Here is a 56,577-nt window from a genome sequence, read left to right on the forward strand (position 1 = left end):
GCGGCCCCGCTGGTCGCCGACCTCACCGTGGTCGACGACCCGGTCCGGCTGGCCGCCGCGCTCGCCCGCCGCTCCGTCCCGTACGTCCTGGAAGTCCGGCCCCACCAGGCCGTCCGGCCGGTCCTCCAGGCCACCACCGGGCGCCACGGGCGGGTGCAGCAGAGCACCACCCTGCCGGCCGAGTCGCTGTTCCCGCGCCGACGGCCGCGAACGCCGGGGGCCCCGCAGCCGGTGCTGCGCGGCGCACCCGTCCTGCTGCCCGGCCCCCGGCCCGGCACGGCGGGCGGCCCCGCCGGACCGGTGCACCGGCTCTGGGCGCACGGCGGCGCGACCGGCGGACCGCGGCGGTACTGGCTCACCGACCTGGCCGAGGACGCCCCGGCCGTGCTCGCGCTGATCGACACCGCGACGACCACCCGGACCACGGTGGACCGGCTCGGCGCCGACTTCGGCCTGCTCGACTTCTCCGGCCGCTCGTACACCGGCTGGCACCACCACATGACGCTGGTCTCGGCCGCGTACTCGCTCGGCCGCGGCCTGGCGGAGCCGGCCGCGGAGACCGGCTCCCGCACCCTGGCCGGCGCCGTGACGGGTGCGCCGGCCGACCCCCGGACCGACCGCCGCATCGGCGGGCGGATCGACGGGCGGATCGGCCGGGAGAACCTGCGGAATTCCGCGTAGCGGACCGCCCGCGACGACTTGCCGAACACGCTCGAACCGGATTGACCGGAATCGGCGACACCGCCGAGAATTCCGGTACCGGCCAGCGGGAAACAATCCCGGAAACACCGGTGGACCCATCGGACGGAAATACCGAGAAAGGAGGTGAAAAACCGTGGATGCAGCCGCGATCGAATCCCCGGCCGACGGTCTCCGGAATATCCTGGGGGACCACATCTTCTCGTCGTTCGACCGCGCCGACTACCGCGTCAAGGCCGACGAATACCTCCGGGGCCTGCTCGGAACAGCCGGGCGGAAGTCCATCAGCAACATCGCCCGAACGCTCGGCGACCCGGGGGCGGTCCAGCGACTGCACCACTTCATCCGCAACTCCCCCTGGGCCTGGGCACCGGTCCGGGAGGCCCTCGCGGCCCGGCTGGTCGAGGCGTGCACCCCCCGCGCCTGGCTGGTCCGGTCGATGTTCATCCCGAAGTCCGGCACCCGGTCGGTCGGTGTCGGCCGGCGCTACGTCCCCGAGCTGGGCCAGCTGGCCGGTGCCCAGCAGGCCGTCGGCCTCTGGTACCTGGCCCCGCGGCTCAACGCGCCGGTCGACTGGCAGCTCCAGCTGACGGACCCGCCCCACCGGGCCGTCACGCCTGGCGCCGGCGGCCCGGCCGGGGACTCGCTGGACCGCCAGGCCGCACTGCTCGGACCGCTCGCGGACCGGCTGCCGGCCACCGCCTCGGCCACCCTGATCTGGGACGGCTGCCCGGCCGAACCGGGCGGGCTGTTCGCCGCCGGACGGGCGCTCGGCCTGCGGGTGGCCGTCCGGGTCGACCCGACGACCCGGCTCACCCCGGTCACGGCCCCCACCCGTGACCGCGGCCGGCCGCTCCCGGCGTACCAGCTGTTCGCCTCCGCCGGGGCCCGCCGGCTGGCCGGCACCTCGGGCCCGCCCGGGGTGGAGGCGCACGTGGTCCGGGTCGCCCTGCCGCCCACCGGGCCCGAACTGCTGCTCTACGCGGAGTCCGGGGCGCGTCCCACCGCGTTCTCCGGGTTCTGGCTGACCGATTCCGAACCGGACCGGGCCGCCGAGTTCCCCCGGCTCTTCCGGCTGGCCGGCGGCGTCGAGGAGGACCGCACCACCCTCGGCGAACGGGTCGGCCTCCGGGACTTCGAGGGCCGCTCCTTCGAGGGCTGGCACCGGCACATGACGCTCGCCTCGGCGGCCTACGCCGCCGTCGCGCTCGGCCGCCACCCCGGCTGACCGGGTCGGACCACCACGCCGAACGACCGGCCGGAATGACCGGACGGAAACACCGGACGGAATTACCGGACGAACAGCCGGGCCGCCTTTCTGGCCCGAATAACCGGATCGCCCCCGACCGGCCTCCGGACCGGCGGCCGGATCACCTCGCCACCCCTCCCCCTCTCTCTCCTGCACCGCACCGCAGTGAATCAACCGATGCCTTCACAAGGGAAAAGGACATGCTTGTCTTCGACAATTATCCGAGCGGTCTCACCTACAGCCAGTCCTCGAAGTCCTGGCGGGTGCGCGCGGTCAAGCCGGTCGAGTACGAGGTGCGAGTCTGCGACGGCGTCTTCGACCCGGAGAGCACCGCCCTGGTCGAGAAGTCCGCCGGGTCCGCGGGCGGCAACCGCCGGTTCGTGGTGATCGACGCCGAGGTCGACCGGCTGCACGGCGACCGGGTCCGCCGCTACTTCGAGCACCACGGCATCGACTACTTCATGCAGGTGGTCCGTGCCGACGAGACCCTCAAGGAGTTCGAGACCGCCTCGGACATCGTGGTCGCGCTGGACTCCTTCGGCCTGGACCGCCGGCGCGAGCCGATCATCGTGATCGGCGGCGGCGTCCTGATGGACATCGTCTGCCTGGTCGCCAACCTCTACCGCCGGGGCACCCCGGTGGTGCGCGTCCCCACCACGCTGATCGGCCTGGTCGACGCGGGCGTCGGGGTCAAGACCGGGGTCAACTTCAACGGCCACAAGAACCGCCTGGGCACCTACTTCGCCCCCGTGCTCACCCTGCTCGACCGCTCCTTCCTCGCCACCGTCGAACGCCGCCACATCGCCAACGGCATGGGCGAGATCCTCAAGATGGCGCTGATCAAGGACGCCCGGCTGTTCGACCTGCTGGAGCAGCACGGCCCCCGGCTGGTCGAGCAGAAGTTCCAGGACGACTCCCGCCCGGGCGACCCGGCCGGGGAGGTGATCCGCCGCGCCATCCACGGCATGCTGGAGGAGCTCCAGCCCAACCTCTGGGAGGCCGAGCTGGAGCGGATCGTCGACTACGGCCACACCTTCTCCCCCACCCTGGAGATGCGCGCCCTGCCGGCCCTGCTGCACGGCGAGGCGGTCTCCGTCGACATGGCGCTCACCACGGTGCTCGCCTGGCGCCGCGGCCTGGTCGACCTGGAGCAGCGCGACCGGATCCTCGGCGTGATGCGCTCGCTGGAGCTGCCCAGCTGGAACGAGCTGCTCGACGCCGAACTGCTCGACGCCGCGCTCCAGGACACCGTCCGCCACCGCGACGGCCAGCAGCGGCTCCCGCTGCCGGTCGGCATCGGCGACGCGGTCTTCGTCAACGACGTGACCCGCGAGGAACTCGCCGTCGCCGTCGAGGACCTGAGGGTGCTCGACGCCCGGGAGCTCAGCCGTGTCTGACCCGACGACCCGACCGTCGGCCCCCGCCACGGAGCCGGCGCCCCGCGGCCCGGTCCTCGCGGACACCCGGGACGCCTCCGAGATCTACGGCGTGCACGGCGCCCCCGGCCTCACCTACTGGAAGGCGCTCGCCGGCCGGCAGCAGCTGGAGGCCGAGGTCGAGGCGATCGAGGTCGCCCGGATCCCGCCGGGCGGGCTGAGCGGCGAGCACCGCCACACCCGCACCGAGGAGATCTACTTCATCCTCCGCGGCCACGGCGAGTTCCTGGTCGACGGCGAACCGCGCCCCGCCCGCCCCGGCTCCCTGCTGCTCACCGGGATCGGCACGGTGCACGGCCTGCGCAACACCGGCGCCCCCGCGGGCGTCACCGACCCCGGCTACGGGAGCGCCCCCGAGGGGCACCTGGAGTGGCTGGTCATCGAGATGCCCGCCCCGGACACGTCCGAGGTCCTGCACGGGCTGGAGCCCGGCCCCACGACCACCCGCCTGCGCGAGAGGAAGACCGAGACGATGAGGCTGCACGACCTGCGGGCGGAGAGGGCGGTCGACCCGGCCGGCGTCTTCACCGGTCCGCTGCGCCTGGTGGAGATCCGGGAGCTGGCGGCCGGCGCCTCCGCCGCGTACAGCTCGCACGACGGCGAGCACACCGTCTTCGTGCTGACCGGCTCCGGCACCGCCACGGCAGGCTCCACCGAGGTGGAGATCGCGCCCGGCACGGCGGTCACCCTGCCGTTCGGGGTGGACGCGGTGATCACGGCCCACGAGGGCGGGCTGGAGTTCTTCCACGCCGAACTCGCGGTGCCGGGGCGGGCCGAGCGGTGATCGTCAGCCGCGCGCTCCGGCCGGTGGACTGCGCTCCGGCCACCGCCGGGCCGCAGCAGCGGACCTGGTCCTGCCTGGCCCGCCGGGGCATGCTGCACAGCGAGACCGAGACGGTCGACCTGTGGCGGCTGCCGCCCGGCGACACCCTGGTCCACGAGGTCCACGACGGGGTCGAGGAGGCCCTGTTCGTCCTCGCCGGGTCCGGCACCGCCACCCACGGGCTCGACGAACTCCCCGTCACCGAGGGCACCTTGCTGCTCGCCCGGCACGACTCCGGGATCACCGTGACGGCCGGCCCGGACGGGCTGCGGCTGCTGAGCACCCGCGTCCTGCCGCAGCCGCTCAGCGCCGCCCTGCCGCCCAGGATCCCGCAACTCGGCTGAACCGCACCGCAATCGACAGGAAGTGGGAAGAGTTCCATGCGTAATCTCAGTCGCCGCACGTTCGTGGCCGGTGCCGGTGCGACCGTCGGCGCCGCCACGGCCGGCGGACTGCTCGCCCCGGCCGCGGGCGCGGTCGCGGGCTCCGCCGCGGAGGACGCCGGCCCGGCGTCCAGAGCGGTGCGGAACGGGGACCTGATCACCGTCACCGCCGAGAACCCGCGCTACATCGACCTGATATCCGGCTTCAACCCGCGCTGGGAGGCCAGGCCGAAGGGCGTCCGGCTGCCGCGCACCACCGCCCAGGTGGTGCAGGCGGTGCAGGACGCGGCCGACCGGCGGCAGCGGCTCACCGTCCGGGGCGGCGGGCACTGCTACGAGGACTTCGTCTACAACCCCGAGGTCGAGGTCGTCGTCGACATGAACCTCATGGACGCGGTCGGCTACGACCCCGGCCGCCGGGCGTTCGAGGTCGAGGCCGGGGCCACCCTGCTGAAGGTCTACCAGACCCTCTACGAGGGCTGGGGGGTCACCGTCCCGGGCGGCGTCTGCTACGCGGTCGGCGTCGGCGGGCACGTCCAGGGCGGCGGCTACGGCAACCTGTCCCGCAAGCACGGCCTGGTGGTCGACCACCTGTACGCGATCGAGGTCGTCACCCTCGACGCCGACGGCCGGGCCCGGGCGGTCGTCGCCACCCGCGAACCGGGCGACCCGCACCGCGACCTGTGGTGGGCCCATACCGGAGGCGGCGGCGGCAACTTCGGCGTCGTCACCCGGTACTGGTTCCGCTCGCCGGACGCCACCGGCAGCAACCCGTCGGACCTGCTGCCGAAGCCGCCGGCCGAGGTGCTGATCGCCATCCCGAGCTGGTCCTGGGAGAACATCACCCAGCGCGGGTTCACCTCGATGGTGCGCCACTACGGCGCCTGGTTCGAGCAGAACAGCGCCCCCGACTCGGTGTACAACGGCCTGACCAGCTGGCTCTTCCTCAACCACAAGGTCTCCGGCAGCCTGGTGCTGCTGCTCCAGGTCAACGGCGACGTGCCGCAGGCCGAGCAGCGCGCGAACGACTTCGTCCAGGGCCTGAGCGACGCCCTCGGCGTGCCCCACCAGGGCGAGGTCGTCCGGCTGCCGTGGCTCAAGGCGGTCAAGTACATCGGCACCATGGACGCCACCCAGACCAACCCGCAGCTGCGGGCCGGCCACAAGTCCGCGTACATGCGCCGGGGATTCCCGGAGAACCAGATCGCGGCGATCTGGAAGCACCTGACCCGCACCGACTACGCCAACCCGCGCGGCGGCGTCGCCGTGATCTCCTTCGGCGGCCGGATCAACAGCGTCGCCCCCGGCGCCACCGCCCTGCCGCAGCGCGACGCGATCTTCAAGCTGCTGTACCAGACCTACTGGACGGCGCCGGCCGACGACGCCCCCAACACGGCCTGGCTGCAGGACTTCTACCGCGAGGTGTACGGCGACACCGGCGGCGTCCCGGTCTCCAACCGGGTCACCGACGGCTGCTACATCAACTACGCGGACCGCGACCTGAGCGACCCGCAGCAGAACACCTCGAACGTCCCGTGGAGCACGCTCTACTACAAGGACAACTACCCGAGGCTGCAGCGGATCAAGCAGCAGTACGACCCGAAGGACTTCTTCCGGCACCGCCAGTCGATCCGGCTGCCCCGGGGCACCCGGTGAGCGCGCCCACCCGGGAGTCGCTCTCCCGGCTGCCGTCGCTGACCGGCATGCGGTGGATCGCCGCGCTGCTGGTCTTCCTGACCCACGTGTCGGTCGCCAAGCCGTTCGACCGGCCCGGCCCGAACGACTTCATGTCGACCTACCTCAGCCGGGCGGGCTTCCTCGGCGTCGGGTTCTTCTTCGTGCTGAGCGGCTTCGTGCTCACCTGGTCGGCCCGGGACGGCGACCGGCCCGCCGCCTTCTACCGCCGCCGGCTCTTCAAGCTGTACCCCAACCACGCCGTCACCTGGCTGGTCGGGCTGCTGCTGATGGCCCGGGCCGGGGCGGAGCCGACCACCGCCGGGACGGTCCCCTCGCTGCTGCTGCTGCAGAGCTGGGTCCCCTCCCTGGAGGTGATCGGCGGGACCAACGGCCCGAGCTGGTCGCTCGCCTGCGAGGTGCTGTTCTACCTGAGCTTCCCGGTGATCCTGCCGCTGGTGAAGCGCATCCGGCCGGAGCGGCTCTGGCTCTGGGTGGGCCTGGTGACGGCGGCGCTGTTCGCCCTCCCGCTGCTCGCCCAGCTGCTCCCGGGCAGCCCGGACTCGCCCTGGCAGCCGCTCTCCTTCTGGCGGTACTGGTTCGTCTACTTCCTCCCGGCCTCCCGGCTGCCGGAGTTCGTGCTCGGCATCCTGCTGGCGCGGATCGTCCGGACCGGGCGGTGGGCGGCGATCGGCTGGCCGGTGGCGGTCCTGCTCGTCGCCGGCGGCTACGCCCTGATGATCACGCTGCCGGACGCCTGGGGCATGGCCGCGCCGACCGCCCTGCCGGTCGCGCTGCTGATCGCCGCGGTGGCCGCCAGGGACTCCGCGGGGCTGGGGACACCGTTCGCCGGCCGGACCATGGTCTGGCTCGGCGAGGTCTCCTTCGCCTTCTACATGGTCCACTTCCTGGTCATCCAGTACGGACCGCTGGGCCTCGCGGCGACCGGATCGGCCGGCGCGAACACCTGGGACACCCCCGGCGCCCTGGGTGTCATGGGGATCACCCTGGCGCTGAGCATCGTCCTCGGCTGGGCGCTGTACCGCCTGGTCGAGATGCCGGTGATGCGTCGATGGGGTCGATCCCGGCCCGACCCCCGGCCGGCCTCGCGACCGACGGCGGCCCCCGCCGCGGCGGCCGGGGCCGCGGGGAGCACGGGTACGGCCGGAACCGCCGCACCCGCCCCGGCCGCCGTCGCGGCGGCCGAGTAACGGGCACCGGGGCGGGCGCTACACCGGCACCGGTTCCGCCGCCTCCCGCCGGGCCGCCGCGACGATCCCCGCCAACGCGGCCCGGCTCGCCCCGAGCGAGAGCATCTGCCGGTCCAGCAGGTCCAGCCGCTGCTCCAGCACCTCCAGCATGCAGGGCGCCACCGAGCCGTCACCGCCCACACAGGGCAGCACGTCCCGGATGGCGCTGGTGGAGAGCCCCGCCCCCAGCAGGGCCCGGATGTTCCGGACCACCGCCGGCGCGTCGTCCCCGTACCGGCGGTGGCCGCCCTCGCGGCGGTGGGTCTCCAGCAGTCCCTGCTCCTCGTAGTACCGCAACAGGCGGACGCTGACCCCGGTCCGCGCCGCCAGCTCACCGATCCGCATGTGACACCCCTCACATCCACTTGAATCTCACACGAATGGGAGATTGTACCGTGACCAGCATGACGAACACCGAGATCACCGCCCAGATCGACCGTCAGTCCTACGCCCTCGGCGGCGACCTGACGGTCCGCCGGATCGGCTACGGCACCATGCGCCTCGCCGACACCCCGGACATCAAGCCGACCGAGGCGATCGTCTGGCACGCCCCGACGCCGCGCGCCGACGCCGTCGACGTGCTGCGCTCCGCCGTCGAGCACGGCGTCCAGCTGATCGACACCGCCGACTCCTACGCCCTCGGCGGCAGCGAGGAGCTGATCGCCGAGGCGCTGCACCCGTACGCCCAGGACGTCGTCGTCGCCACCAAGATCGGCATGACCCGCCCGAGCCCCTCCGAGTGGGTCCCGGTCGGCCACCCGGCCTACCTCCGCCAGCAGGCCGAGCTGAGCCTGCGCCGGCTCCGCGTCGAGCGGATCGACCTGCTCCAGCTGCACCGGATCGACCCCAAGGTGCCGCTGGCCGACCAGATCGGCGCGCTCAAGCAGCTCCAGGACGAGGGCAAGGTCCGCCACATCGGCCTCTCCGAGGTCACCGTCGAGGAGCTGGAGGCGGCACTGGAGATCGCCCCGATCGCCTCCGTGCAGAACTGGTACAACCTGGCGACCCGCCAGCACGACGCGGTGGTCGACTTCACCGCCGAGCGCGGCATCGCGTTCCTGCCGTTCTTCCCGATCGCCATCGGCGGCCACGCGGGCGAGGACAGCCCGGTCTCCGAGGTCGCCCGTGAGATCGGCGCCACCCCCGCCCAGACCGCGCTCGCCTGGCTGCTGCACCGCTCGCCCAACATCCTGCCCATCCCCGGCACCACCTCCGGCAAGCACCTCGCGGAGAACCTGGGCGCGCTGGCCATCGAGCTGAGCTCCGAGCAGTACGCCCGCCTGGACGGCATCGCCGCCGCCGAGGCCGCCAAGGCCGCTGAGGCCGCCGAGGCGGAGGCCGCTGCGGCGGAGTGACCCCGCGCGCGGCCGCCCCGCAGGGTGGTGACCGCGGGGTGGTGACCGCGGTGGAGTGACAGGTGAAGTGACCGGTGCAGTGGCCGGTGACCCGCCCGGCGGCGTGCTCCGCCGGGCGGGTCACCCACCGACCGGAGAGGGCCCCCGCCCCCGTGGGGCCCTCTCCGGTTTCCGTTCTTGTCCGGGCCCCTCCCGGTCCGAGCCTCGCCCGGTCCGGGTCCCGCTCTTGCCCGGCTCCCGCCGGCCCGCCACCGAGCGGTCCGGCGCCGGTTCCCGGCCGGTCCGCCGGGCGGGCCTCAAGACCGGATCCCGCCCGCCGGCCCCAGCCCCAGGTCGGTGACGTCCGCCGCCAGCGCCTTGAGCAGCGAACCGGCCCGCTTGTCGTCCGGCCCCAGCGCGATCAGCCGGTTCATCACGTACGAGACGCCCAGGCCGACCCGGGGCCACGCCTGGTTCGCCGAGCCGCCGCCCCCGTCGTGGCCGAAGGTCTCGCCGTCCGGACCGGGCCGCTCGGCCGTGCGCAACCGGTACCCGCCGCCGCCGTACGCCATCACCACGTCGATCAGCTGGTCGGTCTTCCGGGCGTACACGCCGCGCGCCTCGTCCATGGTCCGCCGGGAGAGCAGCAGCGGGGCGTCGTCCGACGGGCGGACGGCGTCCTCGGCCAGGATCCCGTACAGCGTCGAGAACGCCCTCGCGGTACCGCTGACGTTGATCGCCGGGATGAGCGCGGACCGGCGCTCCGGGCGGCCCCAGACGCCCTCGTCGTCCGGGAACGGCTGCGGGTTCTGCCAGATCCGCCGCGTCAGCGGGTCGTCGCTGTGGAAGAAGCCGGTGAACTGGGGCAGGAAGTTGGTCCCGTACGTGGTGCGGGCCAGCCGGGGCCAGTCGGCCGGGCCGGTGCCGTAGTGGATGTCGAGGTCAAGCGGCCCGGCGATCTCCTCGCGGAAGAACCGGTCCAGCGGGCGGCCGTCCACCCGGCGGACCAGCTCGCCGACGATCCAGCCGGCCGACAGCGGCCCGTACAGGATGCCGTCCGCGCGCGGGTCGCTCTCAAGCTCCTGGGCGGCGATCAGCCTCGCCATCAGGACCGGGTCGTTGGCGTCGTCCTGGCTGACCGGGGCCCACATGCCGGGCAGCCGCCCGGTGAAGGTGACCACCTCCCGGACGGTCACCCCGCCCTTGCCGGCCGCCGCGAACTCCGGCCAGTAGTGGGACACCGGGCGGTCCAGCTCGACGGCGCCGCGGTCCACCAGCTTCAGCAGTGCGGTGACGGTGATGCCCTTGCTCCCGGAGAAGATCGTCTGGAGCGTGTCCCGCTCCCAGCGCGCACCGGTCCGCGCGTCCGCCGTCCCGCCCCAGAGGTCCACCAGCGTCTCCCGGCCCAGGTGGACCGAGAACGCGGCGCCCAGATCGTCCCGTTCGAGCAGATTGCGCTCGAACTCGGCACGGACCCGCTCGAACCCCGGGGCCACCCGGCCGGCGACGTGCACCTCGGACGTGATCGTCATGTGAACCAACTCCGCTCGAATGCGTGAGGGAAATCCTCGATCGGCCCAACAGCAGAACACAGCGGCCCCGATTCGTGAACGCCCGGAGCGCCGGTTTGGCACCTTGACAAAGTCCGTCCGGGCTCATTGCCCCCCACCACCGGCCGGACCCATTCTCGAATCAGCCGGCTGCGGACAGCCGGCCGGGGAATTCCCGCCGGACCCACCCGTGGGAGAACCCGAACCGGGATCGAACGAAAGAGGATTCCCATGGCCAAGATTCCGGGCGCCCGGGCGGTCCACCACATCGCCTACACCGTGCCCGACCTCCGGCAGGCGGTCGACTTCTTCGTCGACGTCATCGGCGCCGAACTCGCCTACCGGCTCGGCCCGGTCGAGGACCCGGAGACCGACTGGATGGCCCGCAAGCTCAACGTCGACCCGCGCGCCTCGGCGAACATCGCCATGCTGCGCCTCGGCCCCAACGCCAACCTGGAGCTCTTCGAGTACACCGCGCCCGAGCAGGACCGCGAGCAGCCGCGCAACAGCGACATCGGCGGCCACCACTTCGCGATCTACGTGGACGACGTCGACAAGGCCGCCGACTACCTGCGCAAGCACCCCGGCGTCACCATCCTCGGCGAGCCCGAGACCATCGAGGACGGCCCGATCAAGGGCGACCGCTGGGTCTACTTCACCACCCCGTGGGGCATGAGCATGGAGCTCATCAACATGCCCTCCGGAATGCCGTACGAGGAGGCCACCGACACCCGTCTCTACCTGCCCTCCGAATACTGGCCGGAGAGCTGACCGCCATGCCGGAGAACAGCCTGGGAGCGAATCCGGAGAACGCTTCGGAAACACCTTCCGGAAAAGGCACGGCGAGGGCTACCGGGAAATCCCTGGCGGACCGCCGGGCCTTCCTCGCCCTGGCCCTCACCGCCTTCGTCGTCGGCACCTCGGAATTCCTCGTGGTCGGAATCCTCGGCCCGATCGCCGACGGGCTGGGGACGGGGCTGGGCACGGTCGGACTGCTCGTCACCGGCTACGCCCTGGGCGTCTCCCTCGGCGGCCCCGGCCTCACCGCGCTGACCCTCCGGCTGCCGCGCCGCACCCTGCTGCTCGGCGCGCTCGCCGCCTACACGGCGGCGAGCGCCGGGGCGGCGGCGGCCGGGAACGTCACCGTGCTGCTGGCCGCCCGGTGCGCGGCCGGACTCGCCCACGGGGTGATCGTCGGCGCCGCCACCAGTGTCGCCGTCGCCCTGGCCGGCCCCGGCCGGCAGGGGCGGGCCATCTCGCTGGTCTTCGGCGGCATCTCGGTCGCCACCGTGCTCGGCGTGCCGCTCGGCACGCTGGCCGGCCAGTGGCTCGGCTGGCGCACCGCGCTCGCCTCCGTCGCCGCGCTCGGGGCGCTCGCCCTGCTCGCCGTCCGGCGGACCGTCCCGCCGACGGCGGCGATGGGCGCGGCGAACCTGTCCGGGCAGCTGCGCGGCGCGCTCTCCGGGCCCGTACTGGCCGTGCTCGGCATCGCCGTGGTGCTGTTCACCGGCCAGTTCACCGCGTACACCTACCTGCCCGGCTACCTGGAGGGCGTCACCGGCGTCCCCGGCGGGCTGGTCAGCGCCTACCTGCTCGCCTTCGGTGCGGCCAGTGCCGTCGGCACCTTCGCCGGCGGCCGGCTGGCCGACCGCCGGGCAGCCGGCACGCTCACCCTGGGCTGCGCCGGGCTGACCGCCGCACTGCTCGCGCTCCACCTGTGCGGCCGCTCCGGGGCGGCGACCGCGGTGATCGTCGCCTGCTGGGGCCTGGTCGGCTTCGGACTGGTCCCCGCCCTGCAGTCCCGGATCGTCGAACTCGCCGGTCCCGGCGGCGACTTCGCCGCCACCCTGGGCGTCTCGGCGGCCAACGCCGGGATCGCCGCCGGGGCCGCTCTCGGCGGCCGGACGGTCACCGCGCACGGGGTCGGGCCGGTGGTCCCGCTCGCCGCGGCGATCTGCCTGGCCGCCCTGCTCGCGGTGGCGGCCAGTGCACGGCTGCGGCCCGCCGTCCCGGCCGTGCCCTCGCCCCTGCCCCTGCCGTCCCCGCCGCCCCCGTCGCCCTCGCCCTCGCCCTCGCCCTCGCCCTCGCCCTCGCCCGCGCCCGCGCCCGCGCCCGGAACCGTGCCGCCTGCCCCGCACCCCCGCCCCCTCGACCAGGAAAGGACCGTCCGAGCATGATCGGCACCCTGGAGCGCCCCCCGGTACGCACCGCCACCGGCCTCGGCGTCTGGTACCAGCACACCCCGTCCGGCACCGCCGGCCACGACCGGATCCGCCGGCTCACCGAGAGCGGCCGGATCACCTCCGTCGCCCTCACCGGCCCCGCCCCGGACGACGAACTCCGCGTGCTGTGCGACCTGTTGGGCCCCGTGCACCGGCGCAGCAACGGCCGCGGCGGGCTGCTCTCCGTGCCGGTCGCCGCCCGGACCCGCACCGCCTGCGCCCAGCTGCACGCCGCCCGCCGGCTCGTCTCCGCCGTCGGCCGGCCCAACCTGCTGCCCGCCCTCCCCGCCTCCGACGCGGGCGTCGCCGCCCTCACCCCGCTGCTCGGCGAGGGCATCGGCGTCCGGCTCGGCCCGGTGCACTCCGTCTCCCGCTACCGCCAGGCCGTCCGGGCCCACCTCGACGGGCTCGAACTCGCCCGCTGGCGCGGCCACGACCTCACCGCCCTCGGTTCCGTCGCGGCCTTCGGCGTCGGCGGCATCGACGTCGAGATCGACGCCCTGCTCGACCGGGCCGGCAGCCACGAGGCCAAGGCCCTGCGCGGCATGGCCGGGACCGCCACCGCCCGACTCGCCCGCCGGATCCACGCCGACGCCCACGATCCCGACGCCTCGGCCCGCTGGCGCGCCCTCGCGGCGGCCGGCGCCCGGCCGCAGCAGCTGGTCTGGACGCAGCTCTACCACGGCGTCCCCGGCCACCGGACCGCCGACTACCTGGACGGGCTGGCCGCGCCCGGCGACACGGTCGAACTGTGCGCCCCCGCACTGGAGTCGTTCGACGGGCCGCTCCCCGCGCGGGCGCCGCAGAGCCCGCGCGAGGAGGAGGAAGCGCACGCGTTCACCGCGCGGCTGGTCGGCTACCTGCGGTGGTTCGACATCCGCCACGAGTCCGTCCTGCACGCGCTCGACGCCGCGCACGCCCACGACTGACCCGGCCGGCTCGTCCGGCCGACCTCGTCCGCGCCCCGTCCTCGCCCCGCCTTCGCCTCATCCGCCCTGTCTGCCCCAGGAGGGGGAACCCGCTCATGGCACCGCAGCTCCACCTGGACGTCGCACCGCCCGTCGCACCTGATCCGACATCACCTCCCGTGCCCCGCATGGCCCTCGCCACCGGCGTGGTGGCGCTCGGCGGGCTGCTGTTCGGCTTCGACACCGGCGTCATCTCCGGCGCGCTGCTCTTCCTCAAGGACCAGCTGGCGCTGAACGCCTTCCAGGAGGGCGCGGTCATCTCCGCGCTGCTGCTCGGCGCGGCGGTCGGCGCGCTGGCAGGAGCCCGTCCGGCCGACCGCTACGGGCGCCGGAAGGCACTGATCGGCATCGCCGCCACGTTCACGGTCGGGCTGCTGCTCGCCTCGGTGGCGCCGGACTTCCCGACCCTGCTGGCGGCCCGGGCCGTCCTCGGCCTCGCGGTCGGCAGCGCGTCGACGATCGTCCCGCTCTACCTCGCGGAGATCGCGCCGCCGGGACTGCGCGGGCGGATGATCACCGTCAACCAGATCCTGCTGACGGTGGGCATCCTGGTGTCCTACCTGGTGAACCTGGCCTTCGCGGACGGCGGCAACTGGCGGGCGATGTTCGCGGTCGGGCTGGTGCCGTCCGTGGCGATGCTGATCGGGACGCTGTTCATCCCGGAGACCCCCGCCTGGCTGGACGGCCGCACCCGGACGGTGCGGACCGACCGGCCGCGGGCACTGCTCACCACCCCGGGGGCACGGGCCGCGCTGGTCATCGGCGTGACACTGGCGGCGGTGCAGCAGTTCGGCGGGATCAACTCGATCATCTACTACGCGCCGAGCATCATGGCCCGGGCCGGACTGCCGGCCACCGACTCGATCGGCTACTCGGTGGCGATCGGCACGGTGAACGTGCTGCTCACGATCGCCGCGATCCCGCTGATCGACCGGGTCGGACGGAGGCCGCTGCTGCTGTGGTCCCTCGGCGGCATGGCGGTGTCGCTGGTGGCGCTGGGCGTGGCGCTCGGACCGGGACAGTCCGGGCCGGTGGCGAACGCGGTCGCGCTGGTCGCGATGACGTCGTACGTGGGGGCGTTCGCGATCGGGCTGGGGCCGGTGTTCTGGATCCTGGCGGCCGAGATCTTCCCGCCCGAGTCACGGGCGCGCGGGACGGGCCTGTGCGCGCTGGTCAACTGGGCGGCCAACTTCGTGGTCGGCCAGGCCTTCCTGCCCACGGCGGACGCGGTGGGCGAGCGGTGGGTGTTCTGGTTCTTCGCCACGGTGTCGCTGGGGGCGGTGCTGTTCGTGGCACGCCGGGTGCCGGAGACGAAGAACCGCTCGCTCGGGGACATCCAGCAGGCACTGGCCGCCCGATGAGCGCGGCCGGGGAGCAGCGGCCCGCACCGCTCGCGGACGGTTCGACCCTCCTGGCCCGCTGGCGCGCCGGCCTTCCGCCGCCGCCCGCGCCACCGCAGCCCGAGGAGGACGAGTGACAGGCAGGCCCCGCCCCGTCCGGGCGGGGCCTGCCTGTCCGGGCTTCCGGCGTCAGCGTCACGGCCCCGGCCCCGGCCCCGGGGAGCGCAGCCGACACGGCAACGGCGGAGAAAGGTCTCCCGCCCGCACGACATCCTGACGTCTCGCGTAGTCATGAGGGGTATGCACGGGGATCACAGCACAACGGAACGGGCGGCGACCGAGTGAAGTCAGCACAGGAGGACGAGTACCTGGCATTCGTGGCCGCGAGGGCGAAGGCGCTGTACCGCTCGGCGTACGTCCTCGCGGCCGGTGACGCCCATCTCGCCGAGGACCTGGTCCAGGAGACCCTCAGCCGGGTGTACGTGCACTGGAAGCGGGTGTCCGGAGCGGACAACCCGGCGGCATACGCCCAGACGGTCCTGGTCCGCGCCTTCCTCAGCCTGCGGCGACGGCGGAGCACCGGCGAGCGCCCCGTCGGGACCATGCCCGACGGTGCGGCGGCCGGTCCGGACACCGCACTGCGGCTCACCCTGCTGGACGCGCTCGCCCAACTGCCGCCCCGCGACCGGGCGGTACTGCTGCTGCGCTACTGGGAGGACCGCAGCATCGAGGAGACCGCCGGGATGCTCAGGCTGAGCAGCAGCGCGGTCCGCTCCCAGGGCACCCGGGCACTCGGCAGACTGCGCGCGCTGCTCGGCGACAGCCTGTCCGACCTCGTCCCGCACTGAGCACCGGTGCCGGTGCCGGTGCACGCGGGTCAGAGCCGCTACGAAGCCCCCATCAGCGACAGAACAAGGTGACCGCCAGCATGCCGTTCGAAGCAGACCTCGCACACGCCCTGGACCGCACGACCGAATCACTCGAACCCGACATCACCACGTTCCTGAGCGGAGCCGTCGAGCGCGGGCGGAGCCGCCGGCGCAGGCGCCGTGCCGGCGTAGCCGCCGGGGTCGGTGTCTGCGCCGCGATCGCGGCGGCCGCCCTGGTGATCCCCGGCACGATCGCGGGGATGCGCTCCTCGGGGTCCGACATCGAGCCGGCGGCGCAGGCGATGCCCCGGACCGCGATCAGCGACACCCAGATGATCCAGGCGCTGGAACAGACGCTCCCCGGGGGCCGGTTCAGCCAGGTGACCGGACAGAGCAACAACCCCGCCGACCCGTCCGCCGGGTACGTCGCCAACGCCGGTCTGGTCGTCGACGACGGTCAGGGCGCCGCGTACGTCGGGGTCTCGGCCGTGCGGCTCAAGCTGCCGCTCCGGGACGGCGACGGACTGAGCTGCGAGCGGACACCCCCGCGCGCCAAGGGTGACACCTGCAAGGTGAGCGAACTGCCGAGCAGCGCCGCGGTACCCGGCGGGGCCCTGGTGATGTCGGAACAGAACGCAGCCGAACACCCGGCCCGTGCCGACACCGCCCGCCGCTGGACGATCACGGTCACCCTGAAGTCGACCGGTGCGCAGCTCCAGTTGGTGGAGTGGAACAGCACCGGCGGCGGCAGTGACGGCACGACGCCGAAGCCGACCCGTGCCACTCCCCCGCTCACCGAGCAGCAGGTGGTGGCCGCACTCACCGGCCCCGTCTGGGCACCGATCCTCGGCGCCGTCGGCTGACCCCCAGGACTGACCGTTGAACGACGATGGCCCTGACCGACAACCGGTCAGGGCCATCGGAGCGCGGCTACTCAGACCTCACCGAACTCGCCGGACCGGAGAGCGGTGAGGAAGGAAGCGAAGGCATCGGCCGGGAAGAGAAGAGTCGGCCCGTGAGGATCCTTCGAGTCACGGACAGGAACGAGGCCGGGGAAGTCAGGGGCGACTTCGACGCAGTTCCCGCCGTTCTGGCTGTACGTACTCTTGCGCCACCGGACAGTGGCGAGGTCGACGCTCGTCATGCGATAGCCCTTCCACAAGGGAGTCGGTCCCACCACCACTCACGGTACGCACGCCAGACGACCGGGTGAACCCCCGAACCGGCCGTCGCAGCGCGACAGCTCAGACCTCGCCGAACTCGCCAGCCCGGACTGCGGCAAGGAAGGAGGCGAAGGCATCGGCCGGGAAGAGGAGAGCCGGCCCGTGAGGATCCTTCGAGTCACGGACAGGAACGAGGCCGGGGAAGCCGGGGGCGACTTCGACGCAGTTCCCGCCGTTTCCGCTGTACGTGCTCTTGCGCCACAGGACAGTGGCAAGGTCAACGCTCGTCATGCGACAGCCTTTCCACAAGGGAGTTGGCCCCGTCACCACCTACGGTACGTGCGCCGAACGGCCCGGGTGAAGCCCTGAACCCACCGCTGAACGACGATGGCCCTGACCGCCGACTGGTCAGGGCCATCAGAGCGCGACTACTCAGACCGCACCGAACTCGCCAGCCTGGACGGCGGCGAGGAAGGAGCGCCAGGCCTCGGCCCGAAAGACGAGCGCCGGACCGGACACGTCCTTGGAGTCACGGACGGGCGCCAGCTCGCTGAAGCCGATCGCCATCTCAACGCAGTTCCCGCCCTGCTGGCTGTACGTACTCTTGCGCCACCGGACAGTGGCGAGGTCGACGCTCGTCATGCGATAGCCCTTCCACAAGGGAGTCGGTCCCACCACCACTCACGGTACGCGCGCCAAACGACCGGGTGAACCCCCGAACCAGCCGACGAGCGGCAATGGCCCCTGACCGGCAACCGGTCAGGGGCCCTCGGAGCACGGCTTATCAGACCCCGCCGAACTCGCCAGCTCGGAGAGCGGCGAGGAAGGAAGCGAAGGCATCGGCCGCGAAGAGGAGCGCCGGGCCCTCGGGGTCCTTCGAGTCACGGACAGGGACAAGACCAGGGAAGTCTGCGGTGATCTCGACGCACGTACCCCCGTTGTCGCTGTACGTCGACTTGAACCAGGAAGCACGAGACAGGTCTTCGAGTCGGAGCGTCATAGAGCCAATTCCTCCCGCGCTTTACGGACCATCGCTTGGGAAGCCCGCTTCGACAGCGCTTCCACCTGCAAACGATGGTAGTCCTCCTCCCAAGCGGCGACGGCGCCAGGCGTCCGCATGACATAGCCACGTTCAAGCGACTCGGAGTAGCCGACGACACTCCGGTCCGCGAAGGTCAGGAGCGTCATCGAGACCCGGAAGGGAGCCTCCTCCGCAAGACTGAACGGCGAGATCTGGAGGATGATCCTCGGATTTGCGAACGAATCCTCCAGATGGGCGAGTTGATCATGCATCACGGCGACTCCCCCTATCGGCCGACGGATGCAGCTCTCATCCAGTACCGCATGGAGCATGGGGGGCTCTGGCCGCTGGAGCAGCCTCTGTCGGTTGGCGAGAAACTTGAGCCGCTCATCGGCCTGGCCCTTGGTAATCCGCCCGCGACGGACCGCAGCCGCTGCCAATGCCGCTGCGTACGATCCGGTCTGAAGCAGACCAGGGACGATGTTCGCCTCGAAGACTCTAATCTGGGCGGCCCGCGACTCCTGGGCAGCATGTTCTGGGAACCCGTCCAGCAGGGCAGCTGCCTTTAGGCCCCACCACATCGTCTCCAACGTGCCCTCAGCACCCAGCACTTCATCGCACTTCTGTGCGAAGTCACGCGTAGGGGATTTCAGGGCTGTTTCTACAGCCGAGATGTGGGTGTCCGAGTAGCCGATCAGCCCACCTAGTTGGTCTTGCGTCAGTCCAAGATGTTCCCTTGACGTGCGGAGACGTCGACCGAAAGCAGCGCGAGGTGACGACTGAGGATCAAGCTTCTTCCGGTTCAAGGAGCTTCTCCCTATTCCTCTTTGCCAGCTGGGAAGTTGAGGATCTAGCCATCGTACGGGAGCGTAAGCCAACCTGGATACACGCCGTGATGCTCAGAGAGCACAGAGCAACCTTCCCTGGAGGCCCCCATGCCCAGCTGCCCCCGTATGCCCGCGTACACCCCGGCCGTCGGCGAAGTGGTGCGCGACCTCGGCCACCGCGCCCCCACCGGCGGGGTCGTCGAAGGGGTCTACATGGACACCCTCAACGGCCTCGCCTACCTCCGCCACGAGGCCGGCGGGTGCGAGTGGACCACCAAGCCCGAGCACGTCCAGGCCCTCCCCCAGCCCCGCTACCTCACCGTCCAGCAGCCCAGCCGGCCGCGCGCCAACGACCGGGCGTGAACCGGGCGTTCAAGCTGGTCGCCACCGCCGTCGGCGTCCCCGCCCTGAGCGCCCTCGCCGCCACCGCCGTCTGCTGGCCGATCCACGACGGGCCGCTCGGACCCCAGCTCCTGATCTTCGGCCTCATCCTCGCCACCGGCATCAGCGCGGGCCTGCCCGCCTGCTTCGCCTGGCTCTCACCCGACGAAGCCGACGGCACCGACGCCGACCCCACCCCCTGAACTCCCGCGCGCCGGTGTGGTGCGGCGCACGGGAACCCCGGCCGGGCCCGCCGCCCCCAGCGCGGGCCCGGCCGGAACCACCCCAACCAACAACCCCGGAGGCCCCCTTGCTGCACCAACTCCCCGACATCCTGACCAACCCGCCCCGCCGCCGCCACGGCCACCAGGCCCTCATCCTCAACCGCGACGGCGCCCTCCTCCTCATCGGCCGCTCCCACACCTCCGGCCTCCACCTCCCCGGCGGCGACGCCGAACGCGACGAACTCCCCCACCTCGCCGCCCGCCGACACACCGAGACCCAGACCGGCCTCGTCCTCCCCCTCCGCTCGATCCTCGCCACCGACCACACCGAAGCCGCCCTCCTCCCCGAAGCCCTCACCTTCATCCACTGGGGCGGCCGCCTCACCTCCGCACAGGAAGGCATCGTCGCCCGCCACCGCCCGCCCCACACCGTCACCGCCGTCCACTGGCTCCACCGCGCCCAACTCCTCGACGCCATGCCCCCCGACCACTACCGCCGCACCACCCAGGCCCTCGACGCCCTCACCAGAGGCGCCCACCTCCCCCTCCTCCTCCGCGGCACCCCCGCCGACTAGCACGCAACGGCGCCGCCTGGGGACTGCCGGCACCCGGCAGCAGCTCGCATCGAGGTGCCGCCGGAGGCTCGCCGCCTCAGTCGCACAGGGCCGCCGTCTGCACCTGCGCCGCTCCCGGGCCCAGCGGGACGGGCACCTCGTCCTTCAGGTCCGCGCCGAGGTCGTAGACGTTGAGGGCCAGGACCAGCTGCCGCTCGCCGTCGACGGTGCTGAGCGACATGCTCGTGAAGCCGGGACCGCCCCCGTCGGTCGCCCAGGTGCTGACCCGCTTGGCGTCCGGGCCCGTGCCGCAGGCCACCTCCCTGCGCTGCACACCGAGTCCGTACGCCGGTCCACGGCCGAACTGCACCGTGGTCAACAGTTCACGCTGCTGGGCCGGGCGCAGCAGCCTGCCGCCGAACAGGGCCCGGTGGAACCGGGCCAGGTCGTCGACCGTGGAGATCATGGCACCGGCGGTCCAGTCGTACGACGGGCTGAACCTGGTCACGTCCCGACCCGTGAGGTCGTACCCGTGCAGGTGGGGGCCGCGGATGTCCGGGTCGGTCACCGGGAAGGAGGTGTTCCTGAGGCCGAGCGGGGCGAGGATCCGCCGGTGGATCTCGGAGGGCGCGCTGTGGTGGGTGACCGCCTCGATCACCAGCCCGGCGAGCAGGTAGTTGGTGTTGGAGTACGCCCAGCCGTCACCGGGCCGCTCGAACGACGGCGCGTGCCGGACCGCGCGGGCGATCACCTCCCGCGGGGTGTAGACGTAGCCCCACTCGTGGTGCTCCAGGTAGGGAGCGAAGAACTCCGGCTCGTCGGTGGGGTCGTAGATGCCCGAGGTGTGGTTGAGCAGGTGCCGGACGGTGATGGCGTCGCCGTCGTTGCCGTTGCCGCGGACCACGCCGGGCAGCCACTTCTCCACGCTGTCGTCGAGCGAGAGCCGCCCTTCGCCCTCCAGCTGCAGGAGCACCGTCGAGACGAACGACTTGGTGTTGCTGGCGATCCGGAACCGCTGGTCCGGCCGGGCCCGCTCGCCGGTCGCGGTGTCGGCGAGCCCGGCCGCCGTCCGTGACTCCCGCTCCCCCTGCCTGGTGTACGCGACGGCGGCCGGGAAGCCGTCCGCGACCGTCTGCTCGACGGCCGCCCTGAGGCCGGCGGGCGGCGCGGCCGACGCCCGCTCCGCCGCCACCGCGGCCGTCGGGAGGAGTCCCGACACCGCCATCGCGCACATTCCCGCCACCAGTGCTGCGGCCCCCGCGCGTACCTTCACCGATCACTCCCGCGTTTCCGTTCCCCGTGCTGTTCCGCGTCCCAGCCTGCCGCGCCGCCGCCCCGGCCGCCCATCCTGCAGACGCCCGAGTTGGTACGGGGGCTGCCCCCACCCCCCTTCCTGCAGCCTGCACACGCCGCGGCAACCGGCCGGCCTCCCCGGGGTCAGAACAGCGCCGCCAGCTCCGTCCGGGAGGCGATGCCCAGCTTCGGGTAGGCCTTGTAGAGGTGGTGCCCCACGGTCCGGGGGCTGAGGAACAGCTGCGCCGCGATGTCCCGGTTGGTCATCCCCCGGGCGGCCAACCGGGCGATCTGCAGCTCCTGCGGCGTGAGCGCGGTGAGCACGCCCGGCGCCGCCTCCACGGGCGCCGGGGCCGCGCCCCCGGTGGCCGTCAGCTCGGCGCGGGCCCGGTCCGCCCAGGGCCCGGCGCCGAGCCGCTCGAAGGTCTCCAGTGCCGCGCCCAGGTGCGGCCGGGCGTCCGTCCGCCGCCGCTCCCGGCGCAGCCACTCGCCGTACAGCAGCGCCGTCCTGGCCTGTTCGAACGGCCGGTTCGCCCCCTCGTGCAGGGCGAGCGCCGCCAGGTACGCGGACTCGGCCAGCTCGTCCGGCCCGAGGAGTGCCTGGCAGCGCAACCGCAGCGCCTCCGCCCAGGGCGCCCCCGCCGTCCCGGCCGCCGCGGCCCCCGCCCAGCGGGCGAACCGCTCGTACGGCTCGGCGGCCCGCTCCGGCTCGCCCAGCCGCACGGCCGCCTCGACCAGGTCGGGCACCGCCCGGGTCGCCCCGACGTGGTGCCGGTACGGGCCGGTGGTGAGCGCGTGCAGCCGGTCGGCGGCGACCGACGCCCGGCCCCGCCCCAGGTCCAGCAGCCCCAGCGCCCACTGCGCCCAGGGCGCTCCGGCGGCCGGGGCGGACGACCCGGAGACGAGCGCCGCACCGGCCAGCTCGACGCACCGGTCGTCGGCGCCGCCGAGCGCGGCGACGCACGCCAGCAGGGCCGCCAGCTGGCTGCTCCACTGGTGCTGCCCGGTGTCCCGGGCGAGGGTGAGCGCCTCGCTGGCGGTGACCTCGGCGTCGCGGTGCCGGCCGTGGAACAGCTCCGCCTCGGCGAGGAAGAACTGCAGCGTCGGCAGCACCCCGACGACGCCCTTGGCCCGGGCCTCCGCCACCAACTCAGCCGCCAGGGACAGGGTTTCGGCGTCGCGGCCGAGGATCAGCGCCGCGCCGCACAGCTGGACGAGGTCGCCCGGGCTCTCCGCACCGGCCTGGCGGGCCGCCTCGACGGTGTCGCGGAGCGCGGGCACCGGATCCGCCGGGCGGCCCAGCGCGGGCAGGACGGCGGCCGGCAGGTGGCGGGCCAGCGGGGCGAGCGGCTCCTCCGCGGCGAGCGGCAGGGCCGCCATCCGGTCGAGCACGGCGGCCACCTCCTCCTCGCCCGCGTACCAGGCCGCGTGGAACGCCTGGAGCAGCATCCGCGCCGCGTGCGAGGGCTCGATGTCGGTGGCGGCCGCGTTCAGCAGCAGCCGGTAGGCGGCCGGGTAGTCGCCCCGCCAGAAGTGCGCGACGGCCCGGACCTGGTCGAGCAGCGCGTGCGCGAAGACGCTGTCGGTGCGGGCCCTGGCCCGGTCGGCCAGCTCCTCGGCCTGCTCCAACTTGCCTTCCTCGGTGGCCGCTTCGGCGGCGAGCACCAGCCGCCGGGTGGCGCCGTCGCGGTCCGGGGTGAGCCGGGCGGCCCGCTCGTACGCGGCCGCCGCGCCGCCGTGGGCGCCACGGGACTCGGCCCGGACGGCGGCGCGTTCGAGGGCGTCGGCGAGGTCGGCGTCCGGTCCGGCGGCGGCGAGGACGAGGTGCCAGGTACGGCGGTCGCCGTCCTCCAGCGCCCCGCCGATGGCCCGGTGGGCGGCCGACCGCTGCTGGTGCGGCGCCCGCTGGAGGACGGCCGCGCGCAGCAGCGGGTGCCGGAAGGCGAGCCGGCGGCCGGCCCCGACGGCGACCAGTCCGGCCTGCTCGGCGGGCGCCAGCGCGTCCGCTCCGACCCCGAGGGCGGTGGCGGCCGCCAGGACGACGTCGAGTTCGCCGTTCTCCTCCGCGGCGGCGACCAGGAGCAGCGTCTGGGTGGCCGGCGGCAGCCCGGTGACCTGACCGTGGAAGGCGATCTGCAGCCGACTGGTGAGCGCCAGCCCGCCGGCTTCCGACTCGGCTTCCGTGAAGGGGAGTTCGACGAGGGCGAGCGGGTTCCCGGCGGCCTCGGCGAGCAGTCGTCGGCGGATGCCGTCGGCGGCGGGCCCGCCGCCGACGCGGGCGTCGAGCAGCCGTTCGGCGTCCGGGGCGGCGAGTCCGCCCAGGCGGAGCACCGGGAGCCCGGCCGACGGCAGGGCGTCAGCGCCGCCCCGGGCCGCGGGCCCGGCCGCGCCGCCCCCGGCCGGGCCCGCGTCCCGGAGGGCGAGCAGCAGGGCGACACCCTCCGCCTGGAGCCGGCGGGCCGCGAGCAGCAGCGCGTCCAGCGAGGCGCGGTCCAGCCACTGCACGTCGTCGACCACGCACAACAGCGGCTGCTCGGCGGCCAGTTCGGCGAGCAGCCCGAGCGTCGCCAGCCCGGTGAGCAGCCGGTCGGCGGGTGCGCCGCCGCCCTCCCCCAGCCCGAACGCGGCCTCCAGCGAACGCCGTTGCGGCGCGGGCAGCGCGGGGATCCGGTCAAGTCCGGGCGCCAGCAGCAGACTCAGCCCGGCGAAGGGGAGTTCGGCCTCGTACTCGACCCCGGTCGCCCGGACCACCCGGAACGCGTCACCGGCCGCCGCGACCGCGTGGTCCAGCAGCGCCGTCTTGCCGATGCCCGGTTCGCCGCACAGCACCAGCACCCCGCTGCGACCGTCCCGCGCCCCGTCGAGCAGTGCGTCGACCGCGGCCTGCTCCCGTTCCCGCCCGTACAGCATCCCCATGCTCCCGACCCTACTGGCGCGGCCTACGTACACCCCTACCTATGCGTGACGGATTCGCCCGCCCGCCGTCGTCCGTACCTTCATGAGCAGCGGGAACGACCCGCCGGGGCCGCTCAACCGGCCCGCCGGACAAGGGAGAAGAACCATGAACGCCATGCAGCCCGCCGACCTCCAGAAGCTCGCCGAGCGGTACCTCGCCGCCTGGAACGAGACCGACCCGGCCGCCCGCCGGAAGCTGATCGACGAGGTGTGGGCGGCGGACTGCCGGTACACCGACCCGCTGGCCGCGGTCACCGGCCGCGAGGGCGTCGACGCCCTGATCGGCGCGGCCCAGGGGCAGTTCCCCGGACTGGAGTTCACCCTCGGCCCGGTCGACGCGCACCACGACATCGCCCGGTTCACCTGGAACCTGGGGCCGGCCGGGGAGGAGCCGCTGGTGATCGGCTTCGACGTGCTGGTCGCCGAAGCCGACGGCCGGATCGCCTCGGTGCACGGCTTCCTGGACCGCGTCCCCGGCGCCTGAGCCGCCGTCACCGCGGCCGGGGGCGGGGCACCGCCGCCCCGCCCCCGGCCGCCCCGCACCACCGCCCACCACCGTCCGCCGCCGCCCCACCACCGCTCACCGTCACCCGCCGCCACCCCGCCCCGCCCCGCCCGGACCCGACCACACCGAGGAGCACCCGAGTTGAGCACCACCCTCACCACCCGCCCGAACGCCACCGGGACCGACGGGAGCGCCGCCACCGGAAACCCCCGGGGCCTGCTGGCGGTCGTCCTTACCGCCACCTTCATGACCGCCCTCGACGTCTTCGTCGTCAACGTCGCCATACCCTCCCTCCAGACCGATCTGAGAGCCGGGCCCGCCGCCGTCCAGTGGGTGGTCGCCGGCTTCGGCCTGGCCATCGCCGCCGGCCTGGTCACGGCCGGACGGCTCGGCGACCGCTACGGCCGCCGCCGGGTGTTCGCCCTCGGCCTGGCCCTGTTCACGCTCGCCTCCGCCGCCTGCGGCCTCGCCCCGACGGCGGGCGCGCTGGTCGGCGCCCGGGTCGCCCAGGGGCTCTCGGCCGCACTGATGGGTCCGCAGGTGCTGGCGATCCTGCGGACCTCGTTCAGCGGTGCGGCGCAGGCCCGGGCGTTCGCGCTGTACGGGCTGACCATGGGCCTGGGCGCCGTGTTCGGCCAGCTGATCGGCGGCGTACTGATCCGCGCCGACCTGTTCGGCCTGGACTGGCGCAGCTGCTTCCTGATCAACCTGCCGGTCGGCCTGGCCGCGCTGGCCCTGGTCCGCCGCTGCCTGCCGGAGTCCCGCGCCCCGCAGCGGCCCGGCCTGGACCCGGTGGGCGTGCTGCTGGTCACCACCGCGCTGACCGGCCTGGTGCTGCCGCTGATCCAGGGCCGCGAGGCGGGCTGGCCGCTCTGGACCCGGCTCTGCCTGGCCGGCTCGACCGCCCTGCTGGCCGTCTTCGCGGTGCACCAGCACCGGACCGGCCGGTCCGGCTCGCCGCTGGTCGACACCCGGCTCTTCCGCTCCCGCGCCTTCACCACCGGGCTGCTCGCCCAGCTCGCCTTCTGGCTCGGCCAGGCCTCCTTCTTCCTGGTGCTCGCGCTCTACCTGCAGCCGGGCCGCGGCCTGGACGCGCTCGGGGCCGGTCTGGTCTTCACCGCGATCGGCGCCGGCTACCTGATCACCTCGACCACCGTGCACCGCTTCGTCGCCCGGCTCGGCCGGCAGACGATCGCCCTGGGCGGGCTGCTGATGGCCGCCGGACTCGGGCTGCTCGGGCTCGCCGTGCACGCCGCCGGGGACACCGGCAGCGTCTGGTGGCTGGCGCCCGGCCTGTTCGTGGACGGTCTCGGGATGGGCCTGGTGATCGCCCCGGTGACCTCGATGGTGCTGGCCGGCGTCGAGCCGCGGCTGGCCGGTTCGGCGGCGGGCGTGCTCGCCACCGTCCAGCAGGTCGCGGGGGCGCTGGGCATCGCGCTGATCGGCCTCCTCTACTACGGCGCCGCCGACCCGGCCACGGCGTTCGGGCGCAGCATCGGCGCGCTGGCGGTGCTGGAGCTGCTGCTGGTGGGTCTGGTGCAGCTGCTGCCCCGCCGGACGGCCTGAGCGGGCGGTGCGCCCCGGGACCGTCGGACGGCCCGGGGACGGCCGACGACCTGCGGACGGCCTGGGGACGGCCCGGCGGCGGCGGCGGACGACCGGAGCGGAACAGGAGCGGACGACGGGAGCGGGGCGGGTGCGGGGGCGGGCAGGGTCCGCTCCCGCGCCCGCCCCCGTTCCGTTCCCGCCCCCCGATCGGGTTGGATGGGTGGATGAGCGAGGAGAAGAGCGCCGTTCCGGCGTGGGAGCAGCGGTTCAGGGCGGCACGGGTCTCCCTGCCGGACTGGGCGGAGGACGCCCCCGACCGGGCGCTGTACGTGTCCAACGCGAGCGGGACCTACGAGATCTACGCCTGGGACCGCGCCACCGACACCCACCGGCGGGTCACCGACCGTCCGAACGGCACCACCGACGCCGAGCTGTCCCCCGACGGCGAGTGGATCTGGTGGTTCGACGACAGCGACGGCGACGAGTTCGGCATCTGGCGGCGCCAGCCCTTCGGCGGCCGTCCCGAGGGCGCGACCGGCCCCGACGAGGAGGCCGTCCCCGGCCTCGCCCCCTCCTACGAGGCGGGCCTGGCCCTCGGCCGGGACGGCACCGTCGTGGTCGGCCGGTCCACCGACGAGGACGGCACCACCCTGCACCTGCGCCGCCCCGGCGCGGCCGAGCCGGTCGAGATCTACCGGCACGCGGAGTACGGCGGCGTCGGCGACCTCAGCCACGACGGCACCCTGCTGGCCATCGACCACACCGAGCACGGCGACGCGATGCACGGGGCGATCCGGGTCGTCCGCCTCTCCGACGGCGCGACCGTCGCCGAACTGGACGAGGTCACCGGGCACGCGGAGCCGCGCGGGGTGGCCTGCATGGGCTTCGCCCCGGTGGACGGCGACACCCGGCTGCTGGTCGCCCAGCAGCGCACGGGCCGCTGGGAGCCGGTGATCTGGGACGTCGCGACCGGCGTCGAGACCGCGCTGCCGCTCCGCGACGAGCAGGGCCGCGAACTGCCCGGCGACGTCTCCGCCCAGTGGCGCCCCGGGGGCCGTTCCCTGCTGGTCGAGCACGAGTACGAGGCGCGCAGCGAGCTGTTCTCGTTCGACCTCGACGGCGCGAGCGACGCGCTGACCCGCCTGGACACCCCGCGCGGCACGGTCAGCGGCGCGACCGCCCGGCCCGACGGCACGGTGGAGTTCCTCTGGTCCTCCGCCGCCCAGCCGTCCGCCGTCCGCTCCACCGCCGGCACCGTGGTGCTGCGCGCGCCCGGCGCGGTGCCGCCCGGCTCGGTCCCGGTCGAGGACGTCTGGGTGGACGGCCCCGGCGGCCGGGTGCACGCGCTGGTCCAGCGGCCGTCCGGCGCCGGTCCGGCGGACGGGCCGTTCCCGACCGTCTTCGAGGTCCACGGCGGCCCGACCCACCACGACAGCGACTCCTTCGCCGCCGGCCCGGCCGCCTGGCTGGACCACGGCTTCGCGGTGGTCCGGGTCAACTACCGCGGTTCCACCGGCTACGGCCAGGCCTGGACGGACGCGCTGCGCGAGCGGGTCGGCCTGATCGAGCTGGAGGACATCGCCGCCGTCCGGGAGTGGGCGGTGGCGAGCGGGCTGGCCGACCCGGACCGGCTGGTGCTGTCCGGCGGCTCCTGGGGCGGCTACCTCACCCTGCTCGGCCTCGGCGCGCAGCCGGACCTCTGGAGCCTCGGCGTCGCCGCCGTCCCCGTCGCGGACTACCTGACCGCGTACGACGACGAGATGGAGGCGCTGAAGGCGATCGACCGCACGCTCTTCGGCGGCACGCCGGAGGAGGTGCCCGAGCGCTGGCACGCCTCCTCGCCGCTGACGTACGTGGAGCAGGTGCGGGTCCCGGTCTACATCAGCGCCGGTGTGAACGACCCGCGCTGCCCGATCCGGCAGATCGACAACTACGTCGGGCGGCTGGAGAAGCTCGACAAGGTGCACGAGGTCTACCGGTACGACGCCGGGCACGGCTCGCTGGTCGTGGACGAGCGGATCAAGCAGCTCCGGCTGGAGATCGACTTCGTCCGGCGGCACCTCGGGGCGGGCGCCGTCGGAGAGGACCGGGCGGGGACGAAGGAGAGGGACGGGGGGAACGTGTGAGACGACTGCCCGCGATCATGGGGGTGGGGGTGGCCGGGGCCTTGCTGCTCACCGGCTGCTCGGGTCAGGACAGTGGTGACGGGGGCGGGGGGTCGGCCTGCCCGCCGCCCGCTTCGCCGTCCTCGTCGCCGACGGCCACCGCAACGGCCACCACGGCCTCGGCTCCGCCGACGGCCAAGGCCACGACGGCGGCCGCGGCGGCGGCGGGTGCGGCGGTGCGGGCGGCCTTCCGCACGGTCGACGGCGGTACGGCACGCAGTACGCCAGGCGGTACGACAGGCGGGGCCGTGAACGGCGGCACGGCGGTGGACGGTGGCGCGGTCGTGGACGGCGGCACGGTCCGGCTCGCCGGGACGGCCGGGGGCGGCGGTACGGTCCTGCTGGCCAAGTCGGGCTCGTCCGGATCCAAGAGCTCGTCGGGCTCGAAGGGGTCCAAGAGCGGCCGCAAGGTCCGCCACCACGCCGACAACGACTCGAACGACGACAACGGCGGCGGTAACGGCGACGACAGCAGCAGGCGCTGCGACCCGCCGCCGACCACACCGTCCCCGTCGGCCACACCGTCCGCGCCCTCCGGGGCGCCGTCGCCGTCCGCACCGGTGGTGCCGAGCGTTCCGGTCGTCCCGAGCGCGCCGGCCGCTCCGTCCAAGCCGGTCGTTCCGCCGGTGAAGCCCACCCGCTGAGCCGGCCGCCCGGGCGGTTCGGCCGCCCGGGCGGTTCAACCAGTCGGTCGGTACGGCCGGCCGGTCGCGCGGTACGGCGGCCGGTCAGCCGGTACCGCCGGTCAGTCCAGGACCGGGTCCAGTCCCAGGGCCCGGTCCTGCTCGGCCTCGGCTTCGCGGCGCAGCAGGCGGAACCACATGAACACCACGAAGCCGCCGAAGACGAACCACTCCAGCGTGTAGCCCAGGTTCTGGAACGCCCGCAGGCTCAGGCCGTTGCCGCCCTGCGGCTGCACCGTCGGCACCGGGGTCAGGCCGGCCGGTGCGGCGTCGGCGGACACCCAGCCGTCGTACCAGCCCTCGTAGGAGAGCTTGTTGACCAGTGCGGCCCGGTTGATCGTGCCGAGCTGCCCCTCCGGGAGCCCGCCGGCCACCGCGCCGCCGCTGCCGCTGGTCTCACCGGCCTGCAGTCGGCCGGTCACCGTCACCTCGCCGGGGGGCGCGGCCAGGGCCGTGGACTCCGCCGCGGGCGACTCGGCGGCGGACTCACCGGCTGCGGACGTACCGGCCTCGGGTGCCCCGGCCGCCCAGCCGCGGACCACCGCGACGGTCCGGCCGTCGGGGGTGCGCAGCGGGGTGAGCACGTAGTAGCCCTGCCGGCCGTCCAGCACCCGGTTGGGGACGAGCAGTTGGTGTTCCCGGTCGAAGGTCCCGGTCACCGTCACCGGACGGCCGACGGTGTCCGTGGTGACCTGCGGCCGGTCGGCACCGAGCACCTCGCCGAGCGGCCGGGGGGCACCGGTGTCGTTCACCGACCGGCTGATCTCCTGGTGCGAGGAGACCTTGTCCTCGAACCGGCCGAGCTGCCAGGAGCCGAGCCAGACGCACACCGCGACGGCCGCGACGGCCAACGCGGTGCCGCTCAGCCAGCGCGGGGTGAGGAGGAACCGGTACACACCCCCCACGGTAACCACTCCTCACACCCCGCCCGACCGCAGGCCCCCTGCCCGGCCCGAACACCACCCCAGGAGCGGAGAGTCGGATCGGCCGACATCCCGCTCCGGAGGCCCGTCCGTCCGGCCGCGATCTGCCGTCCGCGCCCCCGACGTCTCCGCCCGTGGTCCCCCTCCGAGGTGCCGCCCGTGCTCCCCCGCGGTCACTCCGCCGAAGCAGAGGGGCTCGGCGCCGGAAGCGCCGACGGGAGCGGCTCGGGGGCGGTGCGGTAGACCGTGCCCGCGCAGGCACCCGGGAGGACCGCGGTCGCGGCGGGCGGGTTGCCCGGCGCCGGCGTGTAGGCCAGCGTGACGCTCGCCGGCGGCTTGCCGGACCCGCCCGTCGGGGTGGCCGCCGGGCTCGGGGCCCCGGTCGGGGTGGTCGTCGGCGAGGCGGACGGCGCGGGCTCCGCGCTCGCCGCCGCGGTCGGAGCGGCCTCCCGGACCGCCCCCGTCGACAGGCCGGGCGCATTCGTCGAACCGGCCGGGCCCGCGCTCTGCAGCTCGGGCGCCGTACCGCCGCGGGTGCCCGAGCTCGTGCTCGCCCCGGTGCCCGCGCCGCCGCTCGCGCCGCCGTCCGACCCCGGCACCGCTCCGGTGCCCGGGCCCGGGGCCGCACCGCCGCCCGGCGCACCGCCACCCGTCGAGCCACCGCCCGTGGAAGCGCCGCCCGTGGTGCCGCCGCTCGCCGTGCTGCCGCCCGAGCCCCCGCCGGTGGTCCCCCCCGCCGTGCTCTGCCCGGAGCCGGTGGACGCGCTCGGCGAGGTCGTCCCGCCGGGGTTCGGGCAGCCCGCCGCGTCCGGTACCCAGCCGAAGTCCACCCGGTACCCGGCCCGGGGCGCGAGGACGGGGCCGTCGGCGCCGCTCCCGTTCGCCCCCGCCGTCTCCGTCGGGGCGGGCAGCGCGGTCGCCGGGCCGCCCGCCACGTGGTCGGCGATCCGGATCCGCCCGGGCTCCGTCCCGGTGGTGCCGGTGATCGTGACCGAGCCGGGACCGCCGAGCCGGCAGTTGTGCGCGGACGTGTTGACCACCGTGAAGTACCCGTAGATCCGCCCGCCGGCGTCGGCTGCGCCGACCTGCGCGGTGCCCTGTCCGAGATCGCCGCGGGTGCACAGGGGCAGCGGCTTGCTCTCGCCGGTGCCGGCCGCGGTCGTGGGGACGGACGTCCCGGGTGCCGGCCGGGTGGTGCTGGGGCCGACGCTCGGCGAGGTGCCGACGGTGTCGCTCGGGGTGTCGCTCGGGGTGTTCGTGCTCGCGTCGGGGGCCGGCGGCGGGCTCGGCCGGACGACGACCCCGCCGGGCGGGGCTCCGTCGGAGGTCGCCGTGGCGGTACCGGCTTGCGCGTTGGGCGAGCCGGGGCCGCCGGAGAGGCCGAGGTGATCGTCGTCGTGCATGGTCGGCAGCAGGATGGAGACGGCGACGGCCAGTGCGGCCGCGCCGGTCCAGGCTCCCCGGCGCGCGGCGCGTCTGCGCGGCACCGCCCGGCGGATGTGCTGCAGGCCGCCGGGGGCGGGCTGCACCTCGGCGACGGCCCGCTGCATCAGGGCACGGACCAGCCGTTCCTCCGGGCCGAGCGGATCGGAGCCGTCGTCACCGGGGAACCCCCGGAACCCGCCCGGACCGCCCGAACCGCCTGAGCCACCCGAACCGCCCGCTCCGCCCCGGCCCGCCGGCCCACCGTCGGAGGGAGCCCGTCCGGCGGACACCCGATCGTCCTCAGCCATGCCCGGCCTCCATCTGGACCCGCAGCGCGGCGATCCCGCGTGAGCCGTACGCCTTCACCGACCCCAGCGAGATGCCCAGGGTCTCCGCGACCTGTGCCTCCGTCATGTCCACGAAGTAGCGCAACACCAGAACCTCCCGCTGACGGCGTTGCAGACCCCGTAGCGCGGCCTTCAACTGGTCACGCTCCAGCGCATCGTAGGCTCCTTCTTCTGCGCTGGCCATGTCAGGCATGGGCTTCGGCAGCAGCCTCAGCCCGAGGATCCTGCGCCGCAGCGTCGAGCGGGACAGGTTGACCACGGTCTGCCGCAGGTAGGCGAGGGTCTTCTCCGGCTCGCGCACCCGCCGCCGGGCGGCGTGCACCCGGATGAACGCCTCCTGGACGACGTCCTCACAGGTCGAGAGGTCGTCGAGGAGCAACGCGGCCAGCCTCAACAGGGAACGGTAGTGGGCCTGGTAGGTCTCGGTGAGCAGATCCTCGCTGGCACCCGCGGCGGTGCCGGCGCCGGAGTCCGCGGCGCCTGGTGCGACTGCCGTCATCTGACTGTCTTCCGGCCTATCCGAAGGCCGCTGGGCGCGCGGCGGGAACGTCACCGCGGCCGCCGCCGAGATGCCCGCCCCTGCCCCCACCATCACGTTCGCCACGCCCGTTGGACACTCGATCCCCTGTCATGGTTGCCCAGCCCGGCCGACATTCTTCCGCATCGGCCGGAGCGCCCTCCAGGGGATTTGGCGAGGATTCCTCAAGCAGTCCGCGAACAAACCGCGCAGACCCCGGTTGAGCGGCGGCTGCGCCGGGCCTCCGGACGCGTCCGGACTCCACCGGACCACCAACCGCCGGAGCACCGGCCACCGGGCCGTCAGGCTGCGCCGCCGTCAGATCGGCCGAGCACCCCCGTCGGCCGTACCGGCGGACTCAGAGGGCGAGTTCGCCCGCCACCAGCTCGGCGATCTGCAGCGCGTTCAGCGCCGCGCCCTTGCGCAGGTTGTCCCCGCAGAGGAAGAGGTCCAGCGCCGTCGGGTCGTCCAGCGCCCGCCGCACCCGGCCGACCCACACCGGGTCGGTCCCGACGGCGTCGTTCGGCGTGGGGAACTCACCGGCCGCCGGGTCGTCGTACAGCACCACGCCGGGGGCGTCCCGGAGGATCTGCTGGGCGTGCTCCTGGGTGACCTCGCGCTCGAAGACCGCGTGCACGGCGACCGCGTGGGTGCGCACCACCGGGATGCGGACGCAGGTGGCGGACACCTTGAGCCCGGGCAGGCCGAGGATCTTGCGGGACTCGTCCCGCACCGTCCGCTCCTCGGAGGACCAGCCGCCGTCGGTCAGCGTGCCGGCCCACGGCACCGCGTTGAGCGCCAGCGGGGCGGCGAACGGGCCGTGGTCGGCGATCACCGCGCGCAGGTCGCCGGTCTGTTCGCCGACCTCGGTGCCGGCCACCAGCGCGAGCTGCCCGCGCAGCGCGTCCGCGCCGGCCCGGCCCACGCCGGAGGCGGCCTGGTACGAGGCGACGACCAGTGCGGCGAGCCCGTACTCGGCGTGCAGCGCGCCGATCGCCGCGATCATCGCGAGCGTGCTGGAGTCGGGGCTGGCCACGATGCCCCGCGAACGCATCCGCACCGCCGCCGCGTTGACCTCGGGCACGACCAGCGGGACGGTCTCGTCCAGCCGGAACGCCCCGGAGTTGTCGACCACCACGACGCCCTTGGCGGCCGCGACCGGCGCCCACCGGGCGGAGACGTCCTCGGGCACGTCGAACAGTGCGACGTCGATGCCGTCGAAGGCCTCCTCGGTGAGCGGGAGCACCTCGACGGGTTCCCCGCGCACGGTCTGCTTGCGGCCGGCCGTGCGCGGGGAGGCGACGAGACGGATCTCGCCCCAGATGTCCTGACGGAGGGAGAGCAGGCCGAGCAGCACCTCGCCGACCGCGCCGGTGGCGCCGACGACGGCGAGGTTCGGCCGCCGGGTCATCGCCCGGTGCCTCCGTAGACGACGGCCTCGTCCGTCTCGCTGTCCAGCCCGAAGGCGCTGTGGACGGCGCGCACGGCCGCGTTCACGTCCTCGGCGCGGGTGACCACCGAGATGCGGATCTCCGAGGTGGAGATCAGCTCGATGTTGACCCCGGCCGCCGAGAGCGCCTCGAAGAAGGCCGCGGTGACGCCCGGGTTGGAGCGCATGCCCGCGCCGACGAGCGAGATCTTGCCGATCGCGTCGTCGTAGCGGAGCGACTCGTAGCCGATGCCCTCCTGGACCCGGCCGAGCGCGTCGATGGCCTTCTGGCCCTCGGTCTTCGGCAGCGTGAACGAGATGTCGGTCAGACCGGTCGACGCGGCGGAGACGTTCTGCACCACCATGTCGATGTTGACCTCGGCGTCGGCGATGGCGCGGAAGATGCGCGCCGCCTCGCCCGGCTTGTCGGGTACGCCGACGACCGTGACCTTGGCCTCGGACGTGTCGTGGGCGACTCCGGAGATGATGGCCTGCTCCATCTCGCCCCCTTCGGGCTTGTGCGGGTTGTCGTTGCTGACGATCGTCCCGGGAAGGCCCGAGAAGGACGAGCGTACGTGAATCGGGATGTTGTAGCGGCGCGCGTACTCCACACAGCGGTCGAGCAGCACCTTCGAACCGGACGAGGCCAGCTCCAGCATGTCCTCGTACGCGATCCAGTCGATCTTGCGAGCCTTCGTCACCACGCGCGGGTCGGCGGTGAACACGCCGTCCACGTCGGTGTAGATCTCGCAGACCTCGGCCCGGAGGGCCGCGGCGAGGGCGACGGCGGTCGTGTCGGAGCCGCCGCGGCCGAGCGTGGTGATGTCCTTGCTCGACTGCGAGACACCCTGGAAACCGGCCACGATCGCGATGTTGCCCTCGTCCAGGGCGGTGCGGATGCGGCCCGGCGTCACGTCGATGATGCGCGCCTTGTTGTGGACGGAGTCGGTGATGACACCGGCCTGGCTTCCTGTGAAGGACTGGGCCTCGTGACCCAGGGATTTGATCGCCATGGCCAGCAGGGCCATGGAGATGCGCTCTCCAGCGGTCAGCAGCATGTCGAACTCGCGGCCGGCGGGGAGAGGTGACACCTGCTCCGCGAGTTCGATGAGCTCGTCCGTCGTGTCGCCCATCGCGGACACCACGACGACGACCTCATGGCCGGCCTTCTTGGCGTCAACGATTCGACGGGCCACGCGCTTGATGCCCTCGGCATCCGCAACGGATGAGCCGCCGTACTTCTGCACGACAAGGCCCACGTGCGCTCCTCGACTTGTGTCGTTTCCGGGGGCGCTCGGCCCCCGCACCCCCGGGTGGCGGGGGTGGTGCGGTCGGCGCCAGTCTACCGAGCAGGGGTGCGGCACCAGCCGGTTTCCATATGATGAGACACACGTTTCAGCAGGTGAGCGGCCGTTCGGGCGGCGCCACCGGCAGGTCTGCGGGGTATCCGGTACGGCCCCGCAGAATCGGCGGACAAACGGCCGACAGCCCCGGGGTTTTCTTCCCGGCGGACGCCCCTGAGGTCTCCGTCACAGTTCCGCCCGGGGGCCCGCAGCGGGCCTCCTCGGGCCCCGGGAGGGCCGCTCGGGCCCAGGGAGGCCCCTCGGGCCCGCGGCGGGCCGCCAGGACCACCAGGTCCGCCCGGACCACTCGGCTCAGCGCCCGATCCCCAGCTCCGCCGCCATGAGGTCGCCGGCCTGCTGTTCGAGCTGCTCGTCGGTGAGCCCGTCGTTGTCGGTGTCCGCACCGTCCGGCGCCGCCCCGATCGGGCTGTCCAGCCGGACGTGCGCGATCAGCGACTGCAGCGCCCGCAGCACCGCCGTGCAGGTCGTGCCCCAGTTGGACAGGTAGGAGAACTGCCACCACCAGAGCGCCTCGCTGACCCGCCCCTCGCGGTAGTGGGTGAGTCCGTGCTGGAGCTCGCTCACCACGCCGGCCAGGTCGTCCGAGATCCGGAACGCGTTCGGCTTCTCCGGCGGCCCGTACGGGTCGAAGACCTCGTGGTAGACGTCGATCGGCGCGAGCAGCACGGCCAGCCGCTCGCGCAGCTGCTCGCCGTCCGGCTCCGGCCCGGTGTCGGGCTCGAACCGGTCCTCCGGGACGACGTCCTCGATCGCGCCCAGCCGGCCGCCGGCCAGCAGGAGCTGCGAGACCTCCAGCAGGAGGAGGGAGACCGCGCTGCCGGGCTCGTCGCCCTTGGCCACCTCGGTGACGGCGAGCACGAAGCTCTCCACCGAGTCCGCGATCTGCACCGCGAAGTCGTCCGGCTCCGAGCCGTGCGCGTGCGCGTGCCGGGTGTGCCGGTCCTCTTCGGGTCCGGCCTGGTGAGGCGTGTGGGGCTGCTGGTTGATGGTCCGGTCAGACATCGAGCAGTCGTCTCCCTTCGAAGGCGCGGCCGAGTGTGACCTCGTCCGCGTACTCCAGATCCCCGCCGACGGGCAGGCCGCTCGCCAGCCGGGTCACCTTCAGGCCCATCGGCTTGCAGAGCCGGGCCAGATAGGTGGCGGTCGCCTCCCCCTCCAGGTTGGGGTCGGTGGCCAGGATCAGCTCGGTGACCGTGCCGTCCGCGAGCCGCGCCAGCAGCTCCCGGATCCGCAGGTCGTCCGGGCCGACGCCCTCGATCGGGCTGATCGCGCCGCCCAGCACGTGGTAGCGGCCGCGGAACTCGCGGGTGCGCTCGATGGCGACGACGTCCTTGGACTCCTCCACCACGCAGATGACGGCCAGGTCGCGGCGCGGGTCCAGGCAGACCCGGCACCGCTCGGCCTCCGCGACGTTGCCGCAGACGGCGCAGAACCGGACCTTGTCCTTGACCTCCAGCAGCGTGTGCGCCAGCCGGCGGACGTCGACGGGGTCGGCCTGCAAGACGTGGAAGGCGATCCGCTGGGCGCTCTTGGGCCCGACGCCGGGCAGCCTGCCCAGTTCGTCGATCAGGTCCTGAACCACGCCCTCGTACAACGTCGCGCCTTCCCTCAGGTGGATCGGTGGCACCCGCGCGGGGTGCTCCGGTGCCATCATCCAACGAATCGGGCGCCGGGCACACCGCCCGACGCCCGACTCCCGCATAAATCACACAGGTCCGTTGTCTGAACTCCGGACCTGCACCGCCCCGCGGACCGCTCGGGAGCCCTCTCCGGGTGCCCGTTCGCACCGGCCCGGCGGCCCCTTGCGGCCCTGCCGCCCTCATGGCGCCCGCGGCCCTCATGACCCCCGCAGCCCGGTGGCCCTCACGGCCGGGAGGCGCTCACAACCGAGGGGCGCTCACGACCGGGAGCCGCCCGCAACCGGGAGGCCCTCACGACCGGGTGGTCAGAACGGCAGACCGGGGATGCCGCTGCCGCCGCCGAGGCCCTGGGTCAGCGGACCCATCCGCTCCGCCTGCATCTTCTGCGCCGACTGGTTCGCGTCGCGGACCGCCGCCAGGACCAGGTCGGCCAGCGTCTCGGTGTCCTCCGGGTCCACGGCGGCCGGGGCGATGGTCAGGGCCACCAGCTCGCCGGCACCCGTCACCGTCGCCTCGACCAGGCCGCCGCCCGCCGAACCGGTCACCTTCGCCTCGGCCAGCTCCTGCTGGGCCTGGGCGAGGTCCTGCTGCATCTTCTGCGCCTGCTTGAGCAGCGCCTGCATGTTGGGCTGGCCACCACCGGGGAACACGGCTCACTCCTTGCGTTCGGTCCTGCGTCCTGTGTGTCGTCGTCCCGAGCCTACGTGCTGCCCGTCCGGCTCAGCCGCCGCTGTGCCGGATCTCCTCCAGCACCGTGGCACCCAGTTCCCGGATGATCAGTTCCTGGCCGGAGAAGGTCTCCTCGACGAGGTCCGGGTCGTCCTCCTCCGGGATGTCGTCCTCCGGGGCGACCGCCCGCACCGGGCGCGCCGGGGCGGCCTGGGCCGGGGGTGACTGGACCGGGGACGGGACGGGCGCGGAGGGCACCGGCTGCGGCACGGCGACCGGCGCGGGCGCCGGCGCATGGGCGGCCACGGGCGCCGGTGCGACGTGCGCCACGGGGGGCGCGGGCGCCGCCGGCCGCGCCGGGGCGGCACCCCAGCCACCACCGCCGCCGACGGCGCCGCCGCTGTAGCCGCCCGCCGGACCGCCGCCCGAGGGACCGCCCGTAGCCGTGCCTCCGACGGAGCCCGACGGGTCGACGATGCACTCGACCCGCCAGTCCACCCCCAGCGCGTCCGCCAGCGCCTGCCGCAGTACGTCGTCGCTCTTGCTGCTGACGAAGCTGTCCCGCGCGCCCGCGTTGATGAAGGACACCTGGAGCACGCTGCCGTCGAACCCGGCCACCTGGCCGTTCTGGCTCAGCAGGATCCAGGTGAACCGGCGGCGGCTCTTCACCGCCTCCAGGATCTGCGGCCACAGCTGCCGGACCTGCCCGGCCCCCTGCTGCGCCGCCGCCGAGGGCTGCGCGCCGGCCGCGGGCGCGGGCGCCGGAACGGGCTGCGGCGCCTGCTGCACGGGTGCCACGGGTGCCGGGGCGGGGGTCGGCGCCTGAGTCTGCGCGGGCGCCTCACCGCCTGGCGGGAAACTCCGCTTGATCGGCCACGCACCCGGCGCGGGACCGGCCGGGGCCGCGGGGGCGGCAGGCGCGGGGGCTGCGGGCGGGGGGACCGGGGCGGGCGCCGACTGCACCGGCTCCGCCACCGGGGCCGCCGCGTGCCGGACCTCGGGCACCGCCGCCACCGGAGGCACCGGCCCGCCGGCCGCCACCGCTCCGACCGCCATACCGCCGACCGCGGCTGCCCCGCCGCCGGCGAAGCCGCCGGCAGCCGCCCGCCGCTCCAGCTTGTCCAGCCGGGCCTGCAGCGACAGCTCGTCGCTGTACGCGCCCGGCAGCATCACCCGGGCGCAGATCAGCTCCAGCTGGAGCCGGGGCGCCGCGTTGCCGCGCATCTCCGTCAGTCCGGTGTTGACGATGTCCGCCGCCCGGCTCAGCTCGGCCGCCCCGAAGGAGTCCGCCTGCGCCTGCATCACCGCCACCCGGTCCGCCGGGGCGTCGATCAGCCCCTTCTCCCCCGCGTCCGGCACCGTGGCCAGGATCACGAGGTCCCGCAGCCGCTCCAGCAGGTCCGTGACGAACCGGCGCGGATCATGCCCGCCCTCGACCACCCGGTCGACGACCTGGAAGACCGTCGCCCCGTCCTGCACGCCGAACGCGTCGACCACCTCGTCCAGCAGCGCCGAGTCGGTGTACCCGAGCAGCGCGGTCGCCATCTGGTACGTCACACCGCCCTCGGTGGCACCGGCCAGCAGCTGGTCCATCACCGACATCGAGTCACGCACGGACCCGGCACCGGCCCGCACCACCAGCGGGAACACCGAGTCCTCGACCTGGATCCCCTCCCGGCCGCAGACCTCCGTCAGGTAGTCGCGCAGCGTGCCGGGCGGCACCAGCCGGAACGGGTAGTGGTGCGTCCGGGACCGGATCGTCCCGATCACCTTCTCCGGCTCGGTGGTCGCGAAGATGAACTTGAGGTGCTCCGGCGGCTCCTCCACCACCTTCAGCAGCGCGTTGAAGCCGGCCGAGGTCACCATGTGCGCCTCGTCCAGGATGAAGATCTTGTACCGGCTGTGCACGGGGGCGAAGAACGCCCGCTCCCGCAGGTCGCGCGCGTCGTCCACACCACCGTGCGAGGCCGCGTCGATCTCGATCACGTCGATCGACCCGGGCCCGCCCGTGGCGAGGTCCCGGCAGGACTGGCACTCACCGCACGGCGTCGGGGTCGGCCCCTGCTCACAGTTCAGACAGCGGGCCAGGATGCGCGCGCTCGTCGTCTTCCCGCAGCCGCGCGGGCCGCTGAACAGGTACGCGTGGTTGACCCTGTTGTTGCGCAGGGCCTGCTGGAGCGGAGCGGTCACGTGGTCCTGACCGATGACCTCCGCGAAGGTCTCGGGGCGATAGCGGCGGTACAGGGCTAGGGACACACCACCGACGATATCGGGACGGACGGACAAACGCGTCGCCCCTCGGCCCCGCCCCACCCGCACCCGGCCCCCACCGTCGACCCCGGGAACGCAAAGACCCCTCGTGCACCCGCCAGAGCCCTCCTACCCTTGCTGCCTTCCGGCCCTGGGGGGGTTCAGAGAGATAACGCCACACGAGGGGCTGCCCCCAACACTACCGGATCCTGACCCCACCCCTCCACCACCACCCCCTCCCCTCATCCGCAGGCCACCCCTCACCCCCACCCACGAGATACGTGGTCGCAACCACCCCTGAACATGTACTAAGCTCTCCCACGGAGGATTCGCCTAGAGGCCTAGGGCGCACGCTTGGAAAGCGTGTTGGGGGCAACCCCTCACGAGTTCGAATCTCGTATCCTCCGCCGGCAGAAGGCCCGGACCGCTGTGAAGCGGTCCGGGCCTTCGTCGTACCCACCTCGCTGGTTACGTCATTCTTGTTATCCCGGCCGACTCCGGCATGGGCATGGACGTCCTCCTCTATGGCGAGGTGCCCCATCAGTAAGAAGAGCGGATCGGCACTGGTCACATGGCTGCGCGGTCTGGACGCGGCTGAGTTGGAGCGGGTTCTGACCGCGCGCCCGGACGCCGGGACGGCTCCGGAGCCGCGGTCGGTCGGTGAACTGGCGGACCGTCTCCAGCGTCCGGCGTCGGTGGCGCTGGCCCTTCCCCGGCTCACCCTGCCCTGCCTGCAGGTGGCGGAGGCCGTCGCCGCACTGACGACCGTGTCGCGGGTCGGTCTGGCCGACCTCCTGGGCGCGACGCACGGTGATCGCGCCCACGGGTTGGCCGCCGCCCTGGAGGTGCTGGCCGATCGAGCCCTGGTGTGGTCGGACGGCAACGGCCTGCTGCACATGGCGGCACCGCTGCGGAATGCGTGGGGCTCGCCGCTGGGGCTCGACGCACCGCTCGTGCGACTGCTCGCGGGCTCGAACTCGGACGAACTGGGCCGCATACTGGCGAAGATCGGCGTCAAGCCCGTCGCCAACCGGAAGGCGGAGCGGCTGACGGCGCTGGTCAGCCATCACAGCGATCCGGCCCGGGTCGCCGCACTGGTGGCCAAGGCGCCCGCAGCCGCCCGGAAACTCCTTGAGCGGTGGGCACACGAGGCTCCGGAGCGGTCCGGCTTCATCATGTTCGGGACTCCGCAGGCCGACTCCTCGCCCGGCGAACAGTGGGCGGTGGAACGGGGGCTGCTGATCCGGGAACGGCACCGGTACGGGCCGGCCCGCATGCCCGCGGAGGTGGCGCTCTCACTGCGCGGCTCCGACTGGCACGCCCCGTTCACCCCCGTCCCGCCCGGCGTTCGGTCGGTGCCCGCCACCGTCGTCGACGTCGAGCGGGAAGCCGCAGCCGCCTCGATGGCGTTCGCCGCCCATGCGGTGTCCGTCCTCGGGGTGTGCGACGTCGCTCCCCCAGCTCGGCTGAAGGCCGGCGGGGTCGGCGCCCGTGAGCTGTCCCGGATCGGCAAGGCGGCACGGTGCGACGAGACCGTGGTGCGTCTGGTTCTGGAGGCGGCGAGCGCGGCCGGGCTACTGACCCGGAACGGCGACCGGGTCGCGGCGACCGCCACCTACGACACCTGGGCCGCGGAAGAACCGGCCAACCAGCTTGCCGTGCTCCTCCGGGCCTGGTGGACACTGCCGTTGACCCCCGGCGGGAGCCGCGACGAGGATGGGAAGGCTCTGCCGGCACTCACCGGGGCACCGGCCTGTGGAGGCTGCATTCAGGCTCGGCAGGGGCTGCTCACGGCTGCGGCGCGACTCCCGGCCGGCGAAGGCGCGGCGAACCCGGCGGAACTGGGGGCGCTACTCGTCTGGCTCCGACCGCTCGCCGACGAACTCCCCCAGGACACCACGCCGTTCGCCACCCTGATCCGCGAAGCGGAACTGCTCGGCGCACTCGCCCGCGGGGCCGTGTCCCCTATCGGAGCCGCCCTGCTGGCCGACGACGCCGAAGCCCTGACCGATGCCTGCCGACGGCTACTGCCCGCCGCCAGCGGGACCGCCCGGTTCGGCAGCGATCTCACCGCCGTGGTCGCCGGAACACCGGCTGCGCACCTCCTCGCGCTGCTGGACTCCGTCGCGGACCGGGAGAGCGCCGGGACAGCGTCCGTCTGGCGGTTCAGCCCGGCCAGCGTCCGCCGCGCACTCGATGCCGGTCTGACCCCCGACACCTTGACGTCCGATCTGGCTGACGTCGCCGTCGAACCACTCCCCCAGCCGCTCTCGTACCTGATCCACGACACCGCGCGCGGCCACGGCCGGGTGCGCGTCGTCTCCGCCGCCTGCGTGATCCACGGCGAGGAGCCCGCCCTCCTCGCCGAGCTGGCCGCCCATCGGAAGCTCAGTCCGCTCGGCCTGCGGCTGCTGGCACCGACGGTGCTGATCAGCCGGACCCCACTGGACAAGACGCTCTCGGCACTGCGGTCCGCGGGCTACGCCCCCGTCGCCGAGGAACTCGACGGGTCCATCCGGATCGAACGGGCCCAGCGACACCGCGCGGCGAGCCCGGTCCCACCCCCGCGTCTGCCCAGCGGCAGGTCCCGCCCGCAGCGGACGGACGACCGTGCCCCAGACGTTCGGACCGCTGTCAACCTGCGCGCCCTCGCCACCCGTCTGCTGGGTGCCCCGCAGGACGTTCCGGAGCCCAACCCGTACGACGGCCGCCCCTACGACAGCGACACCGAGGCGATCATCGCCGGGTACGCGCGCAACCTCTCCTTCACCGATGTCCGCCAGCTGGCCCACGCCGTCAATGACGGTCAGGCCATCACGATCGAATACGTAGCCACCTCGGGCAACACGACTGTCCGCACGCTCGGCCGACTCGAACTGGACGCCCCCTACCTCCACGCCTGGTGTCACCTGCGCAAAGACGACCGCGTGTTCACCATCTCCCGCATCCACGGGGTGATGCCCTCGTAGCCCGGAACGCAAGGAGTGAACACTCAGCGCTCCGGTCTCAGTCGTGGTCTCATTCATGCCCGTCCGGCCAAGTTCAGCCGCCGCTCGGAAGGCGCTCTGTCTCGGGTCAGAACGGGTGTGAACCCCGGCGGCCCCCCTTCGGGAGAATTGGAAAGCGTGTCGGGGGCAACCCCTCACGAGTTCGAATCGCGTATCCTCCGCCTTCACGAAGGCCCGGACCGTCTCGTACGGTCCGGGCCTTCGTCGTCTCCTGGTTGCAGTTGCCGTGTCCCGCGGTCTTGATCGAGGCCAAGGCACGCGGAGCGCGGCTCAGCGGACGCGCGACCCCAGGGAGTGTGCGGGTCCCCCGACGCTGCCTCCTGCGGAGGCGCAGAAGCGGGAAAGGTTTCCCGAGCGGTACCCCGACCGGGAGGACCGATGGGCTGGTTACGTCGAGCAGGACGGCGCTCTGCGCCCGCTCGTCGACCTGATCCGGGTGGCGGACTCCTGTCACCGACAGGGCGGTGACGCCAAGCTCGTACGAGTCCTTGCCGACGACTTCGGGTGCCAGGTCACCGACGTGTCCTGGTCACACCCGGTCAGCGGCGCTGGCCGACGCCTCGCGCGCAGGGTTTCACCGGGTGGCGTCTGGATCGGCTGAAGCCTCGGCTCAGCCGGTCCGCCTGCTCGGCCGGACCTGGCGTGCCAGCCATTCCGTGATCACTTGGTTCGTTTCCTCGGGCTTCTCCTGCTGGATCCAGTGGCCGCAGTCCAGGCTGACCACTTCCACGTTGGGGACGAACTCGGCCAGGTTCTCGGCCCTCGCGACCAGGTCCCGGTCTCCGTAGATCATGAGGGTGGGCTGGTGGATGATCGGGTCCGCGTCCGCCAGCAAGTACCAGTTGCGGTCGAGGTTCCTGTACCAGTTGATGGTGCCGGTGAACCCGGAAGTCTCGAAGGCGGAGACAAGGACGGCCAGTTCGCCGTCACTCATGACGGGCTCTCCGCATGGTGTTTCCGCCCTGGCGAGATTGATCAGCGCCATGCCCAGCTGGGGCTCCGCGGGGGGCTCGTTCTTCCGGTACAGGTTGCGGAGGAACTGGAAGGCGTTGTCGTCGAAGACGGCGTCCGCGACGCCCGGCTGCCGGTTGAAGTGGACGAAGTAGAAGTCGCCGCCGAGCACAGCTTCCATGGACTCGATCCAGGGCTTCTCTCCGCGCTCCTGGTACGGCAGGCTCAGGTTGATCACCTTGTTCACGCGGTCGGGGTGCAGGAGGGTCAGGCCCCAGACGACGAACGCGCCCCAGTCATGGCCGACGAAGGTGGCGTCTTCGTACCCGTAGTGGTCGAGGAGCGCGACGAGGTCGCCCGACAGGTGTGCGATGTCGTAGTCCGTCACTTCGACCGGGCGGGACGAGCGCCCGTAACCCCGCTGGTTCGGGGCGATGACGTGGTGACCGGCCGCGGCGAGGGCGGGCATCTGGTGACGCCAGGAGAAGGCGTGCTCCGGCCACCCGTGGCAGAGCACAATGGGCCTTCCCGCGTTCTCTCGGCCCATTTCGAAGACTTCGAGTTCCACACCGTTGACCGGGACGAGGGTGGGCTCGGGGAAGTCGGTTGAGGTCATGTCGCCATCCTGCCGCCCGAAACCGGTCACCTCATGACCGGTTTTGTGTGAGAGATTTTCGGCGTGCGGACCGACCGGCTGGTGGCCATCCTCCTGTTGCTGCAACGGCGCGGGCAGGTGACGGCTGCGGAGGTCGCCCAGGAGCTGGAGGTCTCCGAGCGCACCGCCCGCCGCGACCTCGACGCCCTGGCCATGGCCGGGGTGCCCGTGTACTCCACGCAAGGACGAGGCGGGGGCTGGCGTCTGGTGGGCGGCGCCCGCACCGACCTGTCGGGGTTGACCGCAGGTGAGGCCCGCGCCCTGTTCCTGGTCGCCGGCCCGGCCTCGGCCGCGACACCGGCGGTGAAAGCGGCTCTGCGCAAGCTCGTCCACGCCCTACCGGAGCCGTTCCGCGCGCAGGCCGAAGCGGCGGCGGCGTCACTGGTGACGGACCCACGGCAATGGGGGGCGACCCGGGCCGAGCACCGACCGCCCCGCTTCCTCGACGAACTCCAGGACGCGGTGATCCGCGGCGTCCAGGTGCGGCTCGGCTACATCGACGGCAGAGGCACCGGAACGAGGAGAACCGTCCACCCCCTGGGCATCGTCGCCAAAGGCCAGGCCTGGTACCTCGTCGCCCATACCGAGACCGGCCGACGGACCTTCCGGATCGACCGCGTGGCGTCCGCCGACCCGACCGACGATCCGGTGGACCGGCCCGAGGACTTCGACCTCGCCGGGAGCTGGCGCGAGATAGCCGACGAGGTCGAACGCAGGCGAACGCCCCTGGAGGTCCAGGCCCTCTGCACACCCCATGGCATCGGCATACTCCGGATCGGACTCGGCGATCGACTCGAAGTGGGAGGCACCGCGACCGACGGCCGCGTCGAGGTCGTCATCCGCGGCCGCGACGAGTACACCCTCGCCGGCGAGCTCGCCGGGCTCGTCGAATGGCTCGAGGTAACCGGCCCTCCGAACGTGCGAGCCCACCTGGCCTCGATCGGCAATGCGCTCGTCGAACGCTACCGCTGAGCCCGGATCCACCGAGCTGATTCGAGGGCTGATCACTTCTGGGGCTCGGCCGGGCCGATCGGCTGGAGGACGAGGAGTGTCCGCTGGCCTGCCCAGCTCTTCCAGGTCTGCTCCGGTCGGTCCCTGACGGGCGTAGTGGTCGGTGCGCTGATCAGGCCGGTGGAGCGTGGGGCGCCGGGCAGCGTGGTCTCAGTTCTGTTCTCATTCACCACTGTCCGGCCTGGTTCAGACCTGCCCCTGTGGTGTGCTTCGCCGCAGGCCGGGACAAGGGCGGACCCCGATGAACGGTACTGAGGAGAATGGAAAGCGTGTTGGGGGCAACCCCTCACGAGTTCGAATCTCGTATCCTCCGCCTCTGCCAGCCATGGCAGCCCGAAGGCCCCGACCGCCCAGCGGTCGGGGCCTTCGGCGTTCCGTGGCTGCACCTCCAAGTGCGGTGCCAGAAGGACGCCGAGCGGGAGCACGACCTGGCGGCCAGGGATGTCTCCGCCGATCAGGGCCACAGCCTGGATGAACGTGAGCGTCAGCCCTTCCACGAGATGTACCGCGACCTCGGCTTCGACGCCCGCTTCCGCCACACCTACTTCGGCCAGGCCAACAGCCCTGTGGGCGGTCGCCGGTTGGCGCCCGCCCACAGACGGGCCAAGTAGCGAAGGTGGCCACCGACCCCGACAGAGCCGACCACCGCGCACAAGTGAGTACGCCGAGTTCTCGGCGGCATCTCGACTGGAGACCGCGCGATGAAAAGAAAAGAGATCTCCGCCCCCGAACACGGGCTTCCTCTGCACAGGGTTCTCGCAGCTGGGTACCGTAGCGGCATGTAGTCAGTTGAGTACGATCCGCGGGGGTCTGCGGTGGGGGACAGCAGGACGTTCGGCGCATTCATCTCACTCCAGCGGTCGGTGCTGGGGTGGACCCAGCTCCGTCTGGCCGCTGAGGTCGGCCGAAGCGAGGACTGGATGTCCCTGGTCGAGCGGGACATGCAGCAGGTCAAGGACTTGACGCTCCTCCAGCGCTTCGCCGAGGTCCTGGGTGTCGACCTCGCGGAGTTGATCGCGTTGCCGCAACCGGCCGCCGAGCGGGCGCGGTCCCGTCCGCGAAAGCCTGCCTCCGCTACGCTGACGAGCACTTCCGCTGCCGAGGAGGACGATGTGCGACGCCGCCCGTTCCTGACCCTGGCGGCTGCCGCCCTCTTCGCCCCGACTGTCGGTCAGCAGGCAGCGCACGCCGAGGAGAAGGCCTCGCTGGCCGATCTGGAAGACCTTCTCCTGTACGGGGCCGGCCGGATTCCGGCTCGCGGCCGCGAGCCGTCCCAGGAGACGGTCGCCACTTCGCTGGTGACGTCACGCCGAGAGTTCAAATCAGCCCGGTACGACGCCTTGGCCCGTGTCCTGCCCGCCCGAATCGCAGCCGCCGAGATGGTCGGATCGGCGGAGGAACGGGCCCGCAACGTTGCCCAGCTCTATAACATCGCCGTCCGGCTGTGCATCAAAGTCGGCACCAACAACCTGGTGGCCATCACCGCGGACCGCGCGCTGACCGCAGCCAGGCTGGGTGGAGACCCGCTGATCACCGCGGAGGCCCAGCGCATGGTCTCCAGCTCCTGGCGTCGCCAGGGCAGCCTGGCTCGCGCAACCGACATCGTGGTGGTCGCCGCCGAAGACCTCCTCGCCGACGCTTCCGTCTCCGAGACCGCCCGGCTGGCCACCCGCGGGGACCTGTACGCCACCGCCGCCTACACTGCCGCGAAGTCCGGCGACCGCTCCTACTCGCACGCCCTGATCCGGGAGGCCGCCGACAGCGCCGCCGCAGCAAGCCGGTCCTCCGGCCTGCTGGACGGCGTCCAGTGCGTCGCCCTGCACGAGCTGTCGGTGCACTACGAACTCGGCGACGCCGGCCGCGCCATCGAAATGGCCGCCACCATCGACCCCGCCGCGCTGCCGACCGCTGAGCGCCAGGCCCGCTTCTTCACCGACGTGGCCCGCGCCTTCGACCAGTGGGGCAAGCCCGAACAGTGCTACCGGGCCCTGCTCGCCGCCGAGGAGGCCGCTCCGCAAGAGGTCCGCAGGGGCGCCGTGCGCGACCTCGCCACCGACCTGCTGCGGCACGACCGCAAGCTTCCCGGCGTTCGGGACTTCGCCGCACGCGCGGGCGTGCAGATCATCTGACCCGTAGCCGGACTACGGCCCGTAGCCCGGCTACGGATCCGGCATCCCGCCCGGCAGTTCACTGGGGAACGTCCACCCCTCCCCCTGCTGCCGAAGGCCCTCCCATGCCAACGCACAGCACCGCCAAGCCCTCCGACGGACCCCGGCACGCCGCACCGGACCGGAACCGCCTCGACACCTTCCTGGCCGCCTCCTGGACCGCCCTGCACCTGCCCGTGCTCGTGCTGCTCGGCCTCGCGGTCGACCACCAGGCCGAGGCCCGCCCCCAGGTAGCGGCCACCACCCCGGACCTGCCCGTCTCGTAGGCCCAGAGGTCGTCACCACGACCTCCCGCTCGTCTTCCCCTCCCTCGCCCGAGAGGAGAACCGGCCATGCACCGGCTGACCGACGCGCCCCGGATCGACACCGATCTGGAGCACATCGACTACCGCACCACACCCGCGTACTACATCGACACCGAACAGGTCACCGACCCGGTGGTCCTGCACCTGCTGAACTGCTGCCCGACCGTGTTCGGCCTCAAGAAGGCCATGGTCGACCTGCTGGCCGGACACCTCGGCATCGCGCTCCCGGAGCCCGCCGGAACCGTCGAGCCCGGCGCGACGGTCCGGGGCAACGTGGTCGTGGCGGCCGGGGCCGTCATCGCCGAGGGCGCGTTCGTCACCGGTCCCGCCCTGGTCTGCCCCGGAGCAGTCATCGAAGCCGGCGCCCGCGTGCGCGACAACACGGTCATCGGCCCCGACTGCCGGATCGGATTCGGCGCCGAGGTCACCCGCTCGCTGCTAACCGGCGGGGTCTTCATGAAGCACACCAGCTTCGTCGGCGACTCCGTGCTCGGCCTGGGCGTCAACATCGGCGCGTTCGTGTCCACCACCGGCCTGCGGGTGACCTCCGGCCCGGTCACCGAGCCGGCCACCGAGGAGGTGTGCGCCCACCTCGCCGGCCACCGAATCGCAACCGGCCAGACCAAGTTCGGCGCCGTGGTCGGTGACGGCGTGATCGTCCCCGCGGGCACGGTCCTGCAGCCCGCCACCCTGATCGGCGCGCACACCCTGCTCTACCCCAAGACCCAGGTCGGGGGCTTCTTCCCCGCCGGAAGCCAGGGAAGGTAACCATGCCCACCACCGACACCCCCGCGACGACCGACGAGCGCGCCGTGCACATCACCGGCGGCCGGCCCCTGACCGGCACGGCCACCGTGCAGGGCAGCAAGAACATCGCCCTGCACCTGTACGCCGCCGCGATCCTGGCCGACGACCCGCTGACCCTCGTCGGCGCCCCCGAGATCCTCGACACCGGCGTGGTCGCCGACATCCTGCACCGCACCGGCACCCGCACCACCGTGGTCGGCCCCGAGTTCACCACCCGCCCGGCCGACTCCTACTTCCCCGTCGTCCCGGACGACCTCGGCAGGCTCATCCGCACCACCGCCGTGATGGCCGGCGCCCTGCTGGCCCGTGCGGGAAAGGTCACCTTCCCTTTGCCTGGCGGCGACGCATTCTGCGCTCGGTACATCGACCGACACTTGGCCGCGATGGTGGCTGCCGGGGCCGAGGTGGAGGTGGACCGGGGCCGGGTACGGGCCCGCTTCACCGGCAAGCGGCTGCCGTTCGTCACCGACGCCGAGACCCGTGCCTGGGGCCCGAGCCTCGGGGCGACGGTCACCGCGATGCTCCTGGCCGCCCGCATCCCCGGCACCTCGGCGATCCTCAACCCCAGCATCGAACCCGAGGTCACCCACACCGCCGCCCTGCTCTCGCAGGCCGGAGTCGGCATCGAGTGGCGGGGCAGGAACGCCCTGAACATCACCGGCACCGACCGCATCCAGGGCGGGGTGTTCACCGTTCCGCCGGACCGGCTGGAGGCCGCGACGCTGGCCCTGGCCGCCGCCATCACCGGTGGCACCGTCCACCTGGACGGCTTCCCCGCCGCCGCCTTCCCGGACGGCCTGGTGTCGGTGTTCGCCGACGCCGGCATCCGGCTCGACCCGGTGGACGGCGGGACCACCGTCAGCGTCCCGGCCGGACCGCGGGCGGTGCAGACGGCCACCGGCCCGCACCCCGGCTTCCCGACCGACGTGCAACCCCAGCTGACCGCCTTCCTCACCCAGGCCGAGGGCGCCTCCCGGATCGAGGAGCGGATCTACACCCGGCGCGACACCCACCTGCCCGCCCTCGCCGCGTTCGGCGCCACCGTCAACGCGAGCGGCTCGGTGATCACCGTCCGGGGCCGGTCCGCGCTCGCCGCCACCGATGTGGCCGGCGAGGACATCCGGGCGGCGACCGCCCTCGTGATCGCCGCCCTGGCGGCCGAGGGCACCTCTACGATCCGAGGGATGTACCACCTGCGGCGCGGATACGGCAGCCTGCTGCCGAAGTTGGCCGCGCTCGGTGCCGACCTGACGATCAACCAGGAGCAGTCGTGACCCTCACCGTGCCGTGGAGCCCGAACGCACTCGTCGACCTGCGCGGGTGCCTGGACCTGATGACCGCCGACGGCACTGTCCCCGGCGGCGTCATCGCCCACGGCACCTTCGACACCGAGCCCGGATTCCTGACCTCTGGCATCGTCGCCCCCGAGTGCGGCGATGCCCTACCGGGGCCGGACACCGTGTACGACGTGGCGTCGCTGACCAAGGTGCTCGCCACCTGGCCGCTGGTCGGCACCTCCATCAACGAGTCCTTCACCCTGGACACCCCGGTCCGCGAGCTGCTGCCCGACATCCCGGCCGAGGCACCCGGCGGCCGGGTCACGGCCCGCCAGATCCTCTCCCACACCTCCGGCCTGCGCGCCGACACCCGCCTCGACCGGTACCGGGGCCGCACCGAGCCACTGGCCGAACTGATCTGCGGCGAAGACCTGATCGCCGAACCCGGAGCCGGCCACCGCTACATCAACCGCGGCTTCATCCTCCTCGGACTGGCCCTCGCCCATACCCGGGGCCACCGCCTGGACGAGCTGGCAGCCGACCTGTGGCAGAGCCTCGGAATGACCGCCACCGCCTACGGTCCCCTCACCCGCTCCGCGCGGGTCGCACCGACCGAGCAGCGACTGCCGGGCAGCCCCCGCCTCTGGGGCCTGCCGCACGACGACAACGCCGCCCTGCTCGGTGGAGTCGCCGGCCACGCCGGGGTGTTCACCAGCCCGGCCGACCTCGCCGCCTTCGCCACGCACCTACTGGCCGCCCACGCGACTGGCGGACCTCTTGGCCGCTGGCTCGCTGACAGCATGCAGCCGCTCGCCGAGATCGAACCCGGCCTCCAGCGAGGCCTGGCCTGGATCCTCGCCGACGACAGCAGGATCGCCTACCACCACGGCTTCACCGGCACGAGCCTCTACCTGTCCCCGGTGACCGGCCGGTACCTCGCCATCTGCACCAACGCCGTCTACCACCACCAGGACAACCGCACCCGACTGGCCCCGCTGCGAGCCATCGCGCTGAAGGCGATCACCGACGAACCGTAGGAGGCCCCGTGCCCCACCTCATGCTCGCTTCCCTCACCACCCTGCGGCTCGGCGGCCCGGTCGGCGAGCCGCTGTACGTCTCCGACCACGACGACTGGCAGGAGCTGGTGCACACCGTCGGCCGCCGGGAGGAGTACAGCCCCCTCACCCTGGGCCATGGCAGCAACGTCATCGCTTCCGACACCGGGCACCCGGGCACCGTCGCGGTCATGAACACCCGGGGCATCACCGCGAAGCGGCATGACGACAACACTGCCCTGGTAACCGTGCTGGCCAGCCACCCGCTCACCGACCTCACCACCTGGGCCGCCACCGAACACCTGGCCGGGATCGAGTGCCTGGCCGGCATACCCGGCACCGTCGGTGCCGCCCCGGTCCAGAACGCCGGCGCCTACGGCCAGCAGGTCGGCGACACCCTCGACCACCTGACCGCCTGGGACTGGGACATGGACCGACTGCGGACCCTGCCCGCCCAGGCGTGCCGACTCCGCCACCGCAACAGCCGCTTCAAGCACGACCCAGGCCGCTGGACCATCCTCACCGTCACCTTCCGCCTGACCCGTTCCCCGGCCGCACCCATCTCCTACCAGCCGCTCGCCGAGGAACTCGGTGTCCAGCCCGGAACCAGGCCACCAGTCAGCGAGGTCACGCACTGCAGCGCATCGAGGCCGAGGTCAACCTGCTGCTGATGCAACTGCGTCGGCTCGAAGCCAGCGTGGACATCGAGCCGATCTACCGGCTCCCGGTCCTGGATGCCGACGAGCACTCTCCTGAAGAGGCTGCAGCCAAGCTGCGTGCAAGTTGGCTCATCCCCGACGGCCCCGTCCACGACGTAATCCGGACCGTAGAACGGGCCGGGATCGTCGTTGTGAGGCGGGACCTGGAGTCGCCGAAGATTTTCGGCCTCAGCGTCAGGCCACCCAACAGCTTGCCAGTGATCATCCTGAACATCGGCATGCCTCCAGCCCACGAGCGCTTCACCGTGCTGCACGAGCTGGGCCACTTGGTAATGCACCAGCTTCCGAGCGACAACGGCGAACGGGAAGCGGACGCATTCGCGTCCGAGTTCCTCATGCCTGGCCGCCTCATCGGGCCGCACCTGTCCAGCCTCACCATCCAGAGGATGGTCCAGCTGAAACAGCACTGGAAGGTGTCAATGGCGGCTGTACTCCAAGCAGCCAAGCGCCTGGAGCGAATCGACGAAGGCCGCTATAAGAGCCTCCAGGTCCAGCTCTCACAACACAGCTACCGTCGGAACGAACCCGCAGAGCCTGAACGCGAGGAACCGGTCATCCTCGACAGCATCCTGGAATCACCGTGCGGACCACGGCTACTCGGACAGGGAACTCGCGAAGGTCGTGGGTCTACAGGTCCGCGAGTTCAGGTCCGAATACGGCGGCGCGCTCGCTCTGCATGCCATCTGACCCACTGTAGGTGATCGACGAGGGCTCTGCCCAAGCTCAGCAGAGCGCTCGTCGCACCAATAGCTAAATGCGCTGCTTCCGAGGAGTCGCCGTCCAGGACCGCGGGATGTCATCGTTCCAGCCGTCCTCGTCGTTGAAGGTGGCCGCTCGGCACCCACGGCTGCCATCGGAGGTGTGGACCCAACGCTCACGGTCCCTGAAGTCAGTCTGGATGGGCTGCCCACATTTCACGCACTCATCCCGATCGGGCTCGCTCGCCACGATCGCCTCGTTCGCCCGCTCCTGGGTCTCCTTGGCCAGATCCTCAAGGCGGGTAAGCACTTCACGCCCTGAGATCTCCGGACTGGCCTCTACCATGCTGCGCACGGCACGCACCAGCTTGTCGGCCTCAACCGACCTCATGGTCTCCATCATCGCCAGCATGCGTTCGTCCACCGCGCCCACCCCTGTTCGTGCCCCGGACGTTCAAGCAGCAAAGTACAGCAACCGGGCGGCTCAGCGGTGACCGGCAGAGACCCAGCCGTGCCCCTAGACACTGGCCAGCGCTGGTCGGTCCGCCTACCCAGTGCGCCGCCCGTCATGACGATGTGTCGGCGCTACCAGCAGGCGCCGAACTCGTAGTGCTCCACCCCGGCATACACGGTTACCGTGCCGTCGTCGCGCGCTTCGCCCCATGGGCGATTTGGTAGCGCGATGTCGAAAGAGCTCCCACCGCAGCCCTCGCAGCAATCAAAGTGGTCCTGCCAGGCTGTCACATCTACGTCGGTGCGGGGGTTTCGCATCACGTGGATATCGCGACCACTACACTCATCGTTCGGACATGGTCCGCCATGTCCGCAGTCTGCGATGCCGCACGGACAAGGACCTTCGCAATCCGTCGGCTCCCAATCCTGGGCGGCCATCGCGCGTTCTCGGAGTTTCTCATGATCTGAGGTCAGGACTGTTAGGGCTGCCACGACGTCACGCCGGGAATGTCCAGTTGCTGCTTGGACGGCATCGGTGAGCGCTACCACATCCGTCAGGTCAGGATTAATGCCCACAAGCCACACGGTCGGCGGGTCCGAGATATTGTCTCCGTTGCGGTAAAGCCGCGCGAAGAATGAACGAGTGCCTGTGTCGTATCCCCAATCGCTGCCATTGTCCCATCCGGGGAGCGGGAGAGGGAGGCTGAAATCGTCGACGATCCGTTGTCCTGGCTGGACATAAAGCGCCGTCATGCGATGCCAATCGCAATGCGCCAGGTTACCGCAGACGACAGTCGCGCACTCGTCATTCAGGGCCGGATTCCCTCGACAACGCCGCTTGGCCCGGTGATCCCGGCAATACATCTCCGTGGCCGGGATCAGTTGATCGCACTGCCTTTCCCCCATGTCTCCTGGCGCCATGCAGCGCTGCCGATGCGCAGCTACTGGATGACGATTTACTGCAACGCCTTCTGCTCTCTGCTGCTCGATCTCGCGGTGAATACGGGCAACAGTCTCGTTGCGAGCCATTCCCTCCTGCCTGTAGACCGTTCCTCGCGTCGTCAGCAGGTCCGTGAAGGCAGTTGGCGTAAGTTGCGGCTCAAGCATCAGCCGCAGATCCTCATCGCCAAGCACATGCTTCACCGATTCACCCGACCTCTGGACAGTACGAAGACGCTGGCTGGTGACTAGTTCAAGCCAGAGGTCCAGCATCAGCTCGCAATCGTCAGAAACAGGCTGGAAAAACCAGTCCTTCTCCGCATCATTGACTGTCCGGATACCACAATGAGCCTCAGTTCGGGACTCTTTCTTCGCCCGATCGCGCAGTCTCTGGGCCCGAGCCAATTCGGTGAGACCAAGATTGGCCGCACGGGGAAATCCGCCGGTAACTACATGCCTAGCGGCGTACAGCGTGTCAACCGTCTTTGCAACCAGCTGGCCGACGTCGACCCGGTCGGAATAGGTGCGCAGGCATCGATAGTCTCCGTCGAAGAGGTTATGCCCGATGATCAGGTCTACTTCATCAGCCGCGACATTGAGACCTGACAAGTTCCAGTCTCGAAACGTGTAAAATGCAACCTGCCGCCAGATCTCCCGCCCCGGCATGTCAGCAGCTTCCTGCCGCTCCACTACCAAAAATCCTACGACATCGATGTCCCAGCGTTCGGGAAGTTTCTGACCCGCCACCCGCGCATAGTCCACGTCAAGTACACCAACCTTGCGAGGCCCTCCTGGAGGCAGCTGCTTTACCGGGGGCGTGCTATAGCCGGGCGCGAAACCTCCGTAGCGGTTAACGTCCACGATGCTCGGGTCCGGCGCCACGATGGGAGTCCAAGTCTCAATGACTTCCGCGCTCGCGTACTCGGAGTCCTCCTTTCCGTGCGTGCACACCGAATGTGCCACGCAATAGGCAAATCCTCTTCGACGCAGATCCAAACCCCCCGGATCGCCGGATAGTTGACTCTCAGAGAACACCCAGATGTAGATCGGAACTGCCTGGTCAGATCGAAGGTACCAACCTGCTTGGAGCGGCGCACGGGGAGAATCGACCTGCGGAGAGAAATCAGAGGAATACCCGTCGGGAGCTTGCGCCGTGAACTTCAGAATCGGCTGACCGGCTTCCAACGCAGCGTCGAGCAGCGCTTGGAAGCCCCAACCGCGCGAGGGCACACGCGGGCCCCCGAGCGTGATCGCCGAGGGCCGCTGCTCGTACGGGGGAACCGCGCCTGTGCGCCGAGCGCGCGATTGAGGCGTCTTCTTCCGCTTCTTCGGCATACAGCGGACGCTAGCTGACCGCTCTGACAGCGTGGGGCGCATGGCCGAAGAGTCGCGTGGCCCTGCCTCGTTGGCTCTCTCGCCGAACCCGTTCCGAGCACAGTGAGTTGGAAACAAGACAGGCAGTCCGGACGGTTCACGCCCGCAGGCTGAGGGCAGGCTCTGCCACGGTCCACTCGGGAGGAGAGTGCGTGAACAGGGACCCAGATCTCATCCGTCACGAGGACGGCATTGTCTGGACTGAGAGCATCGGCAACTTCGACTACGTGCGCGAATATCTGGAGGTGGCGGCTGGCACCCGTCGCGGCCCTGTCCGTTGGAACGGGCATGGCCGGCGGGTGGGGTACTCGGTGCTCAAGCCGGACGCGCCGGCAGGCGAAGCGCCTTTTCGGTTCGCCCGTCGCATCTTCTGGATCAAGGAGCATGACCGCTCAGAGCAGCCGGATGGCGTGTACAAGGACTGCGCCCCATCCGAAGGCGTAGATCCCCGCACCGTCGCCGCCGGAGTGTGGGGTGAACTCACCGAGCGCGCTTGGGGAGGACCGCTGCCAACCGCCAGCACGCGATCGGCCGCCACCTCCAAGTCCGAGCCTCAACAGAACTTGATCAAGATCGGCGAGTCACTGACAAGCGGCACTGCGTTCATCGGGGTGGCACCCACCAAACGAGGTCTCGTCGACATCTACATCGACTGCGCAAGCGGGAGCCAGCTCGGCGACGGCAGCCATGTGATCTCGGAGCTGCTCCCGCCCGACCAGGCGCGCGAGCTCCTCACCACGATCATCAGAACGACCCCCTGGCTCCAGGAAGCCCTTGCACTCTCAGTGGTGGACGGGTGGCTCGCGGGCGACTTTCCGAAGTAGGTCCCTCGGCCGCCATGGGCTGCCCCAGCCGGTCGCCTGGTCTCAGTTTTGGTCTCATTCACCCCTGTCCGGCCGGGTTCACCCACCGTCCAGCGGTTCGTTCCACCGCAGGTCAGGACGGGCCTATACCCCGGCGGACCCCGTTCGGGAGAATTGGAAAGCGTGTTGGGGGCAACCCCTCACGAGTTCGAATCTCGTATCCTCCGCCTCTGCCAGCCATGGCAGCACGAAGGCCCCGACCGCCCAGCGGTCGGGGCCTTCGGCGTCTCGCTTCTGCGCCCGGTCGACCCATGGGGTCCCGGCCCGGCACACCGGGCTGGAGGAGGTCCCTCCTCTCCGGGTCTGCCGCCGGGCCGTTTCAGCCGCCGCCCCCGTCGCCGGGCGAAGCCCCGGTGATGGCCTGCATCTCCCGCCCGGTGATCTCCTGCAGCGGCAGGCCGTCGCAGTTGCCGAGGACTACGCCGACCCAGCCGGTGTACGGGTAGATGTTCCAGTTGGCACTGACACCGGGGTTGCCACCGCCGCGACCGAACACCCACTGGCCGCCGACGATACGGACCGGCATGTCGTAGGCCCCGAACGAGGAACCGCTGTGGGGGATCTTGGCCCCGGTGAGCAACTCGGCCCAGGGCCGGTGCAGCACCGTGCCGTCG

Annotated in this window: 55 protein-coding genes, 1 tRNA gene and 1 other RNA gene (2 of these 57 cut by a window edge); 33 read left to right on the plus strand and 24 right to left on the minus strand. The window is 72.4% G+C overall.

Translation table 11 applies throughout. The features are described from left to right. From OG550_RS17470 to OG550_RS17500, 7 genes are all read left to right on the plus strand, one after another. Positions 1-681: the 3' portion of an IS701 family transposase gene (locus OG550_RS17470; RefSeq protein ID WP_327678605.1), read on the plus strand. The gene continues 588 nt to the left of window position 1, outside the view; only the last 681 of its 1,269 coding nucleotides appear in the window; its start codon lies off the left edge, out of view; its stop codon occupies positions 679-681. Positions 682-835: 154 nt separating this feature from the next. After that, positions 836-1,927, plus strand: a complete 1,092-nt coding sequence (locus tag OG550_RS17475) for an IS701 family transposase (RefSeq protein ID WP_327678607.1) — start codon at positions 836-838, stop codon at positions 1,925-1,927. A gap of 221 nt (positions 1,928-2,148) precedes the next feature. Then, on the plus strand, positions 2,149-3,345 hold the full coding sequence (locus OG550_RS17480; protein WP_327678609.1) for a sedoheptulose 7-phosphate cyclase: 1,197 nt from the start codon (positions 2,149-2,151) through the stop codon (positions 3,343-3,345). Beyond that, on the plus strand, positions 3,338-4,168 hold the full coding sequence (locus OG550_RS17485; RefSeq protein ID WP_327678611.1) for a cupin domain-containing protein: 831 nt from the start codon (positions 3,338-3,340) through the stop codon (positions 4,166-4,168). The genes OG550_RS17480 and OG550_RS17485 overlap by 8 nt, the downstream gene beginning before the upstream one ends. After that, positions 4,165-4,551 (plus strand): cupin domain-containing protein, encoded by a 387-nt coding sequence (locus tag OG550_RS17490; protein WP_327678613.1) that lies wholly within the window; start codon positions 4,165-4,167, stop codon positions 4,549-4,551. Before OG550_RS17485 ends, OG550_RS17490 begins: the two co-directional genes overlap by 4 nt. A gap of 36 nt (positions 4,552-4,587) precedes the next feature. Further along, a complete protein-coding gene (locus tag OG550_RS17495; protein ID WP_327678614.1) occupies positions 4,588-6,246 on the plus strand; it encodes an FAD-binding oxidoreductase in 1,659 nt (552 codons plus the stop codon). Beyond that, positions 6,243-7,475, plus strand: a complete 1,233-nt coding sequence (locus OG550_RS17500) for an acyltransferase family protein (RefSeq protein ID WP_327678616.1) — start codon at positions 6,243-6,245, stop codon at positions 7,473-7,475. Before OG550_RS17495 ends, OG550_RS17500 begins: the two co-directional genes overlap by 4 nt. Positions 7,476-7,493: 18 nt before the next feature. Here OG550_RS17500 and OG550_RS17505 read toward each other — a convergent pair whose 3' ends face one another. Continuing rightward, on the minus strand, positions 7,494-7,859 hold the full coding sequence (locus tag OG550_RS17505; protein WP_327678618.1) for a MerR family transcriptional regulator: 366 nt from the start codon (positions 7,857-7,859) through the stop codon (positions 7,494-7,496). Positions 7,860-7,918: 59 nt separating this feature from the next. Here OG550_RS17505 and OG550_RS17510 point away from each other — a divergent pair, with 59 nt between their 5' ends. After that, on the plus strand, positions 7,919-8,869 hold the full coding sequence (locus tag OG550_RS17510; RefSeq protein WP_327678621.1) for an aldo/keto reductase: 951 nt from the start codon (positions 7,919-7,921) through the stop codon (positions 8,867-8,869). A 296-nt stretch (positions 8,870-9,165) separates the two neighbouring features. On the opposite strand, the gene OG550_RS17515 is transcribed toward OG550_RS17510, so the two are convergent. Further along, entirely contained in the window at positions 9,166-10,380 is a 1,215-nt protein-coding gene (locus tag OG550_RS17515) for a serine hydrolase domain-containing protein (protein ID WP_327678623.1), read from the minus strand. Positions 10,381-10,629: 249 nt separating this feature from the next. Here OG550_RS17515 and OG550_RS17520 point away from each other — a divergent pair, with 249 nt between their 5' ends. The 6 genes from OG550_RS17520 to OG550_RS17545 all read left to right on the plus strand — a co-directional run bounded on the left by OG550_RS17520 (position 10,630) and on the right by OG550_RS17545 (position 16,660). Then, on the plus strand, positions 10,630-11,169 hold the full coding sequence (locus OG550_RS17520) for a VOC family protein (RefSeq protein ID WP_327678624.1): 540 nt from the start codon (positions 10,630-10,632) through the stop codon (positions 11,167-11,169). A 5-nt stretch (positions 11,170-11,174) separates the two neighbouring features. Continuing rightward, the gene (locus OG550_RS17525) at positions 11,175-12,575 is read left to right on the plus strand and encodes an MFS transporter (protein WP_327678626.1); all 1,401 of its coding nucleotides are present in this window, start codon (positions 11,175-11,177) and stop codon (positions 12,573-12,575) included. Then, on the plus strand, positions 12,572-13,549 hold the full coding sequence (locus tag OG550_RS17530; protein WP_327678628.1) for a transaldolase family protein: 978 nt from the start codon (positions 12,572-12,574) through the stop codon (positions 13,547-13,549). The genes OG550_RS17525 and OG550_RS17530 overlap by 4 nt, the downstream gene beginning before the upstream one ends. Positions 13,550-13,716: 167 nt before the next feature. Continuing rightward, positions 13,717-14,949 (plus strand): MFS transporter, encoded by a 1,233-nt coding sequence (locus tag OG550_RS17535; protein WP_327678630.1) that lies wholly within the window; start codon positions 13,717-13,719, stop codon positions 14,947-14,949. Between the two features lie 320 nt (positions 14,950-15,269). Further along, the gene (locus OG550_RS17540) at positions 15,270-15,776 is read left to right on the plus strand and encodes a SigE family RNA polymerase sigma factor (RefSeq protein ID WP_327678632.1); all 507 of its coding nucleotides are present in this window, start codon (positions 15,270-15,272) and stop codon (positions 15,774-15,776) included. An 80-nt stretch (positions 15,777-15,856) separates the two neighbouring features. Next, positions 15,857-16,660 carry a hypothetical protein gene (locus tag OG550_RS17545; protein ID WP_327678634.1) on the plus strand — a complete coding sequence of 268 codons (804 nt, stop codon included), beginning with the start codon at positions 15,857-15,859 and terminating at the stop codon, positions 16,658-16,660. 71 nt (positions 16,661-16,731) lie between these two features. Here OG550_RS17545 and OG550_RS17550 read toward each other — a convergent pair whose 3' ends face one another. From OG550_RS17550 to OG550_RS17570, 5 genes are all read right to left on the minus strand, one after another. Continuing rightward, complete coding sequence (locus OG550_RS17550; RefSeq protein ID WP_327678636.1) at positions 16,732-16,941, minus strand: DUF397 domain-containing protein; 210 nt, start codon at positions 16,939-16,941, stop codon at positions 16,732-16,734. Between the two features lie 100 nt (positions 16,942-17,041). Continuing rightward, a complete protein-coding gene (locus tag OG550_RS17555) occupies positions 17,042-17,251 on the minus strand; it encodes a DUF397 domain-containing protein (RefSeq protein ID WP_327678638.1) in 210 nt (69 codons plus the stop codon). Between the two features lie 141 nt (positions 17,252-17,392). Further along, positions 17,393-17,602, minus strand: a complete 210-nt coding sequence (locus tag OG550_RS17560; RefSeq protein ID WP_327678640.1) for a DUF397 domain-containing protein — start codon at positions 17,600-17,602, stop codon at positions 17,393-17,395. Positions 17,603-17,744: 142 nt separating this feature from the next. Next, positions 17,745-17,960, minus strand: coding sequence for a DUF397 domain-containing protein (locus OG550_RS17565; protein ID WP_327678642.1), 216 nt, complete (start codon positions 17,958-17,960; stop codon positions 17,745-17,747). After that, positions 17,957-18,787, minus strand: a complete 831-nt coding sequence (locus OG550_RS17570; RefSeq protein ID WP_327678644.1) for a helix-turn-helix domain-containing protein — start codon at positions 18,785-18,787, stop codon at positions 17,957-17,959. The genes OG550_RS17565 and OG550_RS17570 overlap by 4 nt, the downstream gene beginning before the upstream one ends. A gap of 129 nt (positions 18,788-18,916) precedes the next feature. On the opposite strand from OG550_RS17570, the gene OG550_RS17575 reads away from it, so the two are divergent. From OG550_RS17575 to OG550_RS17585, 3 genes are all read left to right on the plus strand, one after another. Beyond that, positions 18,917-19,171, plus strand: a complete 255-nt coding sequence (locus OG550_RS17575; RefSeq protein ID WP_327678646.1) for a hypothetical protein — start codon at positions 18,917-18,919, stop codon at positions 19,169-19,171. Continuing rightward, on the plus strand, positions 19,168-19,392 hold the full coding sequence (locus OG550_RS17580; protein ID WP_327675235.1) for a hypothetical protein: 225 nt from the start codon (positions 19,168-19,170) through the stop codon (positions 19,390-19,392). The genes OG550_RS17575 and OG550_RS17580 overlap by 4 nt, the downstream gene beginning before the upstream one ends. Positions 19,393-19,499: 107 nt before the next feature. Then, complete coding sequence (locus OG550_RS17585) at positions 19,500-19,988, plus strand: NUDIX hydrolase (RefSeq protein WP_327678648.1); 489 nt, start codon at positions 19,500-19,502, stop codon at positions 19,986-19,988. 76 nt (positions 19,989-20,064) lie between these two features. Here the strand turns inward: OG550_RS17585 and OG550_RS17590 are convergent, their stop codons facing one another. Together OG550_RS17590 and OG550_RS17595 are read right to left on the minus strand one after the other, a co-directional pair. Continuing rightward, the gene (locus tag OG550_RS17590) at positions 20,065-21,240 is read right to left on the minus strand and encodes a serine hydrolase domain-containing protein (RefSeq protein ID WP_327678650.1); all 1,176 of its coding nucleotides are present in this window, start codon (positions 21,238-21,240) and stop codon (positions 20,065-20,067) included. A gap of 164 nt (positions 21,241-21,404) precedes the next feature. Next, positions 21,405-24,176, minus strand: coding sequence for a helix-turn-helix transcriptional regulator (locus OG550_RS17595; protein ID WP_327678652.1), 2,772 nt, complete (start codon positions 24,174-24,176; stop codon positions 21,405-21,407). A 145-nt stretch (positions 24,177-24,321) separates the two neighbouring features. Here OG550_RS17595 and OG550_RS17600 point away from each other — a divergent pair, with 145 nt between their 5' ends. The 3 genes from OG550_RS17600 (at position 24,322) to OG550_RS17610 (ending at position 28,394) form a co-directional block, all read left to right on the plus strand. After that, on the plus strand, positions 24,322-24,699 hold the full coding sequence (locus OG550_RS17600) for a nuclear transport factor 2 family protein (protein ID WP_327678654.1): 378 nt from the start codon (positions 24,322-24,324) through the stop codon (positions 24,697-24,699). 162 nt (positions 24,700-24,861) lie between these two features. Continuing rightward, positions 24,862-26,286 (plus strand): MFS transporter, encoded by a 1,425-nt coding sequence (locus OG550_RS17605; protein ID WP_327678656.1) that lies wholly within the window; start codon positions 24,862-24,864, stop codon positions 26,284-26,286. Positions 26,287-26,492: 206 nt separating this feature from the next. Continuing rightward, on the plus strand, positions 26,493-28,394 hold the full coding sequence (locus OG550_RS17610) for a S9 family peptidase (RefSeq protein WP_327678658.1): 1,902 nt from the start codon (positions 26,493-26,495) through the stop codon (positions 28,392-28,394). 64 nt (positions 28,395-28,458) lie between these two features. Here OG550_RS17610 and OG550_RS17615 read toward each other — a convergent pair whose 3' ends face one another. Continuing rightward, on the minus strand, positions 28,459-28,629 hold the full coding sequence (locus OG550_RS17615) for a hypothetical protein (protein WP_327678660.1): 171 nt from the start codon (positions 28,627-28,629) through the stop codon (positions 28,459-28,461). A 52-nt stretch (positions 28,630-28,681) separates the two neighbouring features. Here OG550_RS17615 and OG550_RS17620 point away from each other — a divergent pair, with 52 nt between their 5' ends. Beyond that, complete coding sequence (locus OG550_RS17620) at positions 28,682-29,077, plus strand: hypothetical protein (RefSeq protein WP_327678662.1); 396 nt, start codon at positions 28,682-28,684, stop codon at positions 29,075-29,077. 101 nt (positions 29,078-29,178) lie between these two features. Here the strand turns inward: OG550_RS17620 and OG550_RS17625 are convergent, their stop codons facing one another. The 10 genes from OG550_RS17625 to ffs all read right to left on the minus strand — a co-directional run bounded on the left by OG550_RS17625 (position 29,179) and on the right by ffs (position 39,872). Next, positions 29,179-30,012, minus strand: coding sequence for an SURF1 family protein (locus OG550_RS17625; protein ID WP_327678664.1), 834 nt, complete (start codon positions 30,010-30,012; stop codon positions 29,179-29,181). Between the two features lie 200 nt (positions 30,013-30,212). Next, the gene (locus OG550_RS17630; protein ID WP_327678665.1) at positions 30,213-31,772 is read right to left on the minus strand and encodes a hypothetical protein; all 1,560 of its coding nucleotides are present in this window, start codon (positions 31,770-31,772) and stop codon (positions 30,213-30,215) included. Continuing rightward, on the minus strand, positions 31,765-32,310 hold the full coding sequence (locus OG550_RS17635) for a SigE family RNA polymerase sigma factor (RefSeq protein ID WP_327683940.1): 546 nt from the start codon (positions 32,308-32,310) through the stop codon (positions 31,765-31,767). The genes OG550_RS17630 and OG550_RS17635 overlap by 8 nt, the downstream gene beginning before the upstream one ends. 376 nt (positions 32,311-32,686) lie before the next feature. Continuing rightward, on the minus strand, positions 32,687-33,739 hold the full coding sequence (locus OG550_RS17640; RefSeq protein WP_327678668.1) for an aspartate-semialdehyde dehydrogenase: 1,053 nt from the start codon (positions 33,737-33,739) through the stop codon (positions 32,687-32,689). Beyond that, a complete protein-coding gene (locus OG550_RS17645) occupies positions 33,736-35,016 on the minus strand; it encodes an aspartate kinase (protein ID WP_327678670.1) in 1,281 nt (426 codons plus the stop codon). Before OG550_RS17645 ends, OG550_RS17640 begins: the two co-directional genes overlap by 4 nt. A 396-nt stretch (positions 35,017-35,412) precedes the next feature. Next, positions 35,413-36,123 (minus strand): DUF5063 domain-containing protein, encoded by a 711-nt coding sequence (locus OG550_RS17650; protein WP_327678672.1) that lies wholly within the window; start codon positions 36,121-36,123, stop codon positions 35,413-35,415. Then, a complete protein-coding gene (gene recR, locus OG550_RS17655; RefSeq protein ID WP_327683942.1) occupies positions 36,116-36,715 on the minus strand; it encodes a recombination mediator RecR in 600 nt (199 codons plus the stop codon). Before recR ends, OG550_RS17650 begins: the two co-directional genes overlap by 8 nt. A gap of 351 nt (positions 36,716-37,066) precedes the next feature. Continuing rightward, a complete protein-coding gene (locus OG550_RS17660; RefSeq protein WP_327678674.1) occupies positions 37,067-37,411 on the minus strand; it encodes a YbaB/EbfC family nucleoid-associated protein in 345 nt (114 codons plus the stop codon). A gap of 70 nt (positions 37,412-37,481) precedes the next feature. Continuing rightward, positions 37,482-39,686: a DNA polymerase III subunit gamma and tau gene (locus tag OG550_RS17665; RefSeq protein WP_327678676.1), complete on the minus strand. Its 2,205-nt coding sequence runs from the start codon at positions 39,684-39,686 to the stop codon at positions 37,482-37,484. A gap of 89 nt (positions 39,687-39,775) precedes the next feature. Then, an RNA gene (gene ffs, locus OG550_RS17670) (signal recognition particle sRNA small type) lies at positions 39,776-39,872 on the minus strand. Between the two features lie 130 nt (positions 39,873-40,002). On the opposite strand from ffs, the gene OG550_RS17675 reads away from it, so the two are divergent. Together OG550_RS17675 and OG550_RS17680 are read left to right on the plus strand one after the other, a co-directional pair. Then, a tRNA-Ser gene (locus OG550_RS17675) sits at positions 40,003-40,087 on the plus strand. 117 nt (positions 40,088-40,204) lie between these two features. Next, entirely contained in the window at positions 40,205-42,649 is a 2,445-nt protein-coding gene (locus OG550_RS17680; RefSeq protein ID WP_327678678.1) for a helicase C-terminal domain-containing protein, read from the plus strand. Positions 42,650-43,298: 649 nt separating this feature from the next. Here OG550_RS17680 and OG550_RS17685 read toward each other — a convergent pair. Next, positions 43,299-44,255 carry an alpha/beta fold hydrolase gene (locus OG550_RS17685; protein ID WP_327678680.1) on the minus strand — a complete coding sequence of 319 codons (957 nt, stop codon included), beginning with the start codon at positions 44,253-44,255 and terminating at the stop codon, positions 43,299-43,301. A gap of 63 nt (positions 44,256-44,318) precedes the next feature. Between OG550_RS17685 and OG550_RS17690 the strand changes: the two genes are divergently transcribed. The 9 genes from OG550_RS17690 (at position 44,319) to OG550_RS17730 (ending at position 52,337) form a co-directional block, all read left to right on the plus strand. Then, a complete protein-coding gene (locus OG550_RS17690; RefSeq protein WP_327678682.1) occupies positions 44,319-45,266 on the plus strand; it encodes a helix-turn-helix transcriptional regulator in 948 nt (315 codons plus the stop codon). A 431-nt stretch (positions 45,267-45,697) separates the two neighbouring features. After that, entirely contained in the window at positions 45,698-45,916 is a 219-nt protein-coding gene (locus tag OG550_RS17695) for a hypothetical protein (RefSeq protein ID WP_327678684.1), read from the plus strand. A 309-nt stretch (positions 45,917-46,225) separates the two neighbouring features. Then, a complete protein-coding gene (locus OG550_RS17700) occupies positions 46,226-47,434 on the plus strand; it encodes an XRE family transcriptional regulator (protein WP_327678686.1) in 1,209 nt (402 codons plus the stop codon). Between the two features lie 104 nt (positions 47,435-47,538). Further along, positions 47,539-47,739 (plus strand): hypothetical protein, encoded by a 201-nt coding sequence (locus OG550_RS17705; RefSeq protein WP_327678688.1) that lies wholly within the window; start codon positions 47,539-47,541, stop codon positions 47,737-47,739. Positions 47,740-47,805: 66 nt separating this feature from the next. Continuing rightward, on the plus strand, positions 47,806-48,546 hold the full coding sequence (locus OG550_RS17710) for a hypothetical protein (protein ID WP_327678690.1): 741 nt from the start codon (positions 47,806-47,808) through the stop codon (positions 48,544-48,546). A 2-nt stretch (positions 48,547-48,548) separates the two neighbouring features. Further along, positions 48,549-49,859, plus strand: coding sequence for a UDP-N-acetylglucosamine 1-carboxyvinyltransferase (locus OG550_RS17715; protein ID WP_327678692.1), 1,311 nt, complete (start codon positions 48,549-48,551; stop codon positions 49,857-49,859). Continuing rightward, entirely contained in the window at positions 49,856-50,899 is a 1,044-nt protein-coding gene (locus OG550_RS17720) for a serine hydrolase domain-containing protein (RefSeq protein WP_327678693.1), read from the plus strand. Before OG550_RS17715 ends, OG550_RS17720 begins: the two co-directional genes overlap by 4 nt. Positions 50,900-50,907: 8 nt before the next feature. Beyond that, positions 50,908-51,588 (plus strand): FAD-binding protein, encoded by a 681-nt coding sequence (locus OG550_RS17725; protein WP_327678694.1) that lies wholly within the window; start codon positions 50,908-50,910, stop codon positions 51,586-51,588. Beyond that, positions 51,588-52,337, plus strand: a complete 750-nt coding sequence (locus tag OG550_RS17730; protein WP_327678696.1) for an ImmA/IrrE family metallo-endopeptidase — start codon at positions 51,588-51,590, stop codon at positions 52,335-52,337. The genes OG550_RS17725 and OG550_RS17730 overlap by 1 nt, the downstream gene beginning before the upstream one ends. A gap of 49 nt (positions 52,338-52,386) precedes the next feature. Here the strand turns inward: OG550_RS17730 and OG550_RS17735 are convergent, their stop codons facing one another. Together OG550_RS17735 and OG550_RS17740 are read right to left on the minus strand one after the other, a co-directional pair. Continuing rightward, positions 52,387-52,758: a hypothetical protein gene (locus OG550_RS17735; RefSeq protein ID WP_327678698.1), complete on the minus strand. Its 372-nt coding sequence runs from the start codon at positions 52,756-52,758 to the stop codon at positions 52,387-52,389. A gap of 161 nt (positions 52,759-52,919) precedes the next feature. Beyond that, positions 52,920-55,061, minus strand: coding sequence for a hypothetical protein (locus OG550_RS17740; RefSeq protein ID WP_327678700.1), 2,142 nt, complete (start codon positions 55,059-55,061; stop codon positions 52,920-52,922). Between the two features lie 191 nt (positions 55,062-55,252). Here OG550_RS17740 and OG550_RS17745 point away from each other — a divergent pair, with 191 nt between their 5' ends. Next, positions 55,253-55,924: a DUF6009 family protein gene (locus tag OG550_RS17745; protein WP_327678702.1), complete on the plus strand. Its 672-nt coding sequence runs from the start codon at positions 55,253-55,255 to the stop codon at positions 55,922-55,924. A 358-nt stretch (positions 55,925-56,282) separates the two neighbouring features. Here OG550_RS17745 and OG550_RS17750 read toward each other — a convergent pair whose 3' ends face one another. Beyond that, positions 56,283-56,577 carry the end of a serine hydrolase domain-containing protein gene (locus OG550_RS17750; protein WP_327678704.1) on the minus strand. It continues 941 nt past the right edge of the window, so only the last 295 of its 1,236 coding nucleotides appear in the window; the start codon falls outside the window, past its right edge; the stop codon is at positions 56,283-56,285.

Origin of the sequence: Kitasatospora sp. NBC_00458, assembly GCF_036013975.1 — a bacterium.
In the GTDB taxonomy this organism is placed as follows: domain Bacteria; phylum Actinomycetota; class Actinomycetes; order Streptomycetales; family Streptomycetaceae; genus Kitasatospora.

Excerpts from the sequence above, each read along its gene's own strand:
- OG550_RS17740 (WP_327678700.1), bottom strand. The coding sequence starts at position 55,061 with ATGCCGAAGAAGCGGAAGAAGACGCCTCAATCGCGCGCTCGGCGCACA.
- OG550_RS17515 (WP_327678623.1), bottom strand. The coding sequence starts at position 10,380 with ATGACGATCACGTCCGAGGTGCACGTCGCCGGCCGGGTGGCCCCGGGG.
- OG550_RS17480 (WP_327678609.1), top strand. The coding sequence starts at position 2,149 with ATGCTTGTCTTCGACAATTATCCGAGCGGTCTCACCTACAGCCAGTCC.
- OG550_RS17710 (WP_327678690.1), top strand. The coding sequence starts at position 47,806 with ATGCACCGGCTGACCGACGCGCCCCGGATCGACACCGATCTGGAGCAC.
- OG550_RS17700 (WP_327678686.1), top strand. The coding sequence starts at position 46,226 with ATGTCCCTGGTCGAGCGGGACATGCAGCAGGTCAAGGACTTGACGCTC.
- OG550_RS17575 (WP_327678646.1), top strand. The coding sequence starts at position 18,917 with ATGCCCAGCTGCCCCCGTATGCCCGCGTACACCCCGGCCGTCGGCGAA.
- OG550_RS17525 (WP_327678626.1), top strand. The coding sequence starts at position 11,175 with ATGCCGGAGAACAGCCTGGGAGCGAATCCGGAGAACGCTTCGGAAACA.
- OG550_RS17550 (WP_327678636.1), bottom strand. The coding sequence starts at position 16,941 with ATGACGAGCGTCGACCTCGCCACTGTCCGGTGGCGCAAGAGTACGTAC.
- OG550_RS17535 (WP_327678630.1), top strand. The coding sequence starts at position 13,717 with ATGGCCCTCGCCACCGGCGTGGTGGCGCTCGGCGGGCTGCTGTTCGGC.
- OG550_RS17715 (WP_327678692.1), top strand. The coding sequence starts at position 48,549 with ATGCCCACCACCGACACCCCCGCGACGACCGACGAGCGCGCCGTGCAC.
- OG550_RS17555 (WP_327678638.1), bottom strand. The coding sequence starts at position 17,251 with ATGACGAGCGTTGACCTTGCCACTGTCCTGTGGCGCAAGAGCACGTAC.
- OG550_RS17510 (WP_327678621.1), top strand. The coding sequence starts at position 7,919 with ATGACGAACACCGAGATCACCGCCCAGATCGACCGTCAGTCCTACGCC.
- OG550_RS17730 (WP_327678696.1), top strand. The coding sequence starts at position 51,588 with ATGCAACTGCGTCGGCTCGAAGCCAGCGTGGACATCGAGCCGATCTAC.
- OG550_RS17635 (WP_327683940.1), bottom strand. The coding sequence starts at position 32,310 with ATGACGGCAGTCGCACCAGGCGCCGCGGACTCCGGCGCCGGCACCGCC.
- OG550_RS17610 (WP_327678658.1), top strand. The coding sequence starts at position 26,493 with ATGAGCGAGGAGAAGAGCGCCGTTCCGGCGTGGGAGCAGCGGTTCAGG.
- OG550_RS17495 (WP_327678614.1), top strand. The coding sequence starts at position 4,588 with ATGCGTAATCTCAGTCGCCGCACGTTCGTGGCCGGTGCCGGTGCGACC.
- OG550_RS17595 (WP_327678652.1), bottom strand. The coding sequence starts at position 24,176 with ATGGGGATGCTGTACGGGCGGGAACGGGAGCAGGCCGCGGTCGACGCA.
- OG550_RS17505 (WP_327678618.1), bottom strand. The coding sequence starts at position 7,859 with ATGCGGATCGGTGAGCTGGCGGCGCGGACCGGGGTCAGCGTCCGCCTG.
- OG550_RS17565 (WP_327678642.1), bottom strand. The coding sequence starts at position 17,960 with ATGACGCTCCGACTCGAAGACCTGTCTCGTGCTTCCTGGTTCAAGTCG.
- OG550_RS17650 (WP_327678672.1), bottom strand. The coding sequence starts at position 36,123 with ATGTCTGACCGGACCATCAACCAGCAGCCCCACACGCCTCACCAGGCC.
- OG550_RS17530 (WP_327678628.1), top strand. The coding sequence starts at position 12,572 with ATGATCGGCACCCTGGAGCGCCCCCCGGTACGCACCGCCACCGGCCTC.
- OG550_RS17685 (WP_327678680.1), bottom strand. The coding sequence starts at position 44,255 with ATGACCTCAACCGACTTCCCCGAGCCCACCCTCGTCCCGGTCAACGGT.
- OG550_RS17640 (WP_327678668.1), bottom strand. The coding sequence starts at position 33,739 with ATGACCCGGCGGCCGAACCTCGCCGTCGTCGGCGCCACCGGCGCGGTC.
- OG550_RS17705 (WP_327678688.1), top strand. The coding sequence starts at position 47,539 with ATGCCAACGCACAGCACCGCCAAGCCCTCCGACGGACCCCGGCACGCC.
- OG550_RS17680 (WP_327678678.1), top strand. The coding sequence starts at position 40,205 with ATGGCGAGGTGCCCCATCAGTAAGAAGAGCGGATCGGCACTGGTCACA.
- OG550_RS17520 (WP_327678624.1), top strand. The coding sequence starts at position 10,630 with ATGGCCAAGATTCCGGGCGCCCGGGCGGTCCACCACATCGCCTACACC.
- OG550_RS17630 (WP_327678665.1), bottom strand. The coding sequence starts at position 31,772 with ATGGCTGAGGACGATCGGGTGTCCGCCGGACGGGCTCCCTCCGACGGT.
- OG550_RS17545 (WP_327678634.1), top strand. The coding sequence starts at position 15,857 with ATGCCGTTCGAAGCAGACCTCGCACACGCCCTGGACCGCACGACCGAA.
- OG550_RS17560 (WP_327678640.1), bottom strand. The coding sequence starts at position 17,602 with ATGACGAGCGTCGACCTCGCCACTGTCCGGTGGCGCAAGAGTACGTAC.
- OG550_RS17600 (WP_327678654.1), top strand. The coding sequence starts at position 24,322 with ATGAACGCCATGCAGCCCGCCGACCTCCAGAAGCTCGCCGAGCGGTAC.